Origin of the sequence: Psychromonas aquimarina ATCC BAA-1526, assembly GCF_000428725.1 — a bacterium.
GTDB lineage: Bacteria > Pseudomonadota > Gammaproteobacteria > Enterobacterales > Psychromonadaceae > Psychromonas > Psychromonas aquimarina.
This window is the reverse complement of sequence record NZ_AUAM01000010.1, coordinates 115343-166771: the sequence shown is the minus strand read 5'-3', so window position 1 is coordinate 166771 and position 51429 is coordinate 115343. Positions and strand designations below refer to the sequence as shown.

General features: G+C 43.3%; 41 protein-coding genes. 28 read left to right on the top strand and 13 right to left on the bottom strand.

What is annotated here, in order from left to right; translation table 11 throughout:
• The coding region (tnpA, locus tag G337_RS25540) for an IS66 family insertion sequence element accessory protein TnpA (protein WP_051302934.1) at positions 1-244 on the bottom strand (244 nt) is incomplete at its 3' end.
• 56 nt (positions 245-300) lie between these two features.
• On the opposite strand from tnpA, the gene G337_RS25535 reads away from it, so the two are divergent.
• The 5 genes from G337_RS25535 to G337_RS29005 all read left to right on the top strand — a co-directional run bounded on the left by G337_RS25535 (position 301) and on the right by G337_RS29005 (position 3111).
• The gene (locus G337_RS25535) at positions 301-1200 is read left to right on the top strand and encodes a hypothetical protein (protein ID WP_051302933.1); all 900 of its coding nucleotides are present in this window, start codon (positions 301-303) and stop codon (positions 1198-1200) included.
• Positions 1201-1205: 5 nt separating this feature from the next.
• Positions 1206-1583 carry a hypothetical protein gene (locus tag G337_RS0103610; protein ID WP_037027024.1) on the top strand — a complete coding sequence of 126 codons (378 nt, stop codon included), beginning with the start codon at positions 1206-1208 and terminating at the stop codon, positions 1581-1583.
• Between the two features lie 304 nt (positions 1584-1887).
• The gene (locus G337_RS0103600; protein WP_028862658.1) at positions 1888-2265 is read left to right on the top strand and encodes a hypothetical protein; all 378 of its coding nucleotides are present in this window, start codon (positions 1888-1890) and stop codon (positions 2263-2265) included.
• 25 nt (positions 2266-2290) lie between these two features.
• Positions 2291-2668, top strand: a complete 378-nt coding sequence (locus G337_RS0103595) for a hypothetical protein (protein WP_028862657.1) — start codon at positions 2291-2293, stop codon at positions 2666-2668.
• A gap of 344 nt (positions 2669-3012) precedes the next feature.
• The gene (locus G337_RS29005) at positions 3013-3111 is read left to right on the top strand and encodes a hypothetical protein (RefSeq protein WP_211235775.1); all 99 of its coding nucleotides are present in this window, start codon (positions 3013-3015) and stop codon (positions 3109-3111) included.
• Positions 3112-3255: 144 nt separating this feature from the next.
• Here the strand turns inward: G337_RS29005 and G337_RS0103590 are convergent, their stop codons facing one another.
• The 3 genes from G337_RS0103590 to G337_RS0103580 all read right to left on the bottom strand — a co-directional run bounded on the left by G337_RS0103590 (position 3256) and on the right by G337_RS0103580 (position 4629).
• Positions 3256-3471: an alternative ribosome-rescue factor A gene (locus tag G337_RS0103590; protein WP_019617187.1), complete on the bottom strand. Its 216-nt coding sequence runs from the start codon at positions 3469-3471 to the stop codon at positions 3256-3258.
• Positions 3472-3700: 229 nt separating this feature from the next.
• On the bottom strand, positions 3701-3946 hold the full coding sequence (locus tag G337_RS0103585; protein ID WP_028862656.1) for a hypothetical protein: 246 nt from the start codon (positions 3944-3946) through the stop codon (positions 3701-3703).
• Positions 3947-3999: 53 nt separating this feature from the next.
• Positions 4000-4629 carry a pseudouridine synthase gene (locus G337_RS0103580; RefSeq protein WP_028862655.1) on the bottom strand — a complete coding sequence of 210 codons (630 nt, stop codon included), beginning with the start codon at positions 4627-4629 and terminating at the stop codon, positions 4000-4002.
• A 517-nt stretch (positions 4630-5146) separates the two neighbouring features.
• Here G337_RS0103580 and G337_RS25530 point away from each other — a divergent pair.
• The 4 genes from G337_RS25530 (at position 5147) to fdhD (ending at position 11088) form a co-directional block, all read left to right on the top strand.
• Positions 5147-5620 (top strand): NADH-quinone oxidoreductase subunit NuoE family protein, encoded by a 474-nt coding sequence (locus G337_RS25530; protein WP_051302932.1) that lies wholly within the window; start codon positions 5147-5149, stop codon positions 5618-5620.
• Positions 5621-5623: 3 nt separating this feature from the next.
• Positions 5624-7189, top strand: coding sequence for a formate dehydrogenase beta subunit (locus G337_RS0103570; RefSeq protein WP_028862654.1), 1566 nt, complete (start codon positions 5624-5626; stop codon positions 7187-7189).
• Positions 7190-7191: 2 nt separating this feature from the next.
• Positions 7192-10065: a formate dehydrogenase subunit alpha gene (gene fdhF / locus G337_RS0103565; RefSeq protein WP_037027020.1), complete on the top strand. Its 2874-nt coding sequence runs from the start codon at positions 7192-7194 to the stop codon at positions 10063-10065.
• A 138-nt stretch (positions 10066-10203) separates the two neighbouring features.
• The gene (gene fdhD, locus G337_RS25525) at positions 10204-11088 is read left to right on the top strand and encodes a formate dehydrogenase accessory sulfurtransferase FdhD (protein ID WP_051302931.1); all 885 of its coding nucleotides are present in this window, start codon (positions 10204-10206) and stop codon (positions 11086-11088) included.
• A gap of 438 nt (positions 11089-11526) precedes the next feature.
• Here fdhD and G337_RS0103550 read toward each other — a convergent pair whose 3' ends face one another.
• Together G337_RS0103550 and G337_RS0103545 are read right to left on the bottom strand one after the other, a co-directional pair.
• A complete protein-coding gene (locus tag G337_RS0103550) occupies positions 11527-12210 on the bottom strand; it encodes a TSCPD domain-containing protein (RefSeq protein WP_028862652.1) in 684 nt (227 codons plus the stop codon).
• 77 nt (positions 12211-12287) lie between these two features.
• Positions 12288-14438 (bottom strand): adenosylcobalamin-dependent ribonucleoside-diphosphate reductase, encoded by a 2151-nt coding sequence (locus G337_RS0103545; protein WP_028862651.1) that lies wholly within the window; start codon positions 14436-14438, stop codon positions 12288-12290.
• 455 nt (positions 14439-14893) lie between these two features.
• On the opposite strand from G337_RS0103545, the gene cobB reads away from it, so the two are divergent.
• From cobB to G337_RS0103530, 3 genes are all read left to right on the top strand, one after another.
• Positions 14894-15610: a Sir2 family NAD+-dependent deacetylase gene (cobB, locus tag G337_RS0103540; protein ID WP_028862650.1), complete on the top strand. Its 717-nt coding sequence runs from the start codon at positions 14894-14896 to the stop codon at positions 15608-15610.
• A 318-nt stretch (positions 15611-15928) separates the two neighbouring features.
• Positions 15929-16180, top strand: coding sequence for a DUF2498 family protein (locus G337_RS0103535; protein WP_028862649.1), 252 nt, complete (start codon positions 15929-15931; stop codon positions 16178-16180).
• 543 nt (positions 16181-16723) lie between these two features.
• Positions 16724-17635, top strand: a complete 912-nt coding sequence (locus tag G337_RS0103530; protein ID WP_051302930.1) for a metallophosphoesterase — start codon at positions 16724-16726, stop codon at positions 17633-17635.
• Between the two features lie 261 nt (positions 17636-17896).
• Here G337_RS0103530 and G337_RS0103525 read toward each other — a convergent pair whose 3' ends face one another.
• Positions 17897-19507, bottom strand: coding sequence for a Na/Pi cotransporter family protein (locus G337_RS0103525; protein WP_028862647.1), 1611 nt, complete (start codon positions 19505-19507; stop codon positions 17897-17899).
• A gap of 776 nt (positions 19508-20283) precedes the next feature.
• On the opposite strand from G337_RS0103525, the gene G337_RS0103520 reads away from it, so the two are divergent.
• On the top strand, positions 20284-21210 hold the full coding sequence (locus tag G337_RS0103520) for a 2-dehydropantoate 2-reductase (RefSeq protein ID WP_028862646.1): 927 nt from the start codon (positions 20284-20286) through the stop codon (positions 21208-21210).
• 113 nt (positions 21211-21323) lie between these two features.
• Here G337_RS0103520 and G337_RS0103515 read toward each other — a convergent pair whose 3' ends face one another.
• Positions 21324-21830: a hypothetical protein gene (locus G337_RS0103515; protein ID WP_028862645.1), complete on the bottom strand. Its 507-nt coding sequence runs from the start codon at positions 21828-21830 to the stop codon at positions 21324-21326.
• 224 nt (positions 21831-22054) lie between these two features.
• On the opposite strand from G337_RS0103515, the gene G337_RS0103510 reads away from it, so the two are divergent.
• Positions 22055-22879, top strand: coding sequence for an AraC family transcriptional regulator (locus G337_RS0103510; protein ID WP_342665387.1), 825 nt, complete (start codon positions 22055-22057; stop codon positions 22877-22879).
• A gap of 98 nt (positions 22880-22977) precedes the next feature.
• Positions 22978-23616: a LysE family transporter gene (locus G337_RS0103505; protein WP_028862643.1), complete on the top strand. Its 639-nt coding sequence runs from the start codon at positions 22978-22980 to the stop codon at positions 23614-23616.
• Positions 23617-23838: 222 nt separating this feature from the next.
• On the opposite strand, the gene G337_RS0103500 is transcribed toward G337_RS0103505, so the two are convergent.
• Complete coding sequence (locus G337_RS0103500; RefSeq protein WP_028862642.1) at positions 23839-24642, bottom strand: metallophosphoesterase family protein; 804 nt, start codon at positions 24640-24642, stop codon at positions 23839-23841.
• 309 nt (positions 24643-24951) lie between these two features.
• On the opposite strand from G337_RS0103500, the gene G337_RS25520 reads away from it, so the two are divergent.
• Positions 24952-25548: a leucine-rich repeat domain-containing protein gene (locus G337_RS25520; protein ID WP_028862641.1), complete on the top strand. Its 597-nt coding sequence runs from the start codon at positions 24952-24954 to the stop codon at positions 25546-25548.
• Positions 25549-25832: 284 nt separating this feature from the next.
• Positions 25833-26546, top strand: a complete 714-nt coding sequence (locus tag G337_RS25515) for a substrate-binding periplasmic protein (protein ID WP_051302929.1) — start codon at positions 25833-25835, stop codon at positions 26544-26546.
• A 276-nt stretch (positions 26547-26822) separates the two neighbouring features.
• On the opposite strand, the gene G337_RS0103485 is transcribed toward G337_RS25515, so the two are convergent.
• Positions 26823-27749: a helix-turn-helix domain-containing protein gene (locus tag G337_RS0103485; RefSeq protein ID WP_028862640.1), complete on the bottom strand. Its 927-nt coding sequence runs from the start codon at positions 27747-27749 to the stop codon at positions 26823-26825.
• Between the two features lie 241 nt (positions 27750-27990).
• Between G337_RS0103485 and G337_RS0103480 the strand changes: the two genes are divergently transcribed.
• Genes G337_RS0103480 through G337_RS0103470 form a run of 3 tightly spaced genes read left to right on the top strand, consistent with a single transcriptional unit; the run spans position 27991 to position 32657 of the window.
• Positions 27991-29520 (top strand): PTS fructose transporter subunit IIC, encoded by a 1530-nt coding sequence (locus G337_RS0103480; protein WP_028862639.1) that lies wholly within the window; start codon positions 27991-27993, stop codon positions 29518-29520.
• A gap of 9 nt (positions 29521-29529) precedes the next feature.
• The gene (locus tag G337_RS0103475; RefSeq protein ID WP_028862638.1) at positions 29530-29976 is read left to right on the top strand and encodes a PTS sugar transporter subunit IIA; all 447 of its coding nucleotides are present in this window, start codon (positions 29530-29532) and stop codon (positions 29974-29976) included.
• 23 nt (positions 29977-29999) lie between these two features.
• Entirely contained in the window at positions 30000-32657 is a 2658-nt protein-coding gene (locus G337_RS0103470; RefSeq protein ID WP_028862637.1) for a glycoside hydrolase family 38 N-terminal domain-containing protein, read from the top strand.
• 53 nt (positions 32658-32710) lie between these two features.
• Here the strand turns inward: G337_RS0103470 and G337_RS0103465 are convergent, their stop codons facing one another.
• Both G337_RS0103465 and G337_RS25510 read right to left on the bottom strand, forming a co-directional pair.
• Entirely contained in the window at positions 32711-33505 is a 795-nt protein-coding gene (locus G337_RS0103465) for a MurR/RpiR family transcriptional regulator (RefSeq protein WP_028862636.1), read from the bottom strand.
• A 156-nt stretch (positions 33506-33661) separates the two neighbouring features.
• Positions 33662-34870, bottom strand: coding sequence for a porin (locus tag G337_RS25510; RefSeq protein ID WP_051302928.1), 1209 nt, complete (start codon positions 34868-34870; stop codon positions 33662-33664).
• Between the two features lie 364 nt (positions 34871-35234).
• Here G337_RS25510 and nudC point away from each other — a divergent pair, with 364 nt between their 5' ends.
• From nudC to pbpC, 4 genes are all read left to right on the top strand, one after another.
• Positions 35235-36164, top strand: a complete 930-nt coding sequence (gene nudC / locus G337_RS0103455) for an NAD(+) diphosphatase (RefSeq protein ID WP_028862635.1) — start codon at positions 35235-35237, stop codon at positions 36162-36164.
• A gap of 207 nt (positions 36165-36371) precedes the next feature.
• Complete coding sequence (locus G337_RS0103450) at positions 36372-37769, top strand: lysozyme inhibitor LprI family protein (protein WP_028862634.1); 1398 nt, start codon at positions 36372-36374, stop codon at positions 37767-37769.
• Between the two features lie 25 nt (positions 37770-37794).
• Positions 37795-41310, top strand: coding sequence for an alpha-2-macroglobulin family protein (locus tag G337_RS0103445; protein ID WP_028862633.1), 3516 nt, complete (start codon positions 37795-37797; stop codon positions 41308-41310).
• Positions 41311-41330: 20 nt separating this feature from the next.
• Positions 41331-43670, top strand: a complete 2340-nt coding sequence (gene pbpC / locus G337_RS0103440) for a penicillin-binding protein 1C (protein ID WP_051302927.1) — start codon at positions 41331-41333, stop codon at positions 43668-43670.
• A gap of 100 nt (positions 43671-43770) precedes the next feature.
• On the opposite strand, the gene G337_RS0103435 is transcribed toward pbpC, so the two are convergent.
• Positions 43771-44256, bottom strand: coding sequence for a VOC family protein (locus G337_RS0103435; protein ID WP_028862631.1), 486 nt, complete (start codon positions 44254-44256; stop codon positions 43771-43773).
• A 726-nt stretch (positions 44257-44982) separates the two neighbouring features.
• Between G337_RS0103435 and G337_RS0103430 the strand changes: the two genes are divergently transcribed.
• The 4 genes from G337_RS0103430 to G337_RS27555 all read left to right on the top strand — a co-directional run bounded on the left by G337_RS0103430 (position 44983) and on the right by G337_RS27555 (position 51396).
• Entirely contained in the window at positions 44983-47214 is a 2232-nt protein-coding gene (locus tag G337_RS0103430; protein WP_028862630.1) for an alkaline phosphatase, read from the top strand.
• A 411-nt stretch (positions 47215-47625) separates the two neighbouring features.
• A complete protein-coding gene (locus G337_RS0103425) occupies positions 47626-48210 on the top strand; it encodes a PEP-CTERM domain protein (RefSeq protein WP_028862629.1) in 585 nt (194 codons plus the stop codon).
• 398 nt (positions 48211-48608) lie between these two features.
• Positions 48609-49337 carry a winged helix-turn-helix domain-containing protein gene (locus G337_RS0103420; RefSeq protein ID WP_028862628.1) on the top strand — a complete coding sequence of 243 codons (729 nt, stop codon included), beginning with the start codon at positions 48609-48611 and terminating at the stop codon, positions 49335-49337.
• Between the two features lie 307 nt (positions 49338-49644).
• Positions 49645-51396: a cache domain-containing protein gene (locus G337_RS27555; protein WP_051302926.1), complete on the top strand. Its 1752-nt coding sequence runs from the start codon at positions 49645-49647 to the stop codon at positions 51394-51396.
• Positions 51397-51429 lie beyond the last annotated feature (33 nt).

Here is a 51429-nt window from a genome sequence, read left to right as displayed (position 1 = left end):
CCCCCGGTATCTGCAGGCTTGCCTGGCCAATGCAGAGCTGCAGTGAACTTGCTTGAGCGGGTGGTTTGGTAGTATTCACTTTAATAAATGATGGTTCGGCATTACCTTGTGTGAGTATCTTTCTCCGGCTGTAGAATGATTTTGGGCTTAATTGATTATTATTGCAGAATTCCACCACGGATAACCCGCTTGCCTGCTGCTGTTCAATAAGTGCGGTCCACTTCTGACGTGTTTTTTCCTGCATGTGTATCTCCAATAATGAGTTTGGAGATACTGTAATGAACTACGCGAGGCAGGTGAATGTGCTGTTTGCCGGACGATTACTATAACGGTGCACAGGCAACACAATTAACGGCAAATACGCCTTACCTGTTAGATAGAGATTCGGCAGGTTTAGGGCATAGTGTACTTAATCAGCTTAACGGGCAAGCGCGTAAATTAACTGAACTCTCATTTTCATTAGGTGCGGATAATGTCATGGCGCTGTCTGCGGTTAGTGCAAAACTTAAAAATGAAAGCAGCAATATAATAGGTACAACAGCTTCTTTATATACAGATAAAATGGGTAACTTCTCTAAAGCGATTAAAGCCTACCAAGATGCGCTGATGGAATATCGAGACGTTTCGCGCTCGCAAGGCTACCATAGATCAATGAGCACCAGTTCAAGTGCAGTTCGACAAGCTAAACAAAAAGCCATTGCTGCTTTTAATCGGATGCAGGAACGCTTTGCGGTTGAATTAGAAGCCGTAAACAGCGGCTCAAAAGCAAAGCGCGGCACAGTACTCAGCAGTGCTGAAAGAGGCACCAGCATTGCCAGAAGCAGCCGCAGCGTTGCTAAGCTGGATATTAGTAATCAGGCAAAAGCACATGATTTAGTCAAATTCAGCCGGTATGCCAAAGGACTGGGTAATGGTCTCGCACTTATTGATTTTGGGAGTCGTATTGGTAAAGTCCATAACAGTTATCTAGCGGGTGAAAACTGGCACCGAAAATTATTTATTGAATCAAGTAGTTTTGCTGCAAGCGCACTTACAGCATCCACCATTATGTCCTACGGACTTGCATTTTTCACTGTTGCTACACCGCTCGGCTGGGTTTGCCTTATTGCCGTTGCCGCTGGCGGGGCAATGCTAATGAACGATTACTTGCAGGAAAATAGTGGCAGAAAGTACGATAGTTTAATGGATAATTTGAGGTAGGTGGTATGAATGAAATAGAGGATACTTTATTGACAATTGGACTGATCGGGTTATTTTTCACCATGATTTTATATGTCTTATTTGGACAGGTTACAGTACGTAAACTGCGTAAAAACAAAGAGACTAAAGATAGTTTGGGGATCGAGTTTGCCAGTGGTTGGGATATCTTAAATGTGGCACTTGCATTGTCACGCCCTAAGTGGTTAGAGAAACGCATTATGGCGTCTCCAACCGCACATTTTGCAGCTGATGCTAAAGTGCTTTACCAATACACCAATCGTTTTGATCGTATCTTAGGAAGGTTGTTTTCTTTTTTCTCCCTTACTACCACGTTAATGCTGCTTGCTCTTGCACTCGCTGATGCTGTAGGTTTGTTTGATTAAGCGTGATTGAGTGCCAGTTTTTTAGTTTTAAAGGACTGATAAGATTGAGGTTATCTTGTTCCCATGCTCTGTGTGGCAATGCATAGATTTTGTGTCTGGTGGTTCATTCGTATGAATTCCCACGCGGAGCATGGGAACTAGTTATCCTTAAATTTGGTCTTGCTTTCTTCACGGTAGCCACACCTATCGGCTGGGTTTGCCTTATTGCCGTTGCGGCTGGTGGGGCAATGCTTATGAATGATAAGATACAAGACAAAAGTGGACAGTTCTATGATCGCTTAATGAATAATTTAGTGCCTGCATTATGATAATTGATGATATTTTTCTATTCGGCATCGCTATATTTGGTGCATTTTTTTCAATGATATTCTATGTGTTATTTGGACAAGTTACTGTACGTAAACTGCGTAAAAATAAAGAGACTAAAGACAGCCTGGGAGGGGAATTTGCCAGTGGTTTGGATGTTTTAAATGTAGCAGGCGCTTTAACTCGTCCTAAGTGGCTAGATAAGCGTATCATGGCCTCCCCAACCGCACATTTTGCGGCTGATGCTAAGGTTCTTTATAAACATACAAATCTTTTTGATCGTATCTCAGCGAGAATATTCTGCATTGTTTTCTACAGTACGGGAACTTTTTCGCTAGCCTTGGCACTCGCTAACTTCTTCGGACTGTTTGATTAAATATAAGCAATTATTTCAATGCATTATGAATGAAACTGGGATTATTTTACTGACAATTGCACTGTTCGGATTATTCTTTACCATGATTTTATATGTCTTATTTGGACAGGTGACGGTACGTAAACTGCGTAAAAACAAAGAGACTAAAGATAGTTTGGGAATCGAGTTTGCCAGTGGTTGGGATATTTTAAATGTGGCACTTGCATTGTCACGCCCTAAGTGGTTAGAGAAATGCATTATGGCGTCTCCAACCGCATATTTTGCAGCTGATGCTAAAGTGCTCTACCAATATACCAATCGTTTTGATCGTATCTTAGGAAGGTTGTTTTCTTTTTTCTCCCTTACGACCACGTTAATGCTGCTTGCTCTTGCACTCGCTGATGCTGTAGGTCTGTTTGATTAAGCGTGATTGAGTGCCAGTTTTTTAATTTTAAAGTACTGATAATATTGAGGTTATCTTGTTCCCATGCTCTGTGTGGCAATGCATAGATTTTGTGTCTGGTGGTTCATTCGTATGAATTCCCACGCGGAGCATGGGAACTAGTTAACGAAAAATGAGCGTCATTTTACCGCTGAGCAAGTCACCGGGATAGTATCTGTAATAGAAGCTGGGCGTTTATCCCGCGGTTTGAAAACCAACTTAGCCCATAACCAGCATGTAAAAAATATAATTCAAAGCAAGCGGCTGACATTGTTCACGATGGAAAGGAGAACTCTGAGCCTGTTTGCCCTAAATGTGGATCTGCAATGACATTAAGAGAAGCTAAAAAAGGCAAGAACGCTGGTAATCAATTCTGGGGCTGCACTAACTTCCCTCAATGTAGAAAAGTTATTGGCGTAAATTAAAAGCCAAGGGTTTACCTCGTTCTCATGTCTGCACTGTAACGCATAGTTTTGTGCTTGGCGGTTCGTTTATATGAATTCCCACGCGGAGCATGGGAACTAGTGAAACTATTTGAAAAAGAATGTTAGCAAATAACGGCTGAGGGATTAAGCCGCTATTTGATAACACTCTTTCCCTGAGTGCTTTGCTTTACGATTGAATGATCCTTTTCCTTTTTTTGCTTTCACGACTCTCATGCAGAAAACCTTACTTGTTACTAGTGCACCAAGTGCAGAGTGGTTGATCGTACCTCGTGCAAGGTCTGTCTGTTTTTGTTCCTGGCTGAGCTTTGGAGCTTTTGCCGTTTTTTTCTGTTTAGCCATTTGTTGTATTCTCCTTTGTAGGTACAGGCAGTCTAGCATTTTAATGCGGAGTTTAAAAACTAACTTAGCCTTAAATGCGCCTCGGAAATAGTATTAAGGAAAGCCAGAAAGAGGAAAAACGCAGTAAAAAGCCAGGGTCTTGTATTTTACTTAATATAAGCATCATACAAGACCTGCGCCTATAGCTGCTCTTTTAAGATATTAGGTTCAATTGTTGAAAAAGAGGTTTCTACTTGCTGTTAACTATTTTTTTAAACCCATCGTTTGTCGGGTGTAATTCATCTCCCCATTCATTTACTTCTAATACATTGAAGCTGTTAACGACGTAAAAGTTGTTAAAGTCATCTTCTAACTTCAGCTGCATGTTCTGAAGTGTCGTTAATAAATGGTCGGTAATGTCTTGATGTAGTGCGACTGGGATCTTTCGCTCATCAAGTGAAGGTTTCATCCAAGTCCCGGATTCTTTAATGCCCATAATGCGATCTCTTGATACGGGCAAAGGTTAGTATGGGTTTAATACTTGAGGCGTTAGCGATTAAGTGCCGCGTTAAAATTGCTTAGCGTGACAACGTCACCGGTAGTCATGCTGTCGATATGGATGTCGCCAATCCGAACTCTTACCAGTCTTAATGTGGCAAAGCCCACGGCAGCTGTCATTTTTCTTATCTGACGATTTTTTCCTTCACAGAGAGTGATAGATATCCAGCTAGTCGGCCCATGTCTAGGATCGCGGATTTTACGGCCGCGAGTGGGGAGCTGAGGCTCACCGTCCAGCTTGAACGCTTTACAAGGCTGTGTTAGATATTTGCTGCCGTTAATACCAATCTCTACACCATTTTGAAGCAGTGACATTGCGGCCGCAGTGATCGCTCCATCAACTTGTACGTAGTACTCTTTCTCTATACCTTTGCTTCTGACTTTGTAACTCATCATTCCATCGGTAGTGAGTAACAATAACCCTTCGGAGTCGTGATCTAATCGCCCGATTGCCATAGTTTTATCGGGGAAGTTAAATAGTTCGCCAAGTAGATGTTTCTTCTTTCGCGGCTCAGGTAAAAACTGACTTAAAAAACCATATGGCTTAAATATTTTGAAGTGCTGGTAACTTTGCTTTGGCTCTGCCAGCTCTGTTAAACAGGTTTGGTTAGTGGTTGGCATTAAACATGGCCTTAATCGTAAAATCTGAGTGGTAGCGCATTATACGGTTAGTCTGGGTTAGATGCACTGAGTATGCTGACTGGCTAAATTCAGTGTTTTTTTGAGCTGCTGTGGAGTGGTGAATAATTAGTTTCAGCCTGTCCTTCATTTACTAAAAGTTAGACATTAGCGCTTTTAACCACGCAGCGTTTGCCTTGAAATGTTAAGTTGGTCAAAAAATGTCTATAAAAATCAAGGTGCTGTTGTTCTTTATCATTATACCCCTGCATTCATAGGGTATTATTAAAAAACAATATGTTAAGAATAAGTGTAAATATTGTTAATTCCCTGCTGTGTGACGGTTTCGTTCAGCAATACTAAAAACAGCGATCTGTTTTCGCTGTGACCAAGTTTAGTCCACCATTTTATACCAATTCGCCTATTAACAAGGGACTGGGGCTCAGGTAAGTAAAGCGGTGCTGTCAAACGTCATTGGGCGTTTGACAGCAAGTTAATACACAGATAAGAGAACGCGAATATGTTTAAAGAATATGATTTTGATACAGCGCTTAAAGTAATAGAAAAAAACACTCATTTAAGAGGGGGCTTGGTTGAGACACTGCGAAATTTAGCCGATACCTTTGGTTATATTAATGAAGAGTTATATCCAGTATTAGCAGATACTTTCAGCCAGTCTGAAGCAGGGGTGCTGGGGGTTGTTAGTTTTTATCATGATTTCAAAACTAAGCCAAGAGCAAAAAATGTGATAAAAGTTTGTATGGCTGAAGGGTGCTATGCGAGAAAATCTAAGAATATGATTAAAGTTTTGTGTGACACATTAGAAACAGATATTGGTGAAAAGAGAGAAGATGGAGAGTTTGAAATAGAAGAGGTTTTTTGTTTAGGCAACTGTGCAGTTGGTCCGAATATTGTTGTGAACGATAAACTTTATGCTGAGGTAACTAGCGATAACGTAAAAAACATCATCAATAAAAATTGTAAAGGAAAATAGATAATGATTAAGATTTATGTTCCGTTAGATACCACATCTGTCTCTTTAGGTGCTGATGAAGTTGCTGAAGAAATTACACTGCTCGCAAAACAAAACAATCAAGATATTCAAATTGTCCGCAACGGCTCCTGGGGACTTTTCTGGTTAGAAACACTCGTTGAAGTAGAAGTTAATGGTAAGCGTATCGCCTATGGCCCAGTCAAAGAAAAAGATGTCGCAGGGTTGTTTGATGCTGACTTTTTAAACGGCGGTGAGCATCCATTAAGAGTGGGGGATATTACTAAAGTACCTTACCTTGCTAAGCAGACAAGACTCTGTTTTAAGCGTGTTGGTTTAGTTGACCCAATGGATATTGATGATTACATCAAACATGGTGGTTTTACTGCTCTTAAAAAGGCGCTTGTTGCAGCACCAGAAAGCCTGATTAAAGAGATGGAACACTCAGGTTTAAGAGGTCGAGGCGGCGCGGCATTCCCATCTTACCTAAAACTGCAGGCAACCAAAGATGCGGTTGATGATGAAAAATTTGTTGTTTGTAACTTTGATGAGGGTGACTCAGGCACATTTTCAGATCGAATGATGGGTGAGGGTGACCCGTTTATGATTTTAGAAGGCATGTTTTTAACTGCGTTAGCAGTAGGTGCAAACGAGGGGTATATCTATCTTCGTTCTGAATATCCAATCGCACGAAAAGTGTTAAATAACGCCATTAATGTTGCCCGCAAAACAGGCTGGCTTGGTAAAAATATCCAAAACAGTGGTAAAAATTTTGATATCCATCTGCGTGTTGGTGCCGGCTCCTATGTTTGCGGTGAAGAGACTGCGCTGTTAAATAGTTTAGAGGGTAAACGCGGCACGGTTCGTGTGAAACCGCCATTCCCTGTTCACAAAGGTCTATTTGGAAAACCAACGGCACTGTTCAATGTTATCTCGCTAGTCAGTATGGTGCCGATTATTGAAGACGGCGGCAAAGCGTATGGCAAACTTGGATATGGTCGCTCTCGCGGTACTTGTCCATTCCAGCTCAGCGGCAACATTAAATACGGCGGTTTAGTTGAATTACCATTTGGTATCACGGTGCGGGATATTATCGATGATTTTGGCGGCGGTTTAGAGTTTTCTTTTGATGGTGCAAGAGATGTTAAATTAGTACAGATAGGCGGGCCGCTTGGTTACCATATGTCTAAAAACGATTTAGATAACCCTCTGGATTACGAGCACTTTAAAACACTCGGCGGCCATATCGGTCATGGCGGGATCATCGTGATGGGTCATGATGCAAGTGCTAAAGAGTTAGCGCATTTTGCCTTTGATTTCTGTGCGTTAGAGTCATGCGGCACCTGTACCCCTTGTCGTATTGGTTCAAGGCGTGGTGCTGAGATGATGGAGCAAATTATCTCAGGTGAGTCTGTAAATGAAAATATTATTCTCATAAAAGAGCTCTGCGATACCATGACGCAAACGTCATTATGTGCATTAGGCGGGATCACCGCAGTGCCGGTTTTAAGCTTGATTAAAAACTTTCCCAATGAGTTTGAAGATCGTTACAACAAATATGTGAGAAGATAATTATGCAGCTAACCAACGCAAAAAATATCATCAATGTTAAATGTGATTACGGCACGCCGGCGGTTGACTCTAAAAAAGAGGTTACCTTAACTATCGATGGTCAAACTGTTACCGCCTTTGAAGGTGAGTCTGTGATGCGCGCCGCTTTAAAAGCAGGCATTAATATACCAAGACTTTGTGCAACTGATAGTCTCAAACCGATTGGCGGCTGCAGGCTATGTATTGTTGAAATTGAAGGTGCAAGAACCACTCCTTCTTGTACTGCACTTGTTGCAGAGGGACTGGTTGTTACAACGGAGAGTAAAGAGCTGTTTAAGCTGAGAAAGAACTTACTGGATCTGTATATCTCTGAGCATCCCTTAGAGTGTTTAGTTTGCTCAGCAAATGGTGACTGTGATTTACAGACACTGTGTGCCCAGCATGGTGTGAGGGGCTCGCGCTTTTTAGTGGAAGAGCGTAAACCCCATAAACCAGTTATTGATAAATCAGCACCTTATTTTGACTATGAAAGCAGCAAATGTATCAGCTGTTATAAATGTGTAAGGGTGTGTATCGAAACACAAGGTACCTTTGCATTAACCGTTAAGCATAGAGGACTTCATTCTGAAGTTTGTCCGGGCCTGTTTGATTTTAAAAACTCTATCTGTGTTTCATGTGGTAAGTGTGTTGAGGTTTGTCCTACCGCTTCATTAAATGAAAAAAGCATGGTTAACATGGGCTTGCCTTCAAACAAAGTTGCAACGACCTGTGCCTATTGTGGTACTGGCTGTGGTTTAGTGGTTGAAACTAAAATGGACGAGGTGGTTCGAATTACACCTAACGGCAATACACCTGCAAACAAGAATCATCTCTGTGTTAAAGGCCGCTTTGCTTATGATTACGTTTCCCATAAAGAGAGAATTACAGAACCGTTAATCCGTGAGAGCATCAATGATCCGTGGAAAAAAGTGAGCTTTGATGAAGCATTTGAATTTATTGCCAAAGGTTTTAATAAAATTAAAGGTGAGTATGGCAATGAAGCACTTGGCTCATTAGCGTCTTCCCGTTGTACCATCGAAGAGGTGTATGCCCTTCAAAAGCTCAATAGAACTGCGTTTGCTAATAATAATGTTGATAACTGTGCAAGACGGTGTCACTCACCTACGGGTTACGGTTTAGAGCAGACACTGGGTACAAGTTCAGGTACACAAGATTTTGATAGTATTGAACATGTTGATGTGTTTTTAATTGTTGGTGCAAATCCAACCAATGCTCATCCTGTTGTTGGTGCGCGTTTGAAAAAACGTATGCGTGTTAATAGTGTCAAAACAGTTGTGATTGATCCAATGGAGACAGAACTGGTTAACTCTCCACTCATTAAAGCTGATGTTCATTTACAAATAAAGCCGGGTACAAATGTAGCTGTATTAAACTCTATTGCGCATGTTTTGGTGACCCAAAACCTTGTTAATAAAAAGTATATTAAGGAGCACTTGGATAAAACACATGTACAAAAATATATGGAGTTTATTAAACAGGAGCAACACAGCCCAGAGTATGTTGCAGAAATTGCAGGGGTTTCAAGCTACGAAATTGTTAAAGCTGCCAATATTTATGCTTCTAGCGATAGAAGCTCCATCTTTTATGGTTTAGGTGTCACCGAACACGCGCAGGGTTCTGATGGTGTAATGACGCTTGCTAATCTTGCTATGTTAACTGGAAACCTAGGGCGTAACGGCACTGGGGTAAATCCTTTACGTGGTCAAAATAACGTACAAGGTGCTTGTGATGTAGGGGCTTACCCTCACTCCACTATTGGTTATGAAGATGTGACAAGTCAAAAAGTTGCAGACAAATACAGCAAAGCATGGGGTGTTAAGCAGAGCACGAAAGCGGGGCAGAAAATGCCCGAGATGATTGATAGTGCACTGCAAGATAAGTTTAAAGGCTTCTTCATTCAAGGTGAAGAGATCATGCAGTCTGAGCCAGACTTACCGCGTATTGCTAAAGCGTTATCTAAAATGGATTTCGTTGTTCAATTAGATCTGTTTTTAAATGAAACATCTGCTTTTGCGCATGTATTTTTACCTGGCTGCTCTTTCCTAGAGAAGGATGGGATATTTATTAATGCAGAAAGACGACTTAACCGCGTAAGAAAAGCATTAAAACCTAAAGTTGAGCTGCAGGAGTGGGAAATTATCTCTAAAGTTGCAGCTGCGATGGGCTACGATATGCACTACAACTCTTCAGAAGAGATTTTGGATGAGATGAAAGGTCTATGGGATGGTATTAGTGAGGTTAGCTACGATAAAATAGACCAGCTTGGCGGCGTGCAATGGCCTTGTAATAAAGCCAACCCGAACGGCTCTCCTATTCTGCATCAAGATAAAATTATCAGAAAAGGCGGTGGTGCACTGCAGATATGTGATTATCAGGAAACAAGTTCGGCTGCTGATGTCGACTTTCCTTTTACATTAATTACAGGCCGTGTTTTGGTACATTACAATGTAGGGACGCAGACACGGAGAACGAAAAACAGTGAATGGCATGATAAAGATGAGTTGTTAATTCATCCAGGTGATGCTGAGCCGCTATCTTTGAAAAGCGGCGATCTGGTGAGCTTAACAAGTCGAACTAATGAGATCACCATTCCGGTTCGCCTTTCTAAGAAAGTGAAAACGGGGACTCTGTTTACCTCTTTCCATCACCCTGATACGGCCATCAATGCCATACAGGGCTGGGATAAAGATAAAGCGACTAAATGCCCTGAGTTTAAGGTTACTGCGGTTAAAATTGCAGCGACTGACGCTTTGTCAGAGTGGCAGGTTTCTCGAAACGAACAGATAGAAAAGCAGAAAAATTTTTTTGAAGCTGCTCTTGAGGAATCGCTTGAGTAATTGAATAACGCAGACTGTTTTTATTTAAAGAATATCTTCGATAAAAACAGTCTGCTTTCAATCTACTAATGAGTTATCAAAACGCGGAAAATAAAACGGATAATTTGTCCTGACACACTTTATTAAAAAGAGTAATGAATGCACTACAAAAAAGAGAGTGATAATCCTCTCGCAGTAAAGGTGATGCCTAAACAGCATTATCAATGTCAGTCAGCAGAACTGCAGAAAGAGCAATGGAATAAGAAACTTAAAGAAGACATTATCGTTGTAGAGGAGCCGCTGCAGATCAGTTTGTCTTATTATGACTTAGCAAGTGAACAGTACCAGACAAATACACTTTCAATTACGATGCGTACCCCTGGTCATGATCGTGAATTGATTCATGGTTTTTTATTATGTGAAGGTATCATAAACGAAAAAAATGATATTACAGGTTGTGAATTTAATACACAGCAGCATCAAGGCAACGCGGTATGTGTCGTCTTAGCAAAGCATGTACAGCCGAATTGGCGAGCTATTGAGCGCCAGTTTACCAGTCATTCAAGTTGTGGTATTTGTGGTAAAACGTCGTTAAACGCACTGCAGCTCAAAGCCCCGGTATCGACTGAAAATAAAACAACAATTAATAGGCAAAATATTTTCCAGCTACCTGAGCTGTTACGACAGCATCAAACTATTTTCTCCCAAACGGGCGGCTCACATGCTGCTGGTTTATATTCTGCTGATCAGTTTCTCGCAGCCGCTGAAGATATCGGACGCCATAATGCCGTTGATAAAGTCATTGGTATGAACTGTTTAACGGAAACTAGCAATGAAGAAATGATACTGGTGCTGAGCGGGCGTATTAGTTTTGAATTAGTACAAAAAGCGATCATGGCCAATATTCATATAATAGTTGCAGTTGGCGCTCCTTCTGCCCTTGCTGTCAAGGCGGCTAAAAAATTCAATGTCACCTTAATCGGCTTTACCAAAACCGACAGTTTCAATGTTTATCATGGCGACTGGCGGGTATTAGCAGCTTAATAACGGCACCAGCATTTGTACGATAACCTGCCGATGACACTAGGATCTGTTGAGCTTTGCAGTTTAAATTTTGTTCGCCTCACGCATTTTGAGCGAGGCGGGTGAAACAAATAATAGGCTGAGAAAAGTATTTTTTTACCCATTCAAGACCAGCAAACGCACGATATTGATTCATCTCTAAATGAGTATTCATGGTGCCTCCAAAAGTTTAAAGAGGGGGCATGTCTGAATGGCACTGCATTAAGGGATGCCCCAGTGTTTTCGGGGCTTTGGATGACTGAATACATTTTACATACTTAGTAAATCCCCTAAAAACATGAGCTTAATGGATTAGGTTGAATTATCGCTGCATGTGAAATTACTCTGAAAAACCTATTATCCATAGATTTTAGGCTTAACAGTAGTGAGATAAAATATTCCGTTCAAAGTAACAAAATGTTAGCCGCACTTACTATCCCCACAATTCAAACACGTCAAACACCCGTCTTTCATAATTGCGGCTTTGCGGCTGCATTTATTGCATAGTTGGGCTGAAGGTGGAAAACTACCACTTTGCTCTGCACTATCTGCCCTTGCTAGCTCTTGTTTTTTAGCATCAACCAAGGCTTGCTGATGCTCATCTAAGCCATCGATTTTTAATAAGCCAATTTGAATCAAGTGGCGTTCAATCACATCTCCAATACTGGCGATCAATGACGGTACGTATTTGCCTTGATCCCAAAAACCACCTTTTGGATCAAATACAGAGCGAAGCTCTTCAACAATAAAAGCCACATCGCCGCCTTTACGGAATACCGCAGACATAATGCGGGTCAGTGCTACAATCCATTGGTAGTGATCGAGGCTTTTTGAGTTGATAAATATCTCAAATGGACGACGTAATTCATGCTCTGTACCTGGGTTTAATACGATGTCGTTGATCGTGATAAACAGGGAGTGCTCAGAAATATGCTCTGGTGTTTTCAGCTTGTAGGTTGAACCCAGTAGTTGTTCCGGGCGCTCTACCAATTCATGCATATGCACGATATTTGAATCAAGTGCCTTTTGCTGCTCTTGCTGTGCCTGTTCTTCTTCGTTTTGTACCCGGTAACCAACAATGTTACCTGAAATTTTTGTAACCATAATTTTGTCCTTTTACTTTAACCTTTATGCTGTCTTAGCCAACTCAACGGTTGAATATTGAGGGTTCAGAATTTACCTTAGAACTTACCGTAATAACCTTCTTTAAGCGCATCATACAGGTTTGCAGCTGTATGCGTTTCGCCGTCATATTCAACTTCTTCATTACCTTTCACTTCGATTTTAGAGCCGTCTTCTAAGGTAAATTCGTAAGTGGTATTTTCTAGATCTTGCTCTTTCACCAATACACCTTGGAAGGCTTCTGGATTAAAGCGGAATGTGGTGCAGCCTTTCAGACCTTTGTCATAGGCGTACATATAGATTTCTTTAAATTCATCATAGGGGAAGTCCGTTGGGACATTCGCTGTCTTGGAGATCGAGGAGTCAATCCAACGTTGTGCCGCAGACTGGACATCAACATGCTGCGCAGGGGTGATATCGTCGGCTGTGATAAAGTAGTCAGGCAGCTGCTGAGCAGGATCATCGGAACAGGGGATCGCATCCTGATTGATTAATGCCCGATAAGCGAGGAGCTCATAGCTATAGACTTCGACATTTTCTTTGGTCTTTTTACCTTCACGAATGACGTTACGGCTATAGTGGTGGGCAAAGCTAGGCTCGATACCATTGCTGGCATTATTGCCCAGTGATAAAGAGATGGTTCCTGTCGGGGCGATGGAGCTATGATGGGTAAAGCGTGCCCCATGCTCAATAAGCAGGGTTACCAGCTCTGGCTCTACTTCGGCCAGCCGCTGCATATAACGGCTATAACGGCTGTGTAGAACCTTACCTTTGAGCTTATCGCCTACTTTAAATCCATCTTTGGCCAACTGAGGTTGACGGCGCAGCATTTCAGCTGTGACTTGAAAGTCCTCTTCCATGATGGGGGCAGGGCCTTTCTCCCGGGCCAAATTCAGTCCTTCACGCCAGCCCTCAACAGCCATGACCTGAGAAACCTCTTCGGTAAAGGCGACTGAAGCAGTACTACCATATTTAATACCCAGCATGGTCAGGGTTGAGCCTAAGCCTAAGAAACCCATGCCGTGACGGCGTTTATGGGCAATCTCATAACGCTGCTGCTCTAGGGGTAACTGGTTGATCTCTATTACATTGTCGAGCATGCGTGTAAAGACAGCGATCAAGCGTTTATAACCCTCCCAGTCAAAACTAGCCTTGTCGGTAAAGGGGTTCTTAATAAAACACGTTAAGTTGACCGAACCTAGCAGGCAGGCTCCATAGGGCGGCAGTGGCTGTTCTCCGCAAGGGTTGGTTGCGCGGATATTTTCGCAAAACCAGTTATTGTTCATCTGGTTGACTTTATCGATCAGAATAAAACCCGGCTCGGCATAGTCATAAGTTGATGCCATGATGACCTCCCACAGTCGGCGGGCTGGCAGCGTCTTGTAGATCCTGCAGGCTACTTCATCGCGATCATTACAAACAAAGCCGTCTTTAATGGGCCAGTCACACCATTTAATGATCGATCTATCATCGATGCTCAGATTGTCCTCGATAATCTCTTTTTCAAGGATGGGGAACAATAACTGCCAGTCGCCGTCTTGTTTAACTGCTTCGATGAAATCTTCTGTGATCAGCAATGATAGATTGAATTGGCGCAAGCGGCCGTCTTCGCGTTTGGCCTGAATAAATTCAATGATATCGGGGTGACGGACATCCATGGTTCCCATCTGCGCCCCGCGGCGGCCGCCGGCTGACGAAACGGTAAAGCACATTTTGTCGTAGATATCCATAAATGACAACGGTCCGGAAGTGTAAGCTCCTGCGCCGGAAACAAAGGCTCCCCGCGGACGAAGGGTAGAAAAATCGTAGCCGATACCACAACCGGCTTTGAGTGTTAACCCTGCTTCATGCACCTTGCTTAAAATATCATCCATGGAGTCTGATATGGTGCCTGAAACGGTACAATTAATGGTGGATGTGGCAGGCTTATGCTCAAAGGCTCCTGCATTGGATATGATACGTCCTGCTGGAATGGCTCCGTGACGTAATGCCCAAAGAAACTCCTTTTGCCATTTTTTCGAATCTGACTCTGATTCAGCGAGGGCTTTGGCGACTCTTTGATAAGTATCATCAATGGTTTTATCGACGGCTTTACCATCTTTAGTCTTCAAGCAGTATTTGCTTTCCCAGATATCCAGGGATGTGGATTGCAGTGGAATTGCACAAACCGGATTCGGTTGTGAGGCTGTGGCATTGGCGGTTTTTTCCATGGGTTACACCCTTATCATGTTGATTTGTCCGGGAAGAAGTATGGCACTCTAACTTAAAATGTTAAATAGATTCAAGCACTATATATAGCGTGATAATTTGTTGTGCAATACTATATATAGTATTTTTCAGGGGTTTTTCCACAGCTTTACCCATTATTTTTCTTGGTCTATGTACCTGTCAGATGCTAATACGCCCCCGAAATCATGGCCCCATACTCAATCTTTCTTCTGGACAATTATTGAAAATTTGTGTTTAGATTGAGGTTTAGCGTGGCATTGTTTTTTGCGAAAATTGGGATGTAGTTCAATTATTATTCATGGTCAGTATTGGCTAGGCCGACGATTTCTGTGCCATGAATGAGGTGATACACGAATCGCACTAAACGAATGACCGTAATCTCTGTGCCGCAACAAAATAAGTGCTATTTTTAACAGTTAGCCTAAGAGAAATTATTATGACATCTCCCTATACAAACATCGTGATCCTAACTGGTGCTGGCATTTCAGCTGAGTCAGGTATTCAAACATTTCGAGCCGTAGACGGGCTTTGGGAAAATTGTCGTGTAGAAGATGTGGCTACTCCTGAAGGTTTCGCTGCGGATCCTGATTTTGTGCAAGATTTTTATAATCAAAGGCGCAGCAAACTACAGGAAATAACCATCCAGCCCAATGCTGCACATTTGGCGCTTGGCGAGTTAGAAGCCAGATTTTCCGGCAGCCTGACTATCATCACGCAAAACATTGATGACCTGCATGAAAGGGGCGGTAATACCAATGTCATTCATATGCACGGAGAGTTACTAAAAGCTCGCTGCAGTGCTTCGGAAGAGGTTGTGGAACATAAAGGTGACATTGTCACGGGGGATTTGTGTAGTTGCTGTAAAACACCCGCGCAATTACGCCCGCACATTGTTTGGTTTGGCGAAACCCCTCTTAAAATGGATGTCATTGAATTAGCTATTGAAAAAGCTGATTTGTTTGTTGCTATCGGTACTTCTGGCAACGTGTATCCTGCTGCTGGTTTTGTACAGGCTGCTAAGATGTATGGAGCGCACACGTTAGAAATTAATTTAGAGCCTAGCGCGGCGGAAAATCAATTTGAAGAAAAACGTTATGGGAAAGCAAGTGTCGAAGTTCCTGCTTTGGTCGTAGAGTTATTAGCGAGTGAATAAGCAGCGTTTGTAAATCCTTTAAATAGTGTTTTTGGGGTACTAATATTTGCTGGGAGCAAGCCGCACTAGCCGGTTGTTTTGGTGATTGTTCTTTGGCCGTAAAGCTTTAGATTTGCAAGTCCGAGTAAGAGCAAAACTAGTTGGTCTTCTATCTCGCAAAGGGGCACATTGCGAGATAGGAAATGTTGCCGTTGTGATACATTTTTACGATAAGTACACAGCGGAAAAATTCTGCATAATATCTATTCCCTTTAACTTGTGATTTACCCGTGACTCTGGATAATATATTGCTCAATTAGTATGAAAAGGAATTAACAAATGAGCAACGACAAGCAAGCGATCAAAAGTGCTGACTTAATTGTATTAGCAAATGCACAGTTACCAGAGCATGAAGATTTTATCGTAGGTGTTAAGGTACAAAGTGTTGCAGAACAACATGGTGTTATTACTTTTAAAGGCGAATCATTTTTAGATGAAAATGGCCTGCCTACAGCAAAGAGTATGATCGCTTTCAACTTATATAAATGGCTTTGTCACCATTTTTCAAATAAATACACGTTAATTGATTGAAAATAGCGGTCACAAATATTCCCTAATTTAGGAGAAATGGGTTCTATTCAAGAATATTACAAATACTTCAATTAAGTTTTATTGTTAGTAGAAGCCAATAGTACCGTTTTTTCAGCACGTGAATCTTGCGCAGGACTGTTGTGGCTAAGTAAATTTGGCCGCTTATTTATAGTTTCTAACTCGCTTGTGGCGTTAGCGACTTACCTTTCTATCTCGTAAAAGGGCACAAACCGACTTACAAAATATTTTTTATTTTTTCAAAACGAGTGGCCAGAATTACTTAGCCATTACAGGTGGCGCTCCTATTGATATTGTTCGCCAATATATTGAGCAACAAAAGACACCTCATTAGGATTGCTTCGCAATCCATACCTTATATCCCCGACCTAAAGGACGGAGTTTTACGGCAATTTTTGATAAAATGACGTATTTTTAAGTATTCATAATCTATACTTCAATGGTTCATTATTCCCCACTTCGCTCACAAAAAGGCTTGTTCTTATCAGAAACAAATCAGAAATCTTAGCAAAGCTAGCGCAAAGAATGGGTGCAGATCATGCTAAACAACGAGTTGCTGTAGAAGAGGCACATGTCGCACAAATCCTGGGGCAGGGGCGTAACTTTTTCCATATAGAAAACTGGTACTCCTCGCATTCTGTGATTAAAAATACCCTGCGTCTATGCTTTATGCTCCGTAAAGGGCAGCGTAACGCGAGAAATATTCAAATTCGCTATAATCCAGTCGTGCTTTCTCACCTGCATCGGGATCTTGACGGTTTCACCGTTCTCCATATTAGCGACCTGCATCTAGATATGGATGAGCAGGCGGTATTCGCATTGATAGAACAGATCAGAAAGGTAAACTATGATCTCTGCGTAATGACTGGGGATTATCGTGCGTCTACCCATGGGGATATTGAGCCTTCTCTCGCGGTCATGGCGCGGCTGGCAATACACATAAAAAAAGAGACCTATGCAGTATTAGGAAACCATGACAGCATCTTAATGGTACCTGCTTTGGAAGAAATGGGAATTCAACTGCTTCTTAATGAAAATATACACATTAAACAAGGGCAAGGTGAGTTGTTACTTGCTGGTATTGATGATGCGCATTACTTTTGTGCTGATGATATACCTCGCGCCTCAAACGGGATCACGGCAGGCACCCCAAGTATTCTTTTGTCTCACACCCCTGCTATATATAAACAAGCCGCGGCGGCAGGCTTTAATTTATTATTATCAGGGCATACCCATGGCGGGCAGATATGCCTGCCCGGCGGCATTCCAGTTATACTTGATTCAGACTGCCCTCGTTTGGTGAGCAGAGGAAAATGGTTTTATAACAAAATGCAGGGGTACACATCGGTGGGAGCGGGTACATCCGTGGTCAATGTGCGTATCAATTGCCTGCCGGAAATAACACTGCATAAACTTAGCGTGCAGGCTGATGTTTAATTGCGATAACCGCATATTGAAAGCGCATGGTTAGTTAATGAGGGGGGGGACGAATACCTAATACCATTCCACCAAACTAATTGGTCTGTTTTTTTATTTGGAAGTGCGCTATTAACCGCGCTATACAAGAGGCGAGGCTAAAGCCTCACTTCCTAAAACAGAACATAATATTAAGCGGATTGGTATTACCTTGCTTCCATACTCTTGCAGCACGCATAGGTGGATGTAAAGCATAGGGACTAGTGAAGCAGGGAAGTGTAATTACTTCCCTGCCGCCAGAATAGCCTGTTTATAGTGGAATGAGATACGGATAAGGTGCCAGGAAACCCGTTTCAGCCAGCGTATGCCTTCCAGGTAATTGGTACCGACAATAATGTCCAGCTCACCCCTGGCAATCTGCTCGACAACCATTGTCCGGTAAGGTTTGAGCTGTTTATGTAACTGCTCTCTGGTTATATCGGCATGTTCCAGCATGGCCTTAAGGTTATTTGCCTCCATCGCCTGCATCATAGATTTGATACCCAGTATCATAATGTCTTTTTCATTAACGAACTGCTGCGTATCCCTAAGGGTTACCGCTCTGTCCTCTTCCTCTTCGCAGCGTTCATGGAGCCGCTGCATATGATCGAGCATGTGGATCATTGCAATCAGCCGTTCCCATTGTGCGCCGGACTCGCTTTTCAGCGAGATCAGATCAATATATGCATGCGTTTTATCCAGTGCCAGCTGCAGCTGTAAAATATCTGTTTTATGGCTGTCTTGATCGCCGAGAATCGCATTGATATGGGTTAACAAAGCGGTTGTCTCTGTGTGTACGCTGTTCTGCACGGCGGTGAGCGCCCTGTTGGGCTCTTTCAGTAATACCTTGTCCAGTGGTTTATTAAACAGGTCGCTTTGCTCTGGAATAAGTCTGATCATCATTGAGGCGAACTGGTTGGTAAACGGCAGAATAATGAGCAGCGCCAGAATATTAAAAGAGCTGTGAAAGGCGACCAGTGAAATTTCCGCATTATTCTGCAGTGCAGTTGGAAAAAAGGTGTTGAGCAGCATAGTAAAGGGGGTGATGAAGATCAGGGCGAAAGCGGCTGCGATAATATTATAAAAAACGTGAGAAAATCCGGTTCTGCGCGCTTCCCGTGACTGCCCTATGGTTGCCATTACTGCAGTAACTGTGGTGCCGACATCCATGCCTATCACCAGAGCCGCCGCCTGTTGAAAATTTATTGAACCAGCATAAAGAGCGGCCAGCGCCATGGCGACACCGGCACTGGAGGACTGCGTGAACAGGGTGAAAATAATGCCGATGGCAACCAGTTTAAGCCTGCCGCTAAAAGTGTCTAACGGCAGCTGCTCGGGGGTAATTAAATCGCCGAAACCGCTCATGCCCTGCTGCATCATGGCGATACCGACAAACATAAGTGAAAATCCGGCTAGTGCATAGCCGGAGGTTGCTAAGTTGTTTTTTGCTAATAAGCGCAGCAGCGCCCCGATCAGTAAAAGCACTGTCATCAGCGCTTCAAGATTGAGTTTAAACCCGAGCAGTACCACTATCCAGCCGGTCAGTGTGGTGCCGACATTAGCGCCGAAGATGATGCCCAGCGATTCAGAAAAACCGATCAGCCCGGCGCCGACAAAACCAACGGCGGCCACGGTTGTTGCACTGGAGGAGCGTAAAACGGCCGTGGCGACGGCGCCGGTAACAGCCCCGCTCAGCGGTGAATGGGTAAAACGCACAATGGCTGTGCGTACTGCGTCACCCGCTAAAGCGCGCAGTGCATCCATCATAATGATCAGGCCGAGCAGAAAAAGCCCCAGCCCGCCTAAGGCCTGCATAATGGAATCAAGGTTTTCAAACAAAAGGCTTACATTCATGAGTCGAATCCCGTGATAGTCACGTTAAAGAATGCGCATGTCTGCAGTTGTGTTCGTATAACTCCTTAAATTATAGATAGAAAAATTTGCTTTAGGGGGGAGTTAATTAGATTGATGTCCCAAAATGAAAATGGTTTTGCTGCCAGCAAGTAATGCATAGTTTTGTGTTTGCTGGCTCGTTTGTATGAATTCCCACGCGGAGCATGGGAACTAGAGGGGGGCGTGAGAACTGCCTCGTTACCATGCTCTGCGTGGTAATGCATAGGTTTGTGCTTAATGATTCGCTCGTATGAGTTCCCACGCGGAGCATGGGAACTAGAGAGGCGTGAGAGCCACCTCGTTACCATGCTCTGCGTGGTAATGCATAGGTTTGTGCTTAATGGTTCGCTCGTATGAATTCCCACGCGGAGCATGGGAACTAGAGGGGCGTGAGAGCTGCCTCGTTACCATGCTCTGCATGGTAATGCATAGATATTATGCTTAGCAGTTCGCTCCCATGGACTGCATGCGGAGCATGGGAACTAGAGGGGGGCGTGAGAACTGCCTCGTTACCATGCTCTGCGTGGTAATGCATAGGTTTGTGTTTAATGGTTCGCTCGTATGAGTTCCCACGCGGAGCATGGGAACTAGTAGGGAAGCGTATTGGAACTCGTGGGGGAGGTGCGTGGAAGCTAGAAATACACAAAAGTTTAAAACAGAAATGGTTTTGTTTGTCTGTTTTGTGTATTTTGTTGTTGATATATAAGAGATTATACTTTTGTGGTGATAGGAATATTATGTCTATGAAAATTCTAGTGATAGGTGCAGGGGCGATTGGAGCTTATTACGGTGCGCGTCTGGCGCAGGCCGGGGCTGATGTGTCAGTTGTAGTTCGTTCGGATTATGACGGTCTTATCGAGAAGGGCGAGTATACAATTCAAAGTCACCAGGGGGATTTTTCATTTAAGCCGAGTCAGATTCTTAAGACCCCGGGAGATTTTCAGGGAACAGCGGATTATGTGATAGTCGCCACTAAGGTTCTGCCTGGTATTGACAGCAGAGAACTGCTTAAAGATGTTGTTTCCGACAGCACAACGATTGTGCTGCTGCAGAACGGTGTGGAGATTGAAGCGCCGATTCAGCAGGCATTTCCCAATACTGAAATTATCAGCGGATTGTGTTTTATCTGTGTCAACCGTGTTGAGCCTGGTGTAATCGATCATCAGGATTACGGGCACCTGGTTATCGGCGCTTATCCGCAGGGAAAAACTGAACGTGTACAGCTTCTCGGTGATTTGTTTAACCGTGCCGGGGTACAGTGTGAGGTGTCAGACCATGTGCAGCAGGCTCGATGGGTGAAACTGGTGTGGAATGCGCCGTACAATCCCATCTCTGTGCTTGCCGGCGGTGTAGATACTCAGGTGATTATGGCTAATGAGAATGCCGCCAAACTGGTTCGTGACATTATGGAAGAGGTCTATGCCGTCGCAAAGGCCGTCGGTGCTGAGTTTGATTATGGCGTTCTGCAGCAGAATATCGATAGAACACTGAAAATGTGTCCATACAAACCGTCAATGCTTCTTGATTACGAAGCCGGTCGTGAGATGGAAGTTGAGTCTATCCTGGGAAATGCAGTAAAAGCGGCGCGCCGGGTCAAAGCGGCCACCCCGCATATGGATTCAACCTATGCGCTGCTGCAGCTGGTGAACAAGGTTGAACGGTAGGTCTACGCAGCGGATTTTAACTTTATACGCGGCTGCTGTTGTGAGTATGAATTCCCACGCGGAGCATGGGAACTAGCGGAGTAGGGGGGCATGCATCAAGAGTGCTGCTAACATTAAAAAGTATCAAGCTCCATCTCCTGCGGCTGAGGCAGCACGCTTTTAAGATGCCTTTGTATAACCGGTTTTTTCACTTTCAGTAATAATTTTACCGGCTGCACAAAAGACTGGTTTTCGAAGTTGATATACTCCATCAGCTCATCTGCTAACTCGATATAAAGCTCGGCTTTCGCCAGTTTAACCAGTGTTTTCTGTGTTACTTCTGTGTGTATTTCCTTCATATATATATCCGCAATATTATACATCGCCAGGGCTGCATCTAAAATTTCTCCGCTGGTTTTATCATGGCAGATTGTTTTTACAGCGGTGCTGAGCAGGCTGCCGACATAGGGTGTTTTGCCTACAAGGTAAGCTGCTAAAGCGACGGCAGCTTTTTTGCTGTTTTCTTTGCGTTTACGAGATGAGAGCTCGAGCTTCACCTGATCGAATTTTTTATCTACAAAGTTATCAATTTTATTTTTAGCACTGTCCAGTTGACGTTGAAACTCTATATTTGAAAGCATGATTATTCCTCTTGTGATGTGCAGATCTGGAAGAAACAGGTAAAAGGTAAAGCCGTAATAATGGTGCAGAGTATAGAGCTTAAGTCATTAAAATGTATTTTTATTAGACTTTTAGTTGATTTTTGTGCGCAAGAAAGGTGTCAGCAGCTGCAATAATTTACTATCGCCTGATTGGCCGGTAACGTTATACTGATTGTCTGAGTAGAAGTAAGGGATATTTAGTGGTGAAAGAGCAGATAGAATATTGTCGAAATCCCGCATTACCTGAAGTTGAATTGACTTTAGCGAATGTGAAAAATTTTGAATTTGACCGGCATATTCATCTTGATTACCACATAGGCGCGGTATCAACGGGCTGCATGCAGTATTTACATCATGGCCGTAACTACTTAATGGATACAGGGCTGCTCTCGACGATTAATCCCGATGAAATGCACACCGGCACCAGTGAGAGTGAAAATGGTTATGCCGGGCACTTTATGGCTGTTCCACCGCAATATATCAGCCAGATCTGCCGGGAATTAAAGCAGCCTGAAGCTTTCTTTGCTCAGCCTCTTATTGATGATTTTTATCTCTATCAAGCTTTTATGTATCTGCACAGTATGGCTGTTTCTCATCAGAATGAAGCGCAGCATCTGCAGTTAGAAACTGTCATGATGGCGTTTTCTACCGAGCTGTTGCAGCGTTATGCGGGTGTGTCGGCACAAGCTACTGATACGGCAGGTAAGTTATCCCGGCAGCAGATTAATCAGATTAAAGATATGTTCCATGCTGATCCTGGCCAGTCTTTTGTGCTGCAGGAATTAGCCGAACCTTTGGGGTTAAGCAAGTTTCAGTTTCTGCGCCAGTTTAAACAGTCGATGGGCATGACTCCCCATGCCTACTTGAAAAGAATACGCCTGGAATATGCTAAGAAAGCACTGATTAAAGGCAGTGATATTGCTGATGTCGCTTATCAAGTGGGCTTCTTTGATCAAAGCCATTTGAATAAAGCGTTTAAACACGCCTACCTTGTAACACCGAATAATTTCCAGCAGAGTCTTTTATAGTTCCTGCCTTCAAAACTGCCGCTGCAATTTTTTCCTATCGCTTATTTTTACTAAAGAGCAGACTGAGCGCAGTTAAAAAAATATATATAAGGACCATTATGAATTTAGAATTACTGATGACACTTGCTGTTATCCATACCGTTGCTCTTGCTAGTCCCGGACCGGATCTGGCATTGGTATTAAAACTGGCAAGTCAGGAGTCGCGGCAGGTTGCCGTTGCTTCTGCTGCTGGTATTGCTCTGGCTATTTTAGTACATACCATGCTCAGTTTAACCGGCGTGAGCCTGGTGATTAAAAGTTCACAGACATTATTCTTTGCTGTGCAGCTGTTAGGGGCAGGTTATCTAGCGTGGATGGGTTTTGGTGCGATTACTTGTGCATTGCAGCACTGGCGGGATAAGTGCACAGCGGCTGAGGCTGCGCCGATAAAAAACCAGTTAACAGTAAAACAAGGTTTTATGCAGGGCTTATATACAAATCTGCTCAACCCCAAAGCAATGATTTTCTTTATTACGCTGTTTTCCGCGATGATAACGCCGGAAGTGAGTACTTCTACTAAAGCCGCCGCTTCGCTGATGTTTTTACTGCTGTCTTTGAGCTGGTTTGTGTTTATTGCTTTAGTATTATCAAAACCAAATGTGCAGCAGAAAATGCAGAAAGCGACACCTGTGATTAATTTGATCACCGGTTTATTATTTGTCAGTGTTGCATTGGTGATTGCCGGTGAATTATTTTAGTTACCTGAATTCCCATGCTCTGTCTGGTAATGTTTAGATTTGTGCTTGATGCTGTTGCTGTGAGTATGAGTTCCCACGCGGAGCATGGGAACTAGTGGGGTAGGGAAATATGCATACCTCGTTACCATGCTCTGTCTGGTAATGTTTAGATTTGTGCTTGATGCTGTTGCTGTGAGTATGAGTTCCCACGCGGAGCATGGGAACTAGCGGGGTAGGGAGTGATCAAGAGTTAAACGAAATTAATGCGGCAGAGCTAGAATCTTGTTCGAGAGTTATTTCCCTAAACTGCAGCTTACCATGGGCAGTTGGTTTGCTGGATTTGCCCGATGCTAACATCCAGTCAATATCTGAATGGCCGTTGTAGGCCTCTGATTTGTGATCATGACCAAAGCATACTACGTCAACTTTAGAAGCGAGCATGCGCAGCACTTTTTTGGCATCATCCATCGCCATGCCGAATTGGCGGTCAAACGGGTGGTGGTGGAAGTAGACAACGAGAGCTTTGTCTGAGTCTTTGAATTCGAATAAGATGTTTTGAAGATTATCCCTTTGCTCTAAACCAACTTCCCCGCTGGCAAAATGAAGCAGTGCATTTTCATTACCCACTACTGAATCAACGCCGATAAATACAGTATTGCTCCGCTCAGTTACCATGGGGTAAAGATGTTCCATTTTTATGCCGGGTTGTTGTGCGGGTTGATAATTTATCAGTTCATCCAGCATGTATTGCTGAAATAGTCGCTGTGCCTTTTCTGTATAGAAGTTTCCTTTAAAACCATAGTCATGGTTGCCTGGTGTCGGAAGTACTTCAAATCCAGCTTTGACAAGTGGTGTTAATATTCTGCAGGCGTTTTGATACTGCTTTTCGCAGCCGTCATCAGTAATATCTCCGGTAACCAGAACTGTAAGGTCTTTTCCTTGATAGCGCTTTGTGATGTCTTGAACCAGTTTTACTGCGTTTATATTATCCCGGTGTTCATTGGACTGGTGAATGTGAAGATCACTGATATGAATAAAGGTTGTCATGATAATTAACTCCGGTTTGTTTGAAGTTGCTTTGTATTGATTAGCTCCGTAGTCGGTTTAATTTACATACCTGATTTGAGCTGAATTAATTATGGACAAGCAGTGTGATATTTAAAGTGAACAAATTGATGTTTGTTGATTTATATCACTTTAATATCAACTGGTGAAAATGCAGTTATGTGAATAAAAGCCGCAGTAATTTATTAAATAGAATTGCCTGCGGGAGTTTGTTTTTCTAAAGTTTATCTGAAAGGGTAACTTTTTAGTCTCGTTAAACTTGAGGCGCATATTCAATTTCAGGAGTTAAATATGAAATACTATAAGATTTTACTATTTTTAGGTTTAACTGCAGTTTCTTATAGTTATGCTGATGAACAGCTAGCCAAACACCGGGTTACCGGCATTACAATGAGCGGGAGTAACCTAAAAGCTTTTCCTACGGTTATTTGTAATGTTGGTAATCTAAGGCAGCTGAACTTAGGTAATAACTCAATTGAAATTATTCCACCATGCTTAAGTAAACATTCAACAACTTTAACTCAGCTTAATTTATCAGGAAACTCAATAAAAATATTACCTGAAGAAATCGGAAACTTGAAAGCTTTGAGTGTGTTGGATTTAAGACAGAACTCGTTGGGCTCATTACCTGATGAAATCGGTGAATTAATCTATCTTGAATCTTTATATTTGAGTCATAATCCGATTAAAACCTTCCCTATGTCAATGTCAAAGCTGATCTACCTTGAATACCTGGATCTTTCCTACACTCAGATAGAAATAATACCTGATTTTCTGCCTTATCTTGTCAGCTTGAAGACACTTGATTTAGGTGGAAATTCGGGTCTCTCAAATGCAGAGCGGGAACTTATCCGCCAAGTTCTTCCCGGTGTTGATATCAAGTTTTAAGGCCGTAACGGGGACTTACTGGTTAAATTAGAAAAGAACTTGAAGGTTAATAATGCTGACTGCGGCATCTTGTACTGTATGATCGCTAAATCATTAAACAGCATAAAGCAAAACGAAATATGATGAAGTTATTGAAAGAGAAGTTTGCCTGCTGCTTTACGTGAAATCAGGCTCAACCTACGCACCGTGCGTTAGAGTGCTCTTTGGGTAAAGACCTTAATTCCACTATACTCTAGGGTAAAACCGCGCTCAAGCAAACTAACATCCTCTAATGGAGGCCGACAATGAAATACTTTTCCCTAGCGTTAATTCTGGTTCTTTCTACCGCCGCTGTACAGGCAGAAGAGCTTACCCTGATCGCAGGACTTTCTCTGCCCCCGTACGTAATTCAGGAGAGTAATTCCGGTATGGAATACGATGTCATCAAAGAAGCACTTGCCTTTAAAGGACATACACTTGTTATGAAGTATGTGCCTTTTGCCCGAGTGTCCGTTGATTACCCTAAATATGACGGTGCAATCACAATCAACGAATCATCTGGAGCCAAAGGTAATTATTCTGACCAGGTTATCACCTACCAGAACTATGCCGTTACCCTGAAAAGCAAGGGGATAAATATAAACTCAATTGCAGATTTGAAAAACAAAAAGATTATCGCTTTTCAGAACGCGACAAAATACCTTGGTGATGAATTTGCCGAGGTAGTAAAGGGCAATGCTAAATACCGCGAACTGGGTCAGCAGGTGAAACAGGTAAAACTACTCTATTCCGGTCGAACAGATGTTGTTGTCTCGGATATAAATATTTTTAAATATTTCAGAAAAAGTGTAACAGACGTAGACACCACTGCTGAAATCACTCTTCACGAAATCTTTGACGGAGTAGCCTATAAGGTTCTCTTTAATGATGCCGCGTTAAGAGACGATTTTAATGCCGGGCTTAAGTCGCTTAAAGACTCCGGCCGTTATGATGAAATTGTTAACAGTTATATAAAATAGGTTCGGCAGTATCGCTATTTTCCGAGCAGAGTTTGGAAAATAGCGGGGTGATGTAGATGCGTAGGCCTAGATATAATACTTCGTTTTGTGCTTAATGATTAGCGAGTATGAATTCCCACGCGGAGCGTGGGAACTAGTGTTACTTCGCGTGGGAACTAGTATTGTTCTGCATGGGAACTAGTAGTGCTCCGCATGGGAGCTAGAGGCAGTATACACCTCGTTACCATGCTCTGCGTGGTAATGCATAGATTGTACTTAGTGGCTCGCAGGTATGAACTAGTGCGTCTGCCCGTGCGCCTGGAAATCAGCAGTGATTGCCGCCGCCGCACTTGAGCGGTACTGCGAGGGCGTTAATCCGGTTTTCTGCTTGAATAAACGGCAGAAGTAGTTACTGCCGGAAAATCCGCATGAATCTGAAATATTTTTGATACGGTTATTATTATTCAGTAATAATTCGCGGGCTTTAGTCAGGCGCAGCGCACACAGGTAGTCTTTAAAGCTGATATTTCCCTGCTGCTGGAACAGATGGGACATGTAGTTAGGCGAGATATAAAATTTTTCACTGATCATTTCCCGGCTTAAGGCGACGCTGAAATTATTATCGATGTAATGAGCAATACGCTGAAATAACTCTTTCTGACGATTGGGGCGGCAGTCGGCGGCATCCCCCAGCATGGAAATATGGCTTATTAAAGAGCGGATAACTAAGGCAGGGGTATGGTGATCCGCTTTATGAGTGCACAGTTCATTTAAGGCCTGCAGTAAACCATTACCTATTTTTTCATGCTGACGAATTAGCGTTTTCTTTTGCAGCTGTGTGAACTGCTGACCATTCCATTTTTGTAAGCTCACTCCTATTTTATGGCTGCTGAAAATAAAGCTGAGAACGGTAACTTCTTCCTTCCAGGCCGGCTCACTCCATGCAGACTCTGGAATATACAGAACATCACCGGCTTTGAGGCGCTGCTGAATATGGCCCTTTTCAGGAGCGTAATAGCGGGTAACAATACTGCCGCTGATGACAATATCAAAACGCGGATTATCTATCTTCCAGGCTAATTCCGGCATGCCGCTGCTTTTACCCGCAGCATAGACACGTTTAACTGCCTGTGATTCGTTAATAACACTGTTTAATAGATTGAGTATCTCATCACTATGGTATTTATCTGGACAAAAAGCCGGATCTGTATCTGCTTCAATCATTGTATTTATCCAATTCTGTCGAAATCATTATGAAAATATTTTCATCTTTACCTTACAACAAAGCTGTTTTGAGCTGATAACTGCATTGTTTTATCTAGTATTGCATATAAAACTAACGCAAAGTGTAAATTTTTACACTTTATTCTTGTTTGTGATGTTCATCTCGTTAATTTTTGGAAAAAATTATCACAATGTCTGCGCTTAATAAATTTGAAATTATCTATTACTGGAGTGTTAGCAAATGAGCAGAAATGTAGTGGCAATTACCGCTTGTGCGGCGGGGATCGCACATACCTATATGGCGGCTGAAGCCTTGGAAGTCGCGGGTGAGGAGCATGGTTTTACAATAAAAGTTGAAACGCAGGGCTCGATCGGCGCGGAAAATATTCTTACTGAGCAGGAGATTGCTGAGGCTGATGTGGTTATTCTAGCTTCTGATATAGAAATCGATATGGCCCGTTTCGGCGGTAAAAAGGTTTACAAAACAAGACCTAAGGTTGCTATCAATGATCCGCTGGCATTAGTTGATGTGGCGATTAAAGAGGGCACGGTATTCGGTGCGAAAGGTACAGAAGTCGGCGGGGTGACATTAGGTAAAACCACTGAAAATGGTTTCATTCAGCATGTGATGAGCGGCATTTCTTATATGGTGCCTATGGTTATCTCGGCGGGTTTATTGTTAGCTATTGCGAATATATTTGCCTTTCAGAAAGATGATATGGGCCGTCTGGTTGCATGGGGATTTGATCAGAGCGATCCGCTCGGTGATTTTATGTTCCACATGTTTAAACTCGGGCAGATCGGCTTTTTATTAATGATCCCGCTGTTTGCCGGGTTTGTGGCCAATTCGATAGCATCAAAACCAGCAATAGCGCCCGCGATGATTGGTGCTTATATCGCTAATGATGCGGATTTTTTAGGCACTGAAACCGGGGGCGGTTTCTTATCGGCCATTTTAGTGGCATTTATTGTTGGTTATTTTGTGCGTTACTTAAAGCTGGTTCCCTGGCCTAAATTTATGAAACCGATTGTGCCGATTATGATTTTACCGTTAATCGCGACCTTCTTTATTATGATTGTGGTGAAGTACATGATCGGCGGACCGATTGCCGCCGGCATGAGCAGCATGTATGAGGGATTAAACTGGCTGACTATCAATTACTCCTCTTCAACCTTTATTATCGGTGCGATTATCGGTGCGATGATAGGTTTTGATTTCGGCGGACCGGTTAATAAAACTGCATTGATTTTCGGTACTGCTGTGTTCACCGATACCGTCGCTAAATACGGTATTGAAGGCGCTAATTTTGTACCGGGAACGGCAGCTCAGGCGGCTATCTCTGTTGCGCCCCTGGGTATATTCCTGGCCTCAAAACTGTTTAAAAATAAATTTACCACCACTGAAAAGGTCTCTGCAGATTCCGCTTTCGGCATGGGCATAGTCGGCGTGACTGAGGGGGCTATCCCGTTTGCGGCCGCTAATCCGATTCAAATGATCACCGCCAGTGTTGCCGGATCTGCTTTAGCGGGCGGTTTAGTTGGATTCTTAGGGGTTAAATTTTACGGCGGTATCGGCTCTCCAATCGGTACCTTTGTCGGTTATATCGAGCAGCCAATTCCGTTTGTCACCTGGATCCTGTGTACCTTTGCCGGTATTACATTAACAGCGCTGATTATCGGCTTCTGGCGAAAACCAGTCGAAGTTGAAACTAAATCAGAAACTAAAGTATCTGAGCCAGAAGCACAGCCTCAGCCGTCTGCAGCCACTTAAGGAATAATTATGAAAACTGTATTTAATAACAACCATCTTATTATTGATGATCACTCGAAAAACAAAGAGCAGGCTTTGGCATTTATTGCGCAGAATGCGGCTTCATTAGGTTATGTTGCTGATGCGGATCTTTATCATGCCGGATTACTCGATCGCGAAAAGAATTCAAGTACCGGCCTGATGGGAGGAATGGCAACACCGCACTGTAAAAACGCAGCGGTAAAACATGCGGGAATATTTGTGGTGCGTTTCAAGCATGCTATTGAATGGCAGACCATGGATGAGGCACCAGTTAATACTGCTGTGGCGTTAACCATTCCGGCAGAGGGGGCTGAAACCTCCATCCGCATGTTAACTAAACTTTCGCGGCGCATGATGCGGATCGCATTTCGTGAAACCCTGCAGCAGGGCGATATTAAACAGGTTGAAAGCGTTATTGCAGATGCGATTGCTTAATGGTCAGGTAGAGAGTTATTGATATGAAAAAAACATTTCACGTTATAGCGCATACTCATTGGGATTTTGAATGGTATTTCTCGACCCATGAGTCTCTGATTCAGCTTATTTACCACATGGAGGAGGTAATGAGCAGTCTGGAGAGCGGCGAGACAGACAGTTATTTACTGGACGGTCAGTTAAGCATTGTTGAGGATTACCTGGAGCAGTGCCCGGAGCAGACACAGAGATTTACAGCGTTAGTTGAATCGGGAAAGCTGGTTATCGGCCCCTGGTATACGCAGACGGATCAGCTGATTATCGGCGGGGAGTCGATAGTCCGTAATCTGGCCTGCGGTATTCGTTTAGGGGAAAAATACGGCCGGGTAATGAAAATCGGTTATGTACCGGACTCATTTGGTCAGAGCATTGATATGCCTAAAATATACCGGGGTGTCGGCATTGATAAAACCGTATTCTGGCGGGGGTTATGCAGCGATCTCTGTGCCAGCCGGGAGTTTAACTGGTCCTGTGAAGACGGCAGCAGGGTGCTGGCTTACAATATTAAAAACGGCTACTTTACCGGATCATATATTATTGATTTTGATGATCCGGCATCTTTATGCGAGTTGTCTGCCGAGGGCACATTAGCAAATCATGTGGCAGTACCTTTGGGCGGTGACCAGCGTTATATCGATACCAATATTAAAAGCCGTATTGCGCTTTGTAATCACAATAATGCCGATTATTTTCTGAAGGAAAGCAGCTATCAGCAGCTGTTTGAAGCGATTCAGGCAGAGGAGCTGGATCTTCCTGAAATCCGCGGCGAGATGATTGACGGCCAGGTTTCCAAAATTCACCGTTCAATATATTCATCGCGCTACGATCATAAGTACCTTAATGACCGTATTGAACGACGTTTAAGTTATCAGCTGGAGCCTCTGATGGTAATGGCAGGCAGCTTAGGCATTGCCTCAAAGCCTTGTTTACTAGGTAATATCTGGAAAGTGATTATGCGTAACCATGCCCATGACAGTGCAGGAGGCTGTAATACGGATAAAACCAATAAGATTATAGCTGCACGTTATGAGCAGGCGGATCAGATGTCCGGCTCAGCTGTCGATTATTTAGTGCGCAAAATTGCCGAGTCACAGCAGGGCGGTATTGACGGGCGTCTGACGATTTTTAATACGCTGCCTTATGCGCGTGAGCAGGTCGTTAACGTTAATATATCAACACAGTCGCAATACTTTTTATTAACAGACAGCGATGGTAAGCAGATTGAGTTTGACTGTCTAAAGTCGGAGAAATGCTACCGCGGCACGATTCAGAAAGATGCTGCCGATAATGATCCGGATAAATATTATTATCAGAGTGATATCGAGTTTATTTACCCGCTCGGCGCCTCTTCTTTTGTCAGCCTGCAGGTCACTGAGTTAGATAAACCTGTACAAGAAAGCATAATGCCGCTTACTGCTGAGTGTCGGGAAGCACAAATCGGTAATGCTCATTACCAGTTAACCTGTAAAGACGGGCAGTTTACTCTGCTTGATAAGTGTCAGCAGCGCTGCTGGCCGGACTGTATCGCTCTGCATAATATGGGAGACGACGGCGATACCTATGACTACTCGCCTCCGGAGCATGACTGGTTATTAGCACTTAACTGGTCGCAGGCGAGAGTATCAGTAACAAAAGGCTCTCAGTCGCAAACCCTGTTTGTTGAAGGGGAGTGGGCTCTGCCTAAGGATTTAGCTGCGCGCCGTAATAAAGAGCTTAACGGTAATATCACTTATAAGCTGGCTTTTCGTTTACAGAGCGAAGGTGCTTCGCAGCAGGGCTGCCCGCTGCTGATTGAAGCAGAGTTTGATAATCAGGTGCTGGATCACCGTATGCAGCTGGTTGTTACTGCGCCGATAAGCACTAGAACAAGCTGGGCTGATACACCGTTCGGCACGGTGGAACGTGTTAATGAAAGTGAACATCTGTTTAACTGGTCTGCCGTCGGCTGGAAAGAGGAGCCGAGCCCTATTTATCCTATGCTGCACTTTGTGAATATGCATGATAAAAACTGCAGTTTAACCCTGTTTACACAGGGTGGTAAGGAGTATGAAGTTTTAGCTGATAATAAACTGGCGCTGACCCTGTTCCGCTGTGTGGGCTGGTTAGGAAAACCGGATCTGCAGCGCCGGCCGGGCATTGCATCTGGGCAGCAGTTTAAATATATTGCTACGCCGGACAGTCAGATGCAGGGAAATATACATTTTGACTGTGCTCTGTTGATTGAGTCTGAATTTAAACCGGCATCTCTGCAGCGTCAATGGCAGCAGTATTCGGTTAAGCCGCTTTATTATCAGAATCAGTCACTCAATCAGTTTACCAACACCCTGAAATATTTTGTAATGCATCCCTTAGCGGAAAAAATTGCAGACAGTTATAGCGGCTGTTTAATTGACTGTCCGGAGCTGGTGGTGAGTGCCTTAAAACCGGCTGATGACGGTAATGGTTTTATTATCCGTTTATATAATCCCGGCAGTGAAACCGTTAGAGAGCCAGGAAGCATTTCTCTGCCGGACTCGGTTAACTCTATTATCGAAACCGATTTGCTGGAAAATGCAGTGTCAGCGATCTGTTTTGTTAAAGGAAAAGTTAACTTGAAAGCCTTTGCCGCCAAGCAGATAAAAACCTTCAGGTGTAGTTTTTAAATTAACGAACTCTACTTCAAGCAGTTTCTTGAAGTAGAGTTTTTTTAGACTTATTACTGGGCAAAAATCTGCTCGGTAGCCACCCAGTTTTGAATTGAATCTCTGTTATCGTGAACGTATTGAGAATAGATGTAATCGACTGCCATCAGGATCGGCATCTGCCCTGAAATCATGCCCGTTGACTCCTCGCCCTGTAAAGAAGCGGTTAGCAGAGTCAAATCCGCAGTGCTGATAAGTTTTGACTTCTCATTCGCGGTAATGCACAGAACGGTTATTCCTTTTTGTTTCATATCTTTAGCGTAATTCAGCATAGCCGCATTTTTACCCTTTAACGACAGTAAAATAACCAGCGCACCGGGTTTTAAGATAGAGCTGAGCATGCGCATTGAATCGTTATCCTGCACTACTTCGACAAACTTGCCTAAGCGGGTGAAGCGGAATTTAAAATCAGCGCCTGCTAATGCGCTGTATCCTGAGCCGAAAATATGGATAACATCATGCCTCCCGATAATAGAGCTGAACTCTGCAATCAGCTCTTTATCGAAGCGTTTATCAAACTGCTGGAGCATATCAATATAATCGTTATGCAGTCCGTTTAATTTCATGCTCTGCTGCGGGGATTCCTGATCCAGTTGCTGCTGGTAGATAAACAGAAACTCTTTGAAGTTATTGAGTCCGATTTTTTTACAGAAACGGGTGATTGAAGCGGTTGATACGCCGATCACAAGGGCCAGTTCTTCGATATTTTTTACCGGCTTACGTGCTAGAAAGTAGTCTGCAATTTTATTGTCTGCAGAGGTAAATTTTATACGGGCATATTCAAACAGCAGCTGGAAATCTTTATTCATTTAACCCTCGTTTCATAAGATATAATCAAGATAACTTATAACGAAAATACTTTCACTGCAAGGCTGGAAAATGATATTTAAGAGGGAGATATTGTAAATTTTTTAATTGCGGCGAAGTGCAGCGGAACACACTTCGCGCGGGTATAATTTAAATGCTTAAAAGTAGTATTCAAGTCCTAAACGCGCTTCAGTGAAGTCTACGCTGTCCAGCTCCATGGCTTTAAGACGAAGATAAACAATGGCGTCATCATCAATAAAGTACATTGCCTGACCAGAAATAACGTTATCTGCAGTATCAGCAACTTTTACACTGTCAATCTCCAGATCGCTGTTGGCCGCATAACCTATTTTAAACTGCCAGTAACCCGTTGAGTATAATGCGCCGACAGAATATGCAGTCTGATCTTGAGCCTCGCCGATTTCAGATTTCAGAGATTCACTGCTGTAATCTGAGTATTCAGCTGTCATAACTTTATAAGCACCAAATAAACCGATGCCGTTTTTAAAGTTCAATTCATAACCTGCAATGTAAGTGGTGTATTCCGATTGTGCTGTTTTGCCGTCCGTTTCACCAGATGTATCTTCTACGTTTACCAGACGGCCTGTGCCGTGCTCATAACCTAAATGCAGCTTTAGCGGGCCCCCGGTGTAATGCGCCGAACCGCCGATAAAGTTACTGTCGGAGTCATTGGGGTTATTACCGCGGCCGACTGCCGCCACGACAGAGACACCTGACCAGACTGGACTCTTCCAGCTGATCTGATCTGACTGACGCTCGTAATTTGCACCGCCTTCAATATCTGCCCCCCAGTCAAAGACATTACCTAAGCCTGGATTTGAGTATGGCCAGTCAACAATATCGTACAGCGGTGTGGTAAAGCGGCCGAACCTGATCAGCCCCCATTTTTCATCAGTAAAGCCTGCATAGGTATCACGCAGACCAAATTGTCCGTCACCTTCGTTATCGCTCCAGCCGACATTATTGCCTTCAATCTGCCAGACCAGTTTAGGCGCGCGGGCCATCTCTTTTTCGCCTCGGAAACCGATACGTGATTCATTTTCAATACGGTTCACTGTGTCTTTGCCGTCTTCTGCAAAACTGAACATTGAAATAGCTACCTGACCGTATAATTCAATGGGTTCATCTTTTTTTTCATTCTTTTTACGGATTTTTTCGCTATCCTCTTTACTTACATTCAACGCGTAAAGATCTGCATCATCTTTTTGCCTGCCGTCTGTGAACTGCTCATTCTCAATAGATTGTATCTCTTTGTTTTTAAAATCTTCATTCTCTTCTTTAGCCAAAACAGGTGAAGCAGTTACGGAGGCAAGAATTGATGTGATCAATAGTTTCTTTGTGAACATTTTTTATTCCTATCTATTTTGTAGAAAAAATTACAGCTCAATAAACCTAATCAACCTGCTTCCCTTTTGTTTTATCCGGCTTCGTGCCTGTAGTACAAATTAACTAAGCTTTCGTTCTGTTTATGCTTGATTTCGTCACTAATATACAACTGCAGAAAAGGACAGAAAATTGCACATTTATATGAAAAGCAGCACATATCTACTGCCGGATTAGAAACATGATCTGAATCGTCATTTACTAAGCATGGCAGTCAGTGAAAATCCTTTGCGGCATTTTGTGTCGTGGTGTTATGGTGTAGGACATTATTTACGGACTGCTTCGGGTTGAAAACAGGCCTCTGTCGTTATAAATCAGGAAAAAGTGATGCTTAAATATAGTGAAATGCAGCTTAACCGCTGTTCTAATCAGCGCAAAAATCCGCAATGGTTAGAGAGTCAGAGAAACAGTAACAGCTGCTGGGTGCTGCTCCATTCAGATCAAAACTACTTTAGCCGGGAGGATAACGCGGCGCTGTTTGTAACATTTGAGGCAGTAGAGCATCTGAATTTAGACAATGCAGTGTTTTTAGGTATTGATGAAAATAACAATAACAGACCTTACTTTGTTTTGGATTTAACTCATGCTGAGCAAGGGGCTCTGGCTGTTTTTTTATCACAGGGTGAATTTATTGATCTGCGTAAACTAGCCGTGGTGCTTGATAACCAGTGTGCATCAATACTGGCACTCGCTCGGGCATTATGTTTCTGGCATCGAATGCATGGTTTCTGCCCGCGCTGCGGCAGTGCAAATCAACTAGTGGAAGCAGGGCATTCTCGAGTATGCCGCAGTCCAGAGTGTGCTCATCAAACATTTCCGCGTACTGATCCGGCAGTGATCATGATTGTTAGAAAGACTTTTGCCGATGGTGTTGAGCGCTGTCTGCTCGGCCGTCAGGCCGCATGGCCGGACGGCGTGTATTCAACCCTGGCCGGTTTTGTGGATCCCGGGGAAACGTTAGAAACTGCCGTCGCCCGGGAAGTGCAGGAAGAGTCTGGTATTCACGTTAATAACGTGCAGTACATAACCTCACAGCCCTGGCCATTTCCATCATCGATTATGTTAGGTTTTATTGCCGATGCCTGCAGTGAAAAGATTCTGGTTGATAAAGAGGAACTAGATGATGCCCGCTGGTTTTCCCGTGATGAGCTGAACTCTTTTGCTGAGTGGGGCGATGAAAGCGCAGGTTTTAAATTATCGAGAGTTGATTCTATTTCGCGTTATTTAATTGAATACTGGCGGAATATGAGAGATTAAGATGTTTAAAAGCTTTTGCTATCCTATGGTCGACTCTGCTTATTAAATAAACATTAATTACTTATTTAAAAAACATTAACTACTTATTCAAAAAATATTAACTACTTATTTAATATTTATTAAATAGTTGTTTCTAATTAGCTAGAAACCAGCACAACGAAAGTGCATAATTACGGCCCGCTTTTTATAGTTAAAAAGGAATTTGCTATGCCCATTGTTGATCGTCAGATGTTTGTAACGGTTTTGACTTCTATCCTATTGCTGTTATTTATATCAGTTGCTAATAGCGCCAGTTTTGACTGCGCTAAAGCAGCAAGCCAAACCGAGAAATTTATTTGTGGTGATGCAGAACTGTCACGTCAAGATTCAACATTAGGCGAAAAGTATCGTCAATTAGAAAAAAGCGAAAAACTAAAAAAAGCGCAGCGGCAATGGGTAAATGTACGAAATAAATGTGCAGATATTCAGTGTTTGAAAACCTCTTATCAGATCCGTATAGCTGAGCTTGAAAGTCATTACCTCAAGCAGCAGTATGCTGGACAATCACAGAAGGTTACTACGATAAAAGAAGAAAACTGGAATAATGGTGCTGCCGCCGTGGTACGTATTAAGGTTCCTGTGGATGCTGATAGTAACTGGCGTCAGTTTTTAACGATTAAGCTCGGTGATAAAGTGCAGAACTCTTCTGACTGGGTTTTGGACAGTAACGGTTTAGCAATGATCTATCCTTTTATCGAGCCGAATCAAAGCTATAAAGTGGAGGTTAAACCAGGCCTGAAAGCGGTTAATGGAACAAGCCTGGCACGGCCTGGCGAAGAAAGCTTTACTAGTCGTCAAACTCAACCCAGTGTTAATTTTTCAGGGGACGGTTATGTATTGTCTAATAAAATCCGTCGTGCTTTACCTGTTACCACACTGAATATAGATGAAGTTGATATTGAGATTTTCCGTATTTTACCGGAGCATATTGGTAAATGGATTCATTATAGCTACCAGGATCGCAATAGTTACTATCAGTTAAATCATTTCGCCAATGAAACAAAAATGGTTTACAGCGGTCGTTTTCCGGTTAAACACCAGCGTAATCAACGCACGACGACGAACCTGGATTTATCTAAAATAGCAAGCCTTGATCAGCAGGGGGCTTATGTCGCTGTACTGTCTGCCCCTGGATTATACAAGAATCAATATCCGACGAATTTTTTTACCATCAGTGATATAGGGCTGCAGCTGCGTAAAAATGAACGTATTTTACGTATCAATGCTAATTCTATTTCTACGGGTAACGTCTTGGAAAATGTATTGCTGTCGATTTATCGAGGTGAAAAACTTATTGGTCAGCAGTCTACTAATGAATTAGGTGAAGCTCAGTTCGAATCTTTTTATTCCCAAGGCAATACTCTCGTCGCGCAGAAAGGGCAGGAATATACCGTCATTGATTTTAAACGTAGTCCTCTGGATTTATCGGCATTTAAAAATCCAGTCAGCCGCCATCAACCCATGCAGGTTTTTGCCTGGGGGCCTAGAAATCTCTATCGTCCTGGTGAAACACTGGATATTTTTGCACTGTTAAAAGATTTTGACGGTCAGAAAACCGCTAAATAGTTTACGCCATAGTTACGAGATTTCTGTGGAAGAATTTTTACCTGAGCGTTTGAAGCTTACGTTATTTGACGGTGATGAAAAGAAACATCGTCAGACAGCCGAGCGCAGGCAGGTTAAAATTCCCATATTAGGAGAATATCTGTACGGCGCTCCTGCTTCTAATAATAAAATTGACGGTTTTGTTATTGCAGAGCTTGAGGCACATCCGTTTGTGCAGTGGAAAAGTTATTTTTTTGGTAATGCCGGGGAAGTGATTACTCCTAAACAGCTGAAAATTGATGCGCTTAACTTAAGCAGTGAGGGCAAAGCTGATTTTATTATTCCAATGAATCAGTGGAGCAGTATCACATCGCCTTTATCGTTAATCTCTAACATTAGTTTATATGAAAGCGGCGGCAGACCCGTTACCCGCAGTACTGTCACTACGAATATTCTCAGTAAACAACTTGTCGGTATTGAACCTCAGTTTGACGGGCATGCAGATGATAATTCTCGTGTCTCCTTTAAAGCTGTTCTGACTGATGCACAGGGAAAACAGTTAAAGGGGAAAAACTACCAGTACAGTTTGATTCGTGAAAACCGAAATTATTACTGGAGTTACAGTGATTCCCGCGGCTGGACCTGGAAATATGATCCGTTAAATTATGAAGTATTTTCCGGCACGCTAAATTTTGACGGCTCTTCTCCTGTGGCTTTTTCTGTGCCTGTTGAATGGGGCAGTTATCGTCTGCAAGTTCAAGATAAGTCAGGAAAGCAGCTGGCTGTCTTTAAGTTTTCTACCCGCTGGAGCGGCTGGAGTAATAATAACTCTGACAGTATGAAACCCGATCAGGTGATGATGAGGCTGGATCGAGATCATTACCAGGCAGGGGACAGCGCGAAGCTTAGCCTGTTACCTGCGGTAGACGGCCTTGCTTTTATAACCTTAGAATCAAATGACAATGTACTGTGGCGCAAGCAGATTGATGTTAGTGCTGAAGGCAGTGAAGTGAATGTTGTTATTGATAAAAGCTGGATGCGCCATGATTTGTACTTTACCGCTACCGTATTGACGCCGGGTGATATGAAGCATTCAGTGGCTCCTAAACGTGCCTTTGGACTCTTACATTTACCTTTACGCCGTCCTGATGCTGAGCTTAAAGTTGAGATTAAAGTACCTGAGAAAGTGCAGCCTGAACGAACAGTAACTGCTGAGATAACACTCAAGGGGGATTTCCGCCCTGACTCTGATGTATGGGTTAGTGTTGCGGCAGTTGATGTTGGTGTTCTCAATATCAAGCGTTTTGAAACGCCGGATCCGTTGAGTTATCTGTTCAGCCCTCGCCGTTATGATTATCAGCTTTATGACGTATACGGAAATATTATTGAAAATGCCGGGTACGATTATGCGTCACAGCGGTTTGGCGGCGGGCGCTTTAAAAAGAGCAACGCAGAGCTAGTGCGGGGTGGTAATAAACCTAAAAATGATGTTCAAATAGTTGCGATTCAAGCACAAGCGGTCAAGTTTGATAACAATGGAAAAGCATTGATCAGCATTGATGTGCCTGAATTTAACGGTACCCTGCGCTGGATGGCCGTAGCCTGGAGTGATAATAGTTACGGCAGTAATGAAGCCGAAACTCAAGTCGCTGATGCGCTGGTGACACAGTTATCTAAACCGCGCTTTCTGGCAAGGGGCGATAAGTCTGAACTGGCACTGGATCTATCTAACTTATCAGACAAAGACCAGGAATTTAATATTGAATTTTCTGTTGCGGGTGCATTAAAAAACAAGCAGTGGAAGCAGACTCTGGCATTAAGTGACAGCGAACGCCGCACATTGAAATTTAGCGTTCTGGCTGAGCGGTTAGGCGAAGGAACGATAACAGCTAAGGTCAGCAGTCATGATGCCAGTATTCTAGTTGAACGCAGCTGGATCTTAGGAACTCGCTCTGCCTATCCGTCTGTCACGCGTAAACAACAAGCTGTTATTGAAGCGGGAAGCATCTGGCAGCCTGATCTGGACACCGACGGACTGATCCCGGACAGTGTTCAAGCCCGTTTATCGCTGTCTTCCCAGCCGCCTATCGATATCGGCAGTCATTTTGATGCGCTGTTAAAATATCCCTACGGCTGTACTGAGCAGTCAACCAGCAGCGGTTATCCCTGGGTATTAGTTTCTCCGGAAATAGCAGAGCGATTTAAACTGAAAGAAAAACTTGAGAAAAAGTTTAAACAGGATTTCAGCGAAAAATTCCGCCGCAGCCAGATGGAAGCCGCTATTGAACGCGTGCTTCGCCGCCAGAACAGCTCCGGTGGTTTTGCTTTATGGAGTAACTCAGGCACAGAATTAAACTGGCTGACAGTTTATGTTACTGATTTTGTTTCCGCGGCTCGAGATGCCGGTGCGCTGGTTCCCTATGAGCCGATGAAAAAAGCACTGGATCGTTTACAACGTTATGTGGATGGTTCGACGAGTATTCATTATTCATGGTCTGACTCAGAAGATTATTATCGTTTTGCAACTAAAGCCTATGCAGCTTATGTATTAGCCCGGTCAAATCGAGCTTCTTTAGCGCAGTTAAGACGTTTATATCAACAACAGGAAAACAGCAGCGCACGCTCTGGTCTGCCATGGGCACATTTAGGATTTGCTCTGCAGGCCGCAGGTGATGCTGAATTAGCACTGCAGGCATTTGAGAAGGCTAAACAGACTCAGTACAGTAAAGGGTATTACGGCTATTACGGCAGTGAATTACGTGATGCAGCATTGTTATACACTGTATTGGCGAAAGCAGGTAAAGCTGAAGGTAAACAACTACTTGCGGTATTTGATCTGGCCCGTCAGCGTACCTGGTTAAGTACACAGGAGCGTAATGCTTTATTCCAGGCGGCTGTCGCTAGTGCCGCTGATGAGCAGGGAGCAACAGAAGCCCTGTTAGTTACCTCTGATTTCCAGCAGCAGATTAATGAAAAAGGTGTTTTTTCCTCACTGATTGATTTGGCTCAGTTAAATTCGCTGCAAAGTATCAATGCAGGAAAAACAACGCTTTATGCCTCTTTGGAACTAATCGGGGAGCACGAAAACCTGCCGCCGCCTTATCGAAATAAAATACATGTCAGCCGTGATTATTTCAACCTGCAGGGGCAGCCTATGGAGCTGAAACAACTGGCCAGTGGTGATTTGATTGTGGTACGGATAACGGCATCGGCGGAGCGTAATTTACCGGATGCTTTAGTGGTTGATTTACTGCCGGCCGGACTGGAACTGGAAAATCAAAATTTAGCCGATGCGAGTGTCGATATCTCAAAATTAAATGTTGACGGCGTGTCTGTTAGTAACTGGCAGCAGAGTCAGCAGGTTGAACACCTTGAATATCGAGATGATCGCTTTGTTGCCGCATTACGTCTGGATGAGTACCGTCCCCGCCACCTATTTTATCTGGCTCGGGCGGTAACACCTGGTGAATACCAGGTACCGCCGCCTTATGCAGAAGATATGTACCGTCCATTTTATCATGCACTGGGTCAATCATCGCAGAAACTGATAATTACTCCCTGAGTATGGAAAAATTAAGCTGAATGCATAAATTTCAACGGCTGCGTAAATTTATTCTGGCTCTGCCGGTACTGTTTTTATTACTGGTGCTGGCAGACTGGATATGGCCCGTGGACTTGTCGACACGTAAAGGAGCACAAATTGTTGTTGACAGTCAAGGCGAGGTATTACGGCGTTTTGCCGATGAACGCGGCATATGGCGTTATCCAACATCACAGCAGCAGGTATCTGAATATTATATTCAGGCATTATTAGCTTACGAAGACCGCTGGTTTTATCAGCACCCTGGTATAAATCCATTAGCCATGCTCCGAGCGTGTTATCAATTAGCGCTCAACGGAAGGGTTGTTTCCGGCGGCTCTACTTTAACGATGCAGGTTGTTCGTTTACGCTACCCTCAACATACCGGCGGGAATAAAGGTCTGCTGGGTAAATTTTTGCAGATTGGCCGTGCACTGCAGTTAGAGTGGCATTTTTCTAAGCAGGATATTCTAAAATATTATCTGAATCATGCTCCGTTTGGTGGAACGATTGAAGGGGTAGAAACGGCTAGCCGGCATTACTTTGGTCATTCAGCTCAAAGCTTGACTCATGCCCAGGCCGCTTTATTAGCGGGTTTACCTCAAGCACCCAGTTATTACCGGGCAGATCGTCATCCGCAGCGGGCGATGCAGCAGCGAAATAAAGTGCTGCAGCGTATGAACAGATTCGGCGTGCTGTCTCAACAAGAATTAGAGCGGGCTTTGATGGAAGATTTGAGTATTCGTATCAAACCTGCACCTTTATCGGCACCCTTATTATCCAGACGTTTAGTTAATACTTATAAAAATACTGCTCGAATAAGTACCTATATCCATCGTGATCTGCAGCTGGCTGCTGAGCAGTTAGCACGTGATAACCGCGGCTTCTTACCTGCGGGAGCATCAATTTCTATGATGGTTATGAAACACGGCAGCGGTGAAATTAATGCTTACGTAGGTTCTGCGGATTTTTTGGATGCGAGCCGCTACGGTTATATTGATATGGTCACAGCCCTGCGTTCTCCAGGATCTGCGTTGAAACCTTTTATTTATGCTATGGCACTGGATCTGGGCATTATTCACAGTGAAAGTTTATTAATGGATGTGCCTCTTGTATTTTCTGATTACCGCCCTAGTAATTTTGATGTGGGCTTCAGCGGCGCAGTCAGTGCGAGTCAAGCATTGCAGAAGTCACTCAATATTCCTGCTGTACAGTTATTAGAACAAATCACAGCTCGCGCTTTTTATGCGGGGCTGCAGTCTTCCGGAGCGGAATTAGTTTTACCTGCGGGAGCAAAGCCAACCCTGGCACTGGCATTAGGCGGAGCAGGTATTCGCCTGCAGCAGCTGGTATCTCTGTATTCATCTCTAGCTAATCACGGTAGAGTTATTTCGCCCAAATTTATTCGGCAGGACAGTATCCCTGAATCTAAGCCCTTATTGAGTGAGGAAGCCGCATGGATAGTGCGGGATATATTACTGCAGGCAGACCGTACTCGTTCTGATCGGCCTTTAGCCTTGAAAACTGGTACAAGCTCAGCTTATCGTGATGCCTGGGCACTGGCTGTAACCGGGCAGTATACAATAGGTGTATGGGTTGGTATGCCTGATAACGCGACCATGAGCGGCCATTATGGTGCGCAGACGGCAGTTCCTTTATTACGTGCTTTGGCGGAACGTTTACCGCAGACGAATGAAAGCCGATTTATTCATACTCGGCCGGATAAGGTTAAGGCTGTTGATATTTGCTGGCCTACAGGAACGGCAGATATAAGTAAGCCTGAATTGTGTGACAGTAAATCAACAGCCTGGACTATTAATGGTAAAACACCGTTGACGTTAATGCATACAAAGGAAAACAGTGAGCAGGATGCTAAGCCTTGGCTTGCGGTAAAGGTGGCTAATGACTCAGGCTTGAGAGTTGATTTAGGCTGTGTGGAAAAGACCAGCACTATTTTATTCCCACGCTGGCCGACACCGCTGCAGAATAGGATTAATCCGTCATGGCAAAGCTATCAGCGCATTCCTGAATTAGATCCCCGTTGTCATAAGGCTGGTGCTTTATTACCTACGGCGGGCGTTAAAATTCAGGGTATTGAAAAAGGCCAGCGTATCAAGCTGCATGCGGCAACTGGGAATCGGCCCATATTACGAGCAGAAGCGGTGGGTGGACAGCCGGACTGGTACTGGTTCTTAAATGGAACGTTATTAACGGCACAAGCGAATAAAATTAGTCTGCCGGTTCCTCCGCCGGGATACCATCAGTTGAGCGTGGTTGATCAGAGCGGGCAGGGAGATCAGGTCAATTTTGTCGTTGAACCTGAAGACAACGCGCTGCCTTAATAATATGAGCACTGACGAAATCAGGGAAGACAGCGTGTAGATAAATTAAGTTTTAAAAAGGGCTGGTAGAGCTGCCGGCCCTTTATTCTTTTCTTGTAATCTACTCATACTCAGAAGAATAAGTCTCTTCATAGGTGTGTGAGTAAAGCTCAAATAAGTTTCCAAACGGGTCTTCCAGGTAAACCATTTTTGCAGGTTTGTTATCATCTTCAGGATGATACTGCATGATATCCATTCTCACTTTACCGCCGAATTTCTCTGTCTTTTCAATAACATCATCAAAATTATCCGTTTGCAGGCAAAAATGAAAAATACCGATTTTAGAAAAATCAACTTCATGGCGCTCCTGGTGCTCTTTCATTTCAAACAGCTCAACACCAATACCATCCGTTGTTACCAGGTGTGCAATATTAAAACCTTTAAACCCTTCACCAAAGACTGCGACACACATTCTTCCGATAGCAGTCTCACGCTCCTCTTTGACTTTGGTGCAGCCCATCACGACTTTAAGACCAAGCGCATTGGTGTAAAACTCGACAGCTTTATCCATATCGCCCACCATAATACCCACATGATTCATTTTCATAATTTTCTCCAAATTTAAAATAATATACTGGTAACTTGTTTTGATGGAGTGAGTATAGGGATTATTGTGTATCACAAGAAATTATCAATGGTTATTAAAATGATAATGTTCCGTTATGATGGTGTGGGCTATATTGAAAGATTATCAGCTAAATATCATCAATATTAGCTGTTCTAGAAACTGCTGCTGCATGTTTTCCCTGAATATTTACCCGACTGCTTAAACGCTCAACTTTGTATTTTTCCTGTTCTGCCTGCTGCTGAAATAGTTCTTATACCCGTTATCATTCAATTTGCTGTATCAGTCGTTTTAAGTGCCTTTTGATTTTAATGATAGATGCAAAATGCGGAGCTGTTATTAATAGATACACCTTGTGATGAACAAAAAGTCAATACTGTTTCTTTGTGAATACAGATAATAAAACAGATTTTTACGACCTTGCAATTATCCTGTGATTTGGTTGGAATCTCATAAAAATCAACTGGTTGCTTGTTGTGTTATATTGTTTTGTTTATCTTGTTTATTCCGAGAGATGACAACTTTATTCACTATGTTTATCTGATATGCTGTTCACAGGTCAATTATTTGTACGTTTATATTGCTGTGTTTCTTATCTAAGAAAAAATGATTTTCGTCTATTCCATTGACCTTTTTTAGCGGTTCAAAGTATGTACTTGTTTGTTTGAATTTAAGCATATTTAAGAATTAATTTATTAAGGAAATGAAATGCAGGTTAGAAATGTTATTAAAGTATTATCGACTGTGGGGATTGTTTCGCTGCTTACTGGTTGTTCAGTGGACAATACCGAATATGTTACTCCGCCCATTGCGGATAGTATTGATTTAGGCCCGTACAAGTGTACAGATGAAGAGCTGGCTGTAGACGCTTCTAAAGACTGCCGTTTGTATATTAAAGGTTCAATGAACAGCTGGTCAGCTCGTCCGGAAGCACAGTTACACTATCAAGGTGAAGGTGAATATATTGCTTTGTTTGCTATGCAGCCGGGCTCTTACTCATTTAAGATATCAGATCCGGGCTGGAGTGAAGAACGAGATTTAGCCGTTAGTGAAGATGCTGATGCCGAGGTCATATTTGATTCAGCGATGACGTTACAGCGTAAATATGATGATTTTAGTAATAAAAACATGGATATCACCGTCGCCAGTGATGAAGACCAGGTATATCGTTATACCTTAGATGCGTCTGCAGGTATTAATAACCCTTTACTGCTGATTCAAAATATCACTGACAGCGATGCCGACAATCTGACTGAGCCGATGTACCTGGTCGGTACTTTCAATGACTGGACTGCTTCAGAGAGCAGTGTGTTTTCATACGCTGGTGCAGGTAAGTATGAAGTGCAGATGAGCTTTGCTGAAGCGGGAACTATTAGTTTTAATGTGCATCAAGGTATTACTGAGCCGCTGGTTTACGGTTCTTTAGATAATCAGCCAGTCACTTTAATCGAAGGAGAATCATCTCTTACTACTTATCCGGGCGGTAAAATGTCAGCTCAGGTCGAAGCGGGTACTTATGTATTTTCTTTGTCTGCACTAGGTGACGGTCAACTGGCTGTGCCGCTGTCTATAGCAAAAGTAAAAGCAGTTGCAGGTCATGACACTATTACGGGTATTAATGCTGCAGTCAGCTTAACGGCTGACGGCAGTGCTTATGCCGGAGATTACAGCTGGGCGGCCAAAGGTAATATGAATGTAACGCTTAACGACGATTTAACTCAAACTCCTGTTACTAAACGTCAAATCGCGGCTGCTGATGCGTTAGGCCGTTACACTGCCACCCTGACTATCAATAAAGATCTCTCTTCAGAATCTACTGCTAGCCATGATGTAGATGTGATTGAGCTGGAAAAAGCCGATAACATCGTAATGATGATTGGTGACGGTATGGGTTATGCGCAGCTTGATGTCACCCGGGCATATAAGGGCGAAGCATTATTTCTTGAGTCAGGCAGACACCGCGGTGATATTAAAACCGCTAGTGCCGATACATTAGGCTATGAAAATCTACCTGAGTTAGGAGCCAACTATTACACCGATTCAGCAGCCGCTGCATCGGCTATGGCAACCGGGCGCAAGGCGGTTTCTGGTACTATTTCTCAGGCAATTCCGGGTGACGGTTCTGATCTGCAGACCATACTGGAATATGCGCAAAGCTTAGGTAAATCCGTTGGTGTGGTGGCAACGTCACATTGTGTCCATGCTACCCCGGCTGCCTTTGCTTCGCACGGTCCAAACCGAAATGACTTTGTGACTCTGTCTGAAAGCATGTACGGTAAAGTAAAACCAAACGTCACCTTATGCGGCAGCAAGCTGGTGGACGGCGTCGATATAGTCAGTGCCGAAGCCGGCAAAGCAGGTTACACCGTGGTTAAGAGCAAAACGGACTTAATTCCGGCGTTAGCGGCACTGCCTGAGACTGATGAAAATGCTGAAATTTTATTTGCCGGTATTTTCGGCGAAGATGAGATCCCTTATGTATTACCGTTAGATGAGCAGAAAAGTTATGAAGAGCAGGATATTCCGCAGCTTAATGAAATGGCGGCCGCCGCGGTAGAAATCTTGTCGAAAAATCCTAATGGTTTTGTATTGATGATAGAAGGCTCACAAATTGACTTTGCTTCTCATGTTAACGATGAAGAGCGCATGATTCATGAAACCATCGCGTTTGACAAAACGGTTGAAGAAATGGCTGTCTGGTCTGAGATGCGCAGTGATTCGATGCTTATTGTTACTGCTGACCATGAAACCGGAGGTTTACGTCTTGAAAAGACCAATGGAGTGGGCAAAGTACCTGAAGTCAGCTGGTTATGGGGAAGCCATACCAACGTTGATGTGCCGATTGCTTCCTGGGGGCTTAATTCTCATGTCTTTGTGGGACGTACGGTAGACAATACCGCTGTTTATAATGTTATGCGCGGTGCTCTAGACGCACAATAAACTCAGGAGTTTATCAGTCAGCTCAAACCTGAGCTGACTGTTACTTATTTTGTAATGGTGACTGTTAGTTAAATTTGAGCAGAATCCTATGCACTTCAAATCAATTTCCTCGGTGAGTGTTTACATAGTAATTCATCCGTCCTTTTATCCATTCATCTGATAAAGAGGGCAGTCAATACTTTCAGCATTTTTAGTAATAGACAGGTTCCGTGTAAAAGGTTAAATAACCGCAGTTTACGGGAATATGTGTCGATATGATTTACACTGTTAATCTTGTTCTTAAAACGCCTCAATGTATCTGGTTGATAATTAAAGCTATTCAACAAAGGCATAGTAAATGCAAGGTTATTAACTGCAATAATAAAATTGCTGCAACACTTTCGTTAATTTGTCAGAGAAAGGAGTGTAACTATGTTGAAAACTTTTTCTACTATGATTGCGGCTGCCTGCTTAGCTTTAACGGCAATGACTGCATCTGCAATTCCGTTTGTGGCGACACCTGCAGATACGTTAGGGCCGTTAAATGGCGGTTCAGTGCTTGAAAATGTCGTTTCTCCCGGAGCTGGAAGCGCAGTATTAACATTTGATCTACTTGGTTATAAAAGTGTGGATGGTGCGAATGGTTACCAGGACATTTTTAGATTAGATATAAACGGCAGTAATCTGTTTACAGGCTCTTTTAATATGGGCGGCGGCGGCGCTACTAATATTATTTTTCAAGATCCTGGTGTAACTGTAGTTTCGACAGTATCTTACGGTTTATTTCGAGGCGGCTTAACCCAGTTTGCTGTTAACCATAACCTGTTATCAGGTAATAACAGCTATCTGTTTGATTACGGTGTCATGCAGGGCTTACATGATGAGGGCTGGGGTCTTAGAAATATTGTTATTAGAGGCACAGTAAGCGATGTACCAGAGGCGAATACTGTTGGTTTATTAATTTTGTCGTTAGCTATGCTGTTTTGGTCTAGGAAAAACAAACTAATAAGATCGTAATTTAGTCAGAATTAATCACTTTTCTGAGTTTGCCGTACGCTTTGTTAAGTTTTGAGCGTACGGCGTATATATCGAACATTCAGTCTATTTGTTTTTATATACTATTTTACCTAACTACCTGAGTAAACTTGCTATACCTTCATTGTTTTTAATCTCAACAGCCGGCAGCTCTATTTGACTATGTCAAACAGTATGCTGCGTAATACAAATAATGTTCTACTTATTACTCAATCAAGCGCCTGCTTTAACAGGTGGTTGCTGAGTTTGCGGCAAAATATTTAACTGGAAGCTAGTGCTTAGAGGTGTTTACAGGAGAGAAATTTTTGCAAAAATTGACTAGGTAATAGCAGCTGGATAGCCTTACAATTATATTTTTTACAGGGATGAGGAAGAGTACCATGGAAGGAAGAGTGCGGATACTTCTGGTTGAAGACGATCCAAGACTTGCCGGGTTGATCAGAGATTATCTGGAACTGCAGGGGTTTGAAGTGTTGATTGAAGGACGGGGGGACACGGCTTCCGGACGATTATTCAAAGAAAAACCCGATCTGCTTATTCTGGATCTGATGCTTCCCGGCATGGACGGCCATACAGTCTGCCGGACCGTTAGATCTAAATACCAGGGACCTATTCTGATTCTTACCGCTCGCGAGGATGATATGGATCAGGTTGTCGGTCTTGAACTGGGGGCTGATGATTACGTAAAAAAACCGATAGAGCCTCGGGTATTGCTGGCGCGCATTCGAGCTTTACTGCGTCGAGTGGAAAATAATACTAACCCTAATAAGAGCAGCGCAAAATTCCTCCCTGAGACCGAGCAGGATATTCATTTCGGCGGATTGAGAATCTGCAGTTCTTCTCATTCTGCTTTTCTGAATAACGAGCAGATTGAACTGACGACCACTGAATTTAAGCTGCTTTGTTATCTGGCGGCGAATGCCGGCAGGGTACTTGAGCGAGAGCAGATATTTTCTGCTATTCGAGGTATTGACTACGACGGCCTGGATCGCTCTGTCGACATTGCCGTCTCTCGACTGCGTAAAAAACTCGAAATCGATCCCTCGGTGCCTAAGCGGATCAAAACGCTCTGGGGGCAGGGATATGTATTCGTAAAGGACGCCTGGTAAAACGATATAAAAAGCAATTTTCATCGTAATTCCCATCCTCGATAAATTTACCTCCACTTTCATCAAACCGCTGTACAAGCAGTATTATCGAGAGCTGACTCGGCTGCTGCAGGATGACTGGCAGAGCCGCCTGCAGGAACTGCGTCCCGAATTCGGTCTTCAGCAGGTTTTGGTGCTGAGCAGTAAGAGTCATTTTCCAGCTGGCGACATTGCGCTGACGGATGGGGCGGGGCTAATGATGCAGTTAAAATTTAACAGTTCTTAACCACTAACGTGATCAATTTATTAAAATTAAAAGGTTAAATCAATGAAATTTTCGATAAAAACGAAGCTTATCGTTGCCTTGTGCGTGCCTCTTTTATTAATAGGTGTTGTTTTTATTTCCTCGCTGATAAATACACAAAGCGCGGTACTTGCAGCCGAACAAAACAATGTTGAAAGCAAAGTGACGGCACTGCTCAATGACGGTCTAAAGGGGCAGGTAGATACAGTAACCCGCTCTATATCCGATTATTATGAGCAGTCAAAGTTAGAAAATATCAAAAAGGAGTTGTCTGTTGAGATGACGGCTTTTAAACGCACCATTGAAAGAATTTATGAACAGAGTGATTCAGAGAGTGACGCGGCAGAGAGCATCTATGTTTTTCTTAATCAACATCGTTGGAATAACGGCCGATATTTTTTTGCTTATGATCCCGATACGTGGATCAGTAAAGCGTACGGCAGTAACTTAAGCTGGGTTGGTGTAAACGGTTACGAGAAAAAAGATGCTGATGGTAACTATTTTGTACAGACGGTTGTCGAGGCTGCCAGAAACAATAGTATTGGTTTTAGTCAATATTCATTTTTAAACCCGACTACCAAAAAAATAGAAGACAAGATAACCGCCTCGTTTTACTTTAAACCGTTAAATCTGGTTATTGCATCAGGCGAATACCTTAGCACCCTTAAACAGAATAATATTGCGGCTGCATTACACGCCATAAGCATTGCCAAATATGGGAAAAACGGCTATTTCTGGATACAAGATAAAGAGGGGACTATTCTTGCCCACCCGAAGAGTGAAATTGTAGGCACAATTGGCTCTACTACTGCAATTATTGCAGCCGGTATAAGAAATAAGCCTGAAGCCTTTGTTAAAACTGTTTATGAAAACCCGGCGACCCAAAAGTTTGAAAATAAAATAAATTATGCCCGAAAAATATTCCCTGAGTGGGGCTGGATTATTGTAACCGGCGCTTATGAGAGCGATGTCCTCACTATACAAAACGGCTTAACCAAGGCCACTAATGAGATTTTCGAGGAAAGAACCACCTTAATGATTATCGTCTCATCGATTTTAGTGATTTTCGGTTTTATTGTGGCCATTTGGGTTATCAGCTTTACTCTTAAGGGGATTGCTTTGCAGAAGGATCTGATTAACGCGGTTTCTCATGAACTCCGTACCCCCATCGCCCGGCTTCGATTCGGCGTAGAAATGATGGAATCCTCACCCCCCCGGACAGGGGAGAACCGTTATGTCACTGGAGTCCAGCAGGACATTGATGAGCTGGAGGATCTGGTTAGTGAATTACTGACTTATGCCCGTTTCGACCGCAATGTTTCGGATCTGCAGATGCAGTCACTGACTATAGTCCCCTGGCTTGAGGATGTTCTGGCGGCTCTCGCAGCAGAAGTTTCAGCGCAGCTGCAGCACGTTTTTCTGGTTGAGCCGAACGCACAAGGTTATTTTGAACCTAAGCATCTACGGCGGGCGGTGAGTAATCTGGTACATAATGCGGCAAAGTATGGAAACGGTCTGGTTGTTGTGACCTTAGAACAACGAGATACGGAGTACCTGCTCCATGTTGATGATGATGGTCCAGGTATCCCGGATGCTGATCGGGAACGGGTTTTCGAACCTTTTGCGCGCGTCGATTCCAGCCGAAGCCGTGAGTCTGGAGGCTACGGACTGGGACTGGCGATTGTCAAACGGGTGCTTGACGAACATCACGGTTCTGTTTCTAATACAACGTCACCTCTTGGCGGCTGCCGGTTCACGATTCGCTGGCAGGTTTAAAATACTAATGAAGGTTTGACTGAGATCATCGAG

What these genes read in the sequence shown, in the direction of transcription:
- G337_RS25535 (WP_051302933.1), top strand. Translation starts at nt 301, where the DNA reads ATGTGCTGTTTGCCGGACGATTACTATAACGGTGCACAGGCAACACAA.
- G337_RS0103610 (WP_037027024.1), top strand. Translation starts at nt 1,206, where the DNA reads ATGAATGAAATAGAGGATACTTTATTGACAATTGGACTGATCGGGTTA.
- G337_RS0103600 (WP_028862658.1), top strand. Translation starts at nt 1,888, where the DNA reads ATGATAATTGATGATATTTTTCTATTCGGCATCGCTATATTTGGTGCA.
- G337_RS0103595 (WP_028862657.1), top strand. Translation starts at nt 2,291, where the DNA reads ATGAATGAAACTGGGATTATTTTACTGACAATTGCACTGTTCGGATTA.
- G337_RS29005 (WP_211235775.1), top strand. Translation starts at nt 3,013, where the DNA reads ATGACATTAAGAGAAGCTAAAAAAGGCAAGAACGCTGGTAATCAATTC.
- G337_RS0103590 (WP_019617187.1), bottom strand. Translation starts at nt 3,471, where the DNA reads ATGGCTAAACAGAAAAAAACGGCAAAAGCTCCAAAGCTCAGCCAGGAA.
- G337_RS0103585 (WP_028862656.1), bottom strand. Translation starts at nt 3,946, where the DNA reads ATGGGCATTAAAGAATCCGGGACTTGGATGAAACCTTCACTTGATGAG.
- G337_RS0103580 (WP_028862655.1), bottom strand. Translation starts at nt 4,629, where the DNA reads ATGCCAACCACTAACCAAACCTGTTTAACAGAGCTGGCAGAGCCAAAG.
- G337_RS25530 (WP_051302932.1), top strand. Translation starts at nt 5,147, where the DNA reads ATGTTTAAAGAATATGATTTTGATACAGCGCTTAAAGTAATAGAAAAA.
- G337_RS0103570 (WP_028862654.1), top strand. Translation starts at nt 5,624, where the DNA reads ATGATTAAGATTTATGTTCCGTTAGATACCACATCTGTCTCTTTAGGT.
- fdhF (WP_037027020.1), top strand. Translation starts at nt 7,192, where the DNA reads ATGCAGCTAACCAACGCAAAAAATATCATCAATGTTAAATGTGATTAC.
- fdhD (WP_051302931.1), top strand. Translation starts at nt 10,204, where the DNA reads ATGCACTACAAAAAAGAGAGTGATAATCCTCTCGCAGTAAAGGTGATG.
- G337_RS0103550 (WP_028862652.1), bottom strand. Translation starts at nt 12,210, where the DNA reads ATGGTTACAAAAATTTCAGGTAACATTGTTGGTTACCGGGTACAAAAC.
- G337_RS0103545 (WP_028862651.1), bottom strand. Translation starts at nt 14,438, where the DNA reads ATGGAAAAAACCGCCAATGCCACAGCCTCACAACCGAATCCGGTTTGT.
- cobB (WP_028862650.1), top strand. Translation starts at nt 14,894, where the DNA reads ATGACATCTCCCTATACAAACATCGTGATCCTAACTGGTGCTGGCATT.
- G337_RS0103535 (WP_028862649.1), top strand. Translation starts at nt 15,929, where the DNA reads ATGAGCAACGACAAGCAAGCGATCAAAAGTGCTGACTTAATTGTATTA.
- G337_RS0103530 (WP_051302930.1), top strand. Translation starts at nt 16,724, where the DNA reads ATGGGTGCAGATCATGCTAAACAACGAGTTGCTGTAGAAGAGGCACAT.
- G337_RS0103525 (WP_028862647.1), bottom strand. Translation starts at nt 19,507, where the DNA reads ATGAATGTAAGCCTTTTGTTTGAAAACCTTGATTCCATTATGCAGGCC.
- G337_RS0103520 (WP_028862646.1), top strand. Translation starts at nt 20,284, where the DNA reads ATGTCTATGAAAATTCTAGTGATAGGTGCAGGGGCGATTGGAGCTTAT.
- G337_RS0103515 (WP_028862645.1), bottom strand. Translation starts at nt 21,830, where the DNA reads ATGCTTTCAAATATAGAGTTTCAACGTCAACTGGACAGTGCTAAAAAT.
- G337_RS0103505 (WP_028862643.1), top strand. Translation starts at nt 22,978, where the DNA reads ATGAATTTAGAATTACTGATGACACTTGCTGTTATCCATACCGTTGCT.
- G337_RS0103500 (WP_028862642.1), bottom strand. Translation starts at nt 24,642, where the DNA reads ATGACAACCTTTATTCATATCAGTGATCTTCACATTCACCAGTCCAAT.
- G337_RS25520 (WP_028862641.1), top strand. Translation starts at nt 24,952, where the DNA reads ATGAAATACTATAAGATTTTACTATTTTTAGGTTTAACTGCAGTTTCT.
- G337_RS25515 (WP_051302929.1), top strand. Translation starts at nt 25,833, where the DNA reads ATGAAATACTTTTCCCTAGCGTTAATTCTGGTTCTTTCTACCGCCGCT.
- G337_RS0103485 (WP_028862640.1), bottom strand. Translation starts at nt 27,749, where the DNA reads ATGATTGAAGCAGATACAGATCCGGCTTTTTGTCCAGATAAATACCAT.
- G337_RS0103480 (WP_028862639.1), top strand. Translation starts at nt 27,991, where the DNA reads ATGAGCAGAAATGTAGTGGCAATTACCGCTTGTGCGGCGGGGATCGCA.
- G337_RS0103475 (WP_028862638.1), top strand. Translation starts at nt 29,530, where the DNA reads ATGAAAACTGTATTTAATAACAACCATCTTATTATTGATGATCACTCG.
- G337_RS0103470 (WP_028862637.1), top strand. Translation starts at nt 30,000, where the DNA reads ATGAAAAAAACATTTCACGTTATAGCGCATACTCATTGGGATTTTGAA.
- G337_RS0103465 (WP_028862636.1), bottom strand. Translation starts at nt 33,505, where the DNA reads ATGAATAAAGATTTCCAGCTGCTGTTTGAATATGCCCGTATAAAATTT.
- G337_RS25510 (WP_051302928.1), bottom strand. Translation starts at nt 34,870, where the DNA reads ATGTTCACAAAGAAACTATTGATCACATCAATTCTTGCCTCCGTAACT.
- nudC (WP_028862635.1), top strand. Translation starts at nt 35,235, where the DNA reads ATGCTTAAATATAGTGAAATGCAGCTTAACCGCTGTTCTAATCAGCGC.
- G337_RS0103450 (WP_028862634.1), top strand. Translation starts at nt 36,372, where the DNA reads ATGCCCATTGTTGATCGTCAGATGTTTGTAACGGTTTTGACTTCTATC.
- pbpC (WP_051302927.1), top strand. Translation starts at nt 41,331, where the DNA reads ATGCATAAATTTCAACGGCTGCGTAAATTTATTCTGGCTCTGCCGGTA.
- G337_RS0103435 (WP_028862631.1), bottom strand. Translation starts at nt 44,256, where the DNA reads ATGAAAATGAATCATGTGGGTATTATGGTGGGCGATATGGATAAAGCT.
- G337_RS0103430 (WP_028862630.1), top strand. Translation starts at nt 44,983, where the DNA reads ATGCAGGTTAGAAATGTTATTAAAGTATTATCGACTGTGGGGATTGTT.
- G337_RS0103425 (WP_028862629.1), top strand. Translation starts at nt 47,626, where the DNA reads ATGTTGAAAACTTTTTCTACTATGATTGCGGCTGCCTGCTTAGCTTTA.
- G337_RS0103420 (WP_028862628.1), top strand. Translation starts at nt 48,609, where the DNA reads ATGGAAGGAAGAGTGCGGATACTTCTGGTTGAAGACGATCCAAGACTT.
- G337_RS27555 (WP_051302926.1), top strand. Translation starts at nt 49,645, where the DNA reads ATGAAATTTTCGATAAAAACGAAGCTTATCGTTGCCTTGTGCGTGCCT.